At 43.6% G+C, this 57,671-nt stretch carries 45 protein-coding genes and 2 pseudogenes; 26 read left to right on the forward strand and 21 right to left on the reverse strand.

Features of this window, described 5'->3' with window-relative positions; all coding sequences use genetic code 11:
• Nucleotides 1-260 precede the first annotated feature (260 nt).
• The 3 genes from ACQKCG_RS06710 to ACQKCG_RS06720 are packed head-to-tail and all read left to right on the forward strand — an operon-like array spanning nucleotide 261 to nucleotide 2,945.
• Nucleotides 261-1,082, forward strand: coding sequence for a hypothetical protein (locus tag ACQKCG_RS06710; protein ID WP_201570033.1), 822 nt, complete (start codon nucleotides 261-263; stop codon nucleotides 1,080-1,082).
• 33 nt (nucleotides 1,083-1,115) lie between these two features.
• Nucleotides 1,116-1,928 (forward strand): Hint domain-containing protein, encoded by an 813-nt coding sequence (locus ACQKCG_RS06715; protein WP_201547794.1) that lies wholly within the window; start codon nucleotides 1,116-1,118, stop codon nucleotides 1,926-1,928.
• Nucleotides 1,929-1,946: 18 nt separating this feature from the next.
• The gene (locus tag ACQKCG_RS06720; RefSeq protein WP_201570257.1) at nucleotides 1,947-2,945 is read left to right on the forward strand and encodes a hypothetical protein; all 999 of its coding nucleotides are present in this window, start codon (nucleotides 1,947-1,949) and stop codon (nucleotides 2,943-2,945) included.
• 73 nt (nucleotides 2,946-3,018) lie between these two features.
• Here ACQKCG_RS06720 and ACQKCG_RS06725 read toward each other — a convergent pair whose 3' ends face one another.
• The gene (locus tag ACQKCG_RS06725; protein ID WP_227673192.1) at nucleotides 3,019-3,846 is read right to left on the reverse strand and encodes an IclR family transcriptional regulator; all 828 of its coding nucleotides are present in this window, start codon (nucleotides 3,844-3,846) and stop codon (nucleotides 3,019-3,021) included.
• A gap of 175 nt (nucleotides 3,847-4,021) precedes the next feature.
• Between ACQKCG_RS06725 and ACQKCG_RS06730 the strand changes: the two genes are divergently transcribed.
• From ACQKCG_RS06730 to ACQKCG_RS06740, 3 genes are all read left to right on the forward strand, one after another.
• Nucleotides 4,022-5,206 (forward strand): acyl-CoA dehydrogenase, encoded by a 1,185-nt coding sequence (locus tag ACQKCG_RS06730; RefSeq protein WP_179799224.1) that lies wholly within the window; start codon nucleotides 4,022-4,024, stop codon nucleotides 5,204-5,206.
• Nucleotides 5,207-5,411: 205 nt separating this feature from the next.
• Nucleotides 5,412-6,620, forward strand: coding sequence for a CaiB/BaiF CoA transferase family protein (locus ACQKCG_RS06735; protein ID WP_427585353.1), 1,209 nt, complete (start codon nucleotides 5,412-5,414; stop codon nucleotides 6,618-6,620).
• Between the two features lie 117 nt (nucleotides 6,621-6,737).
• Complete coding sequence (locus tag ACQKCG_RS06740; RefSeq protein WP_427585302.1) at nucleotides 6,738-7,808, forward strand: histone deacetylase family protein; 1,071 nt, start codon at nucleotides 6,738-6,740, stop codon at nucleotides 7,806-7,808.
• Nucleotides 7,809-7,890: 82 nt separating this feature from the next.
• On the opposite strand, the gene ACQKCG_RS06745 is transcribed toward ACQKCG_RS06740, so the two are convergent.
• Nucleotides 7,891-8,652, reverse strand: coding sequence for an IclR family transcriptional regulator (locus tag ACQKCG_RS06745; RefSeq protein WP_427585303.1), 762 nt, complete (start codon nucleotides 8,650-8,652; stop codon nucleotides 7,891-7,893).
• A gap of 220 nt (nucleotides 8,653-8,872) precedes the next feature.
• Between ACQKCG_RS06745 and ACQKCG_RS06750 the strand changes: the two genes are divergently transcribed.
• From ACQKCG_RS06750 to ACQKCG_RS06765, 4 genes are all read left to right on the forward strand, one after another.
• The gene (locus ACQKCG_RS06750; protein ID WP_427585304.1) at nucleotides 8,873-10,336 is read left to right on the forward strand and encodes an NAD-dependent succinate-semialdehyde dehydrogenase; all 1,464 of its coding nucleotides are present in this window, start codon (nucleotides 8,873-8,875) and stop codon (nucleotides 10,334-10,336) included.
• Between the two features lie 201 nt (nucleotides 10,337-10,537).
• Nucleotides 10,538-11,797: a 4-aminobutyrate--2-oxoglutarate transaminase gene (gene gabT, locus ACQKCG_RS06755; protein ID WP_427585305.1), complete on the forward strand. Its 1,260-nt coding sequence runs from the start codon at nucleotides 10,538-10,540 to the stop codon at nucleotides 11,795-11,797.
• A gap of 254 nt (nucleotides 11,798-12,051) precedes the next feature.
• The gene (locus ACQKCG_RS06760) at nucleotides 12,052-12,201 is read left to right on the forward strand and encodes a hypothetical protein (RefSeq protein WP_427585306.1); all 150 of its coding nucleotides are present in this window, start codon (nucleotides 12,052-12,054) and stop codon (nucleotides 12,199-12,201) included.
• A gap of 60 nt (nucleotides 12,202-12,261) precedes the next feature.
• Nucleotides 12,262-13,704, forward strand: coding sequence for an APC family permease (locus ACQKCG_RS06765; protein WP_102083155.1), 1,443 nt, complete (start codon nucleotides 12,262-12,264; stop codon nucleotides 13,702-13,704).
• A 95-nt stretch (nucleotides 13,705-13,799) separates the two neighbouring features.
• On the opposite strand, the gene ACQKCG_RS06770 is transcribed toward ACQKCG_RS06765, so the two are convergent.
• The 5 genes and pseudogenes from ACQKCG_RS06770 to ACQKCG_RS06790 all read right to left on the reverse strand — a co-directional run bounded on the left by ACQKCG_RS06770 (nucleotide 13,800) and on the right by ACQKCG_RS06790 (nucleotide 19,253).
• The gene (locus ACQKCG_RS06770; RefSeq protein WP_427585307.1) at nucleotides 13,800-15,173 is read right to left on the reverse strand and encodes an NAD-dependent succinate-semialdehyde dehydrogenase; all 1,374 of its coding nucleotides are present in this window, start codon (nucleotides 15,171-15,173) and stop codon (nucleotides 13,800-13,802) included.
• Between the two features lie 120 nt (nucleotides 15,174-15,293).
• A pseudogene (locus ACQKCG_RS06775) lies at nucleotides 15,294-15,506 on the reverse strand (agmatine deiminase family protein); the annotation flags it as partial.
• A gap of 47 nt (nucleotides 15,507-15,553) precedes the next feature.
• Nucleotides 15,554-16,885, reverse strand: coding sequence for a glycosyltransferase (locus tag ACQKCG_RS06780; protein WP_427585308.1), 1,332 nt, complete (start codon nucleotides 16,883-16,885; stop codon nucleotides 15,554-15,556).
• A gap of 150 nt (nucleotides 16,886-17,035) precedes the next feature.
• The gene (locus tag ACQKCG_RS06785) at nucleotides 17,036-17,908 is read right to left on the reverse strand and encodes a TIGR03915 family putative DNA repair protein (RefSeq protein WP_427585309.1); all 873 of its coding nucleotides are present in this window, start codon (nucleotides 17,906-17,908) and stop codon (nucleotides 17,036-17,038) included.
• A gap of 76 nt (nucleotides 17,909-17,984) precedes the next feature.
• A complete protein-coding gene (locus tag ACQKCG_RS06790) occupies nucleotides 17,985-19,253 on the reverse strand; it encodes a putative DNA modification/repair radical SAM protein (protein ID WP_427585310.1) in 1,269 nt (422 codons plus the stop codon).
• A 245-nt stretch (nucleotides 19,254-19,498) separates the two neighbouring features.
• On the opposite strand from ACQKCG_RS06790, the gene ACQKCG_RS06795 reads away from it, so the two are divergent.
• Complete coding sequence (locus tag ACQKCG_RS06795; protein WP_102078366.1) at nucleotides 19,499-20,050, forward strand: hypothetical protein; 552 nt, start codon at nucleotides 19,499-19,501, stop codon at nucleotides 20,048-20,050.
• Nucleotides 20,051-20,239: 189 nt separating this feature from the next.
• On the opposite strand, the gene ACQKCG_RS06800 is transcribed toward ACQKCG_RS06795, so the two are convergent.
• The 5 genes from ACQKCG_RS06800 to carA all read right to left on the reverse strand — a co-directional run bounded on the left by ACQKCG_RS06800 (nucleotide 20,240) and on the right by carA (nucleotide 27,939).
• Nucleotides 20,240-21,133 (reverse strand): hypothetical protein, encoded by an 894-nt coding sequence (locus ACQKCG_RS06800; protein ID WP_427585311.1) that lies wholly within the window; start codon nucleotides 21,131-21,133, stop codon nucleotides 20,240-20,242.
• Nucleotides 21,134-21,617: 484 nt separating this feature from the next.
• Nucleotides 21,618-22,094: a transcription elongation factor GreA gene (gene greA, locus ACQKCG_RS06805; RefSeq protein ID WP_057760725.1), complete on the reverse strand. Its 477-nt coding sequence runs from the start codon at nucleotides 22,092-22,094 to the stop codon at nucleotides 21,618-21,620.
• Nucleotides 22,095-22,424: 330 nt separating this feature from the next.
• Nucleotides 22,425-25,688, reverse strand: coding sequence for a carbamoyl-phosphate synthase large subunit (gene carB, locus ACQKCG_RS06810; RefSeq protein ID WP_102091162.1), 3,264 nt, complete (start codon nucleotides 25,686-25,688; stop codon nucleotides 22,425-22,427).
• A gap of 50 nt (nucleotides 25,689-25,738) precedes the next feature.
• Nucleotides 25,739-26,698, reverse strand: coding sequence for a restriction endonuclease (locus ACQKCG_RS06815; RefSeq protein ID WP_427585313.1), 960 nt, complete (start codon nucleotides 26,696-26,698; stop codon nucleotides 25,739-25,741).
• A gap of 2 nt (nucleotides 26,699-26,700) precedes the next feature.
• Complete coding sequence (gene carA, locus ACQKCG_RS06820; RefSeq protein WP_427585314.1) at nucleotides 26,701-27,939, reverse strand: glutamine-hydrolyzing carbamoyl-phosphate synthase small subunit; 1,239 nt, start codon at nucleotides 27,937-27,939, stop codon at nucleotides 26,701-26,703.
• Nucleotides 27,940-28,441: 502 nt separating this feature from the next.
• Here carA and ACQKCG_RS06825 point away from each other — a divergent pair.
• The 4 genes from ACQKCG_RS06825 to ACQKCG_RS06840 all read left to right on the forward strand — a co-directional run bounded on the left by ACQKCG_RS06825 (nucleotide 28,442) and on the right by ACQKCG_RS06840 (nucleotide 31,420).
• Complete coding sequence (locus tag ACQKCG_RS06825) at nucleotides 28,442-28,978, forward strand: gamma carbonic anhydrase family protein (protein ID WP_427585315.1); 537 nt, start codon at nucleotides 28,442-28,444, stop codon at nucleotides 28,976-28,978.
• 158 nt (nucleotides 28,979-29,136) lie between these two features.
• Nucleotides 29,137-29,838: an HAD family hydrolase gene (locus ACQKCG_RS06830; RefSeq protein WP_427585317.1), complete on the forward strand. Its 702-nt coding sequence runs from the start codon at nucleotides 29,137-29,139 to the stop codon at nucleotides 29,836-29,838.
• 124 nt (nucleotides 29,839-29,962) lie between these two features.
• Nucleotides 29,963-31,058, forward strand: a protein-coding gene (gene prfB / locus ACQKCG_RS06835) for a peptide chain release factor 2 (protein ID WP_102078362.1) whose coding sequence is annotated in 2 segments (ribosomal slippage) — nucleotides 29,963-30,034 and nucleotides 30,036-31,058 — 1,095 coding nt in all. Because the reading frame shifts where the segments join, the coding sequence is not laid out codon by codon here.
• A gap of 77 nt (nucleotides 31,059-31,135) precedes the next feature.
• On the forward strand, nucleotides 31,136-31,420 hold the full coding sequence (locus ACQKCG_RS06840) for a pyrimidine/purine nucleoside phosphorylase (protein WP_238052351.1): 285 nt from the start codon (nucleotides 31,136-31,138) through the stop codon (nucleotides 31,418-31,420).
• A gap of 83 nt (nucleotides 31,421-31,503) precedes the next feature.
• On the opposite strand, the gene ACQKCG_RS06845 is transcribed toward ACQKCG_RS06840, so the two are convergent.
• On the reverse strand, nucleotides 31,504-31,956 hold the full coding sequence (locus tag ACQKCG_RS06845; protein WP_427585318.1) for a GNAT family N-acetyltransferase: 453 nt from the start codon (nucleotides 31,954-31,956) through the stop codon (nucleotides 31,504-31,506).
• A 182-nt stretch (nucleotides 31,957-32,138) separates the two neighbouring features.
• On the opposite strand from ACQKCG_RS06845, the gene ACQKCG_RS06850 reads away from it, so the two are divergent.
• From ACQKCG_RS06850 to ACQKCG_RS06890, 9 genes and pseudogenes are all read left to right on the forward strand, one after another.
• Nucleotides 32,139-33,269, forward strand: a complete 1,131-nt coding sequence (locus ACQKCG_RS06850; RefSeq protein ID WP_427585320.1) for a DNA topoisomerase IB — start codon at nucleotides 32,139-32,141, stop codon at nucleotides 33,267-33,269.
• Between the two features lie 304 nt (nucleotides 33,270-33,573).
• Entirely contained in the window at nucleotides 33,574-35,289 is a 1,716-nt protein-coding gene (locus ACQKCG_RS06855; protein ID WP_427585321.1) for an AMP-binding protein, read from the forward strand.
• A gap of 72 nt (nucleotides 35,290-35,361) precedes the next feature.
• Nucleotides 35,362-36,153 carry an SDR family NAD(P)-dependent oxidoreductase gene (locus ACQKCG_RS06860; protein WP_414559774.1) on the forward strand — a complete coding sequence of 264 codons (792 nt, stop codon included), beginning with the start codon at nucleotides 35,362-35,364 and terminating at the stop codon, nucleotides 36,151-36,153.
• A 111-nt stretch (nucleotides 36,154-36,264) separates the two neighbouring features.
• Nucleotides 36,265-36,846, forward strand: a complete 582-nt coding sequence (locus ACQKCG_RS06865; RefSeq protein WP_427585323.1) for a L,D-transpeptidase family protein — start codon at nucleotides 36,265-36,267, stop codon at nucleotides 36,844-36,846.
• Between the two features lie 293 nt (nucleotides 36,847-37,139).
• On the forward strand, nucleotides 37,140-39,737 hold the full coding sequence (gene clpB, locus ACQKCG_RS06870; RefSeq protein WP_101205647.1) for an ATP-dependent chaperone ClpB: 2,598 nt from the start codon (nucleotides 37,140-37,142) through the stop codon (nucleotides 39,735-39,737).
• 228 nt (nucleotides 39,738-39,965) lie between these two features.
• A pseudogene (locus ACQKCG_RS06875) lies at nucleotides 39,966-41,221 on the forward strand (PQQ-dependent sugar dehydrogenase).
• Nucleotides 41,222-41,400: 179 nt separating this feature from the next.
• A complete protein-coding gene (locus ACQKCG_RS06880; RefSeq protein WP_191113839.1) occupies nucleotides 41,401-43,044 on the forward strand; it encodes a BCCT family transporter in 1,644 nt (547 codons plus the stop codon).
• Between the two features lie 244 nt (nucleotides 43,045-43,288).
• Nucleotides 43,289-44,941, forward strand: a complete 1,653-nt coding sequence (locus ACQKCG_RS06885) for a BCCT family transporter (protein WP_427585324.1) — start codon at nucleotides 43,289-43,291, stop codon at nucleotides 44,939-44,941.
• A 242-nt stretch (nucleotides 44,942-45,183) separates the two neighbouring features.
• Nucleotides 45,184-46,836 (forward strand): BCCT family transporter, encoded by a 1,653-nt coding sequence (locus ACQKCG_RS06890; RefSeq protein ID WP_057760694.1) that lies wholly within the window; start codon nucleotides 45,184-45,186, stop codon nucleotides 46,834-46,836.
• A gap of 143 nt (nucleotides 46,837-46,979) precedes the next feature.
• Here ACQKCG_RS06890 and ACQKCG_RS06895 read toward each other — a convergent pair whose 3' ends face one another.
• From ACQKCG_RS06895 to dnaQ, 8 genes are all read right to left on the reverse strand, one after another.
• Nucleotides 46,980-47,336, reverse strand: a complete 357-nt coding sequence (locus tag ACQKCG_RS06895; RefSeq protein WP_201570130.1) for a hypothetical protein — start codon at nucleotides 47,334-47,336, stop codon at nucleotides 46,980-46,982.
• A gap of 232 nt (nucleotides 47,337-47,568) precedes the next feature.
• Entirely contained in the window at nucleotides 47,569-47,925 is a 357-nt protein-coding gene (locus ACQKCG_RS06900) for a DUF3144 domain-containing protein (RefSeq protein ID WP_102078350.1), read from the reverse strand.
• Between the two features lie 76 nt (nucleotides 47,926-48,001).
• Complete coding sequence (gene metK, locus ACQKCG_RS06905; protein WP_057760687.1) at nucleotides 48,002-49,168, reverse strand: methionine adenosyltransferase; 1,167 nt, start codon at nucleotides 49,166-49,168, stop codon at nucleotides 48,002-48,004.
• Nucleotides 49,169-49,657: 489 nt separating this feature from the next.
• Nucleotides 49,658-50,353 (reverse strand): endonuclease III, encoded by a 696-nt coding sequence (gene nth / locus ACQKCG_RS06910; RefSeq protein ID WP_057760685.1) that lies wholly within the window; start codon nucleotides 50,351-50,353, stop codon nucleotides 49,658-49,660.
• A 120-nt stretch (nucleotides 50,354-50,473) separates the two neighbouring features.
• Nucleotides 50,474-51,319, reverse strand: a complete 846-nt coding sequence (locus ACQKCG_RS06915) for an RnfABCDGE type electron transport complex subunit B (protein ID WP_427585325.1) — start codon at nucleotides 51,317-51,319, stop codon at nucleotides 50,474-50,476.
• A gap of 237 nt (nucleotides 51,320-51,556) precedes the next feature.
• Nucleotides 51,557-52,495: an NAD(+) diphosphatase gene (nudC, locus tag ACQKCG_RS06920; RefSeq protein WP_427585326.1), complete on the reverse strand. Its 939-nt coding sequence runs from the start codon at nucleotides 52,493-52,495 to the stop codon at nucleotides 51,557-51,559.
• 267 nt (nucleotides 52,496-52,762) lie between these two features.
• Nucleotides 52,763-54,445, reverse strand: a complete 1,683-nt coding sequence (locus ACQKCG_RS06925) for a hypothetical protein (RefSeq protein WP_201570143.1) — start codon at nucleotides 54,443-54,445, stop codon at nucleotides 52,763-52,765.
• A 144-nt stretch (nucleotides 54,446-54,589) separates the two neighbouring features.
• Nucleotides 54,590-56,236 carry a DNA polymerase III subunit epsilon gene (gene dnaQ, locus ACQKCG_RS06930; RefSeq protein WP_427585328.1) on the reverse strand — a complete coding sequence of 549 codons (1,647 nt, stop codon included), beginning with the start codon at nucleotides 56,234-56,236 and terminating at the stop codon, nucleotides 54,590-54,592.
• 351 nt (nucleotides 56,237-56,587) lie between these two features.
• On the opposite strand from dnaQ, the gene ACQKCG_RS06935 reads away from it, so the two are divergent.
• Nucleotides 56,588-57,133, forward strand: a complete 546-nt coding sequence (locus ACQKCG_RS06935) for a hypothetical protein (RefSeq protein ID WP_427585329.1) — start codon at nucleotides 56,588-56,590, stop codon at nucleotides 57,131-57,133.
• Nucleotides 57,134-57,249: 116 nt separating this feature from the next.
• Nucleotides 57,250-57,555 carry a hypothetical protein gene (locus ACQKCG_RS06940; RefSeq protein WP_114700242.1) on the forward strand — a complete coding sequence of 102 codons (306 nt, stop codon included), beginning with the start codon at nucleotides 57,250-57,252 and terminating at the stop codon, nucleotides 57,553-57,555.
• The last annotated feature ends 116 nt before the right edge of the window (nucleotides 57,556-57,671 follow it).

A 57,671-nucleotide genomic window follows, 5' to 3' on the forward strand; every position in this document is an offset into this window, starting at 1 on the left:
AACGGCGCGTTCTTTAATCTCAGGAGTATAGGTTTGTCTTTTCATTGTCGTATTCTCTCAGAATGTTGAGTCTCCGACAATCCCGGGGCTGTTCAATTTGTATTAATCATAGAAACCAAGCGCCAGCAGGGCGCTATCTGTATGCCAACTCTAGAAATCAGCTAAAAAGCAATAACGACAGCGACCGACTGCGTAAGTATCTGCTAAAGTTTGGACTGAGGTTTGATGGGTTAAAACGACAAGATCAAAAAGGATAAGACATGAATAACACAGGATTCGTGGCAGGAACGCTCGTTCATACGGATAAAGGACTAGTGCCGATTCAGGATATTAAAGTGGGCGACTTAGTTTTATCAAAGCCTGTACTCTCCAAGCCTGAAGATGGTAGTGGTGACATAGAGTATAAGCCTGTGGTCAAGACCTTTGTGCATGAAGACAAAGAGATGTGGATCGTGCGTTTAGAGAAAAATATTGAGAAGTTTAATAAAAATCGCGAGATGGTTGATTATCAAACATACAAGTCAGCTAGCCGCTTTAGTAGTTTTCTAGCGACGCCCAATCACCTTGTTTGGGTAGTCGGTGCCATGGAGAACCCACAGGAAGATATTGAGTTCTATGACCGGCCTCACTTTAAACGTGTGGACGAACTACAGCAGTATGAAATTGCTGTGAATACTGATGGCGTAATGTATACCGTTGAGCGTGTGCAACCTACCTATCAAGTCGCTAATGATAACTTAGAAGCCAATCCAAATTATTACTGGTATAAAAAGCATTATCATGAAGACTACTACGATGATTATGTACAAGATGCCGAAGCGCATATGCTCGACTACAGCGAAGTAGAATATAAGGGTATGGGATATGTTGATGACATTAGCTTTTATCAGGAGAAAGGCTATTTGGGCCAACATATTGAAGATAATGGAGGCACCATGCGGATGTTCAATCAATTGACCAACGCGCAAGGTGAGCACATTTTATATCAGGCAACCGTCTATAACTTTGAGGTGGCAGACAATCATACCTATTTTATTGGTCGAGCTGGACTATGGGTACATGATGCGAGTTTAAATAACTAACCACATCAATAATAAAAAATGAAAGGAAGATTAATGAACAACACAGGATTTGTCGCAGGTACATTGGTACATACGGATAAAGGTTTAGTACCGATTCAGGAGTTAAAAATCGGTGATAAAGTACTGTCTAAGGATGAAAGTGGTGAAGGAGAACTGGTCTATAAGCCTGTGATAAGAACCATCAAGTCTGCTACTAAACAAAAGATTATAACGCCTGTTGAGGGTATTTACTGTACTGATAATCATCCATTCTGGACGCATGTCAGTGATGAGGAAAAACCAAGATGGGTAGCTGCAAAGTTCATTACATCTAACGATATTGTTAATTATATTTTTCCAGAAAGAGGCCATCAAGGTGAAATACTTGACATATCTGGTAGATATCACGAAGAGGTGTATGATCCTTATCAAATTGGAGGAAAGTATGTCATAGCAACTAGCGATCCAAAGGTTGGGTTGTATATGCACAGCTGTCAAGATAAGCATGCAGATCCAGGTGAAATTGATATAGGGGTGATTGACTTTAGGAATGGTGAAGCTGTAGAGGTGTTTACTAATGATGACAATAGTCTTTTAGGTAGGGACTTACATTCGGAGGATGGTTCTGAACCTTATGCGAAGTTTCATAAGTTTTTAGACAAAGACAATCCTGAGAATCGTGTCGAGATAGAGTACTATAGTAAGTTAGTTGCAGCCTACAGAGTGCCAGATTGGGAGAATGACTCCAGAGCTACATCCAATGCCTTCACTGATTATGTCTATAACATTGAAGTCGCCGATACTCATACTTATTTTGTAGGAAAAAAAGGCATTTGGGTGTATGACGGTGAATTTTATAATAAATAATCTCAGTGAGTTGATAATATGAATAAAAACGTTCCAGGATTTGTCGCAGGTACATTGGTACATACGGATAAGGGTCTAGTGCCAATCCAAGATATCAAAGTGGGCGACTTAATTTTATCAAAGCCTGTACTCTTCAAGCCTGAAGATGGTAGCGGTGATATAGAGTATAAGCCTGTCATAAGTACGTTTACATCCCCGAAAAAGGAAAGAATCTTTAAAGTTGAATACTTTAACGAAACGGTAGCCAAGCAAGGTGAGAAGGGTAGAAACTATATCTTATGTACCAGCAACCACCCATTTTGGGTAACTCGCCAGCCTGAAGATACGGAAGGTGAATGGTTGTCGGCGGAGCGTTTACCAGCTGGATATCTAACGTCTGCTCATGGTGATACGATTGCACTTGATGATTACTCGTTTATCCCTGTACGCACCTTACCGAACTTCCCTGAAGGTACAGCGTATACTCAGAGTATTGAGGAACATGACTTATGGGAGACAGACGGTCTGGTTCAGTTTGTAAAATTTACGGATGATGGCTATCAGTTTGTCAGTTTAGCCAATACAGAAGAAGCGTTCAAAGAAGAAATCAAAACCGTCAATCTGCAAACTTCTGATGCCAAGTTACTTATTAATGAAAAGGCACCCTTTATTATAGACCCTGATCTTTATAAAACATTGAATGTAAGATTACGTCAAGACATAGCGCCTAAGACACATAGTGCAGAAAGGTTTGTAAGAGAGATGCACTCACCTCTAATCTTTGAGGGAAAAATAATCAAAGAAAATAGAATTGGTGATGAAGGTTTATTCAAAAAAGCTTTAGCCAGTATCAAAAAGTATGGCGATTCAATGGGATTAACAGACGAAAGTATTCATAAGCAGATGCGACGCTATAACGATGTCTGCCCCAATCCTTATGAAGACCATGTTTATAACATAGAAGTGGCGGACCATCATACGTATTTTGTCGGGCATGATGCGGTGTGGGTACTGGACGCTAAAGAGCCAGCCAATTAACCAGCTCTTTAGTTTATATTAATAGAAAAATTATGACTGGCTGGAAGGCTTATATCTTCACCATATTACTGTTTTAAACCCCACCACCAATCCGCTCCGCTAATGCCTGCAACTTAGGCACTATCATTGCCGCATAGTCGTCCGCTTTCCAGTTTGCACTTGGCACACTGGCATTCAGCGAATACGCGTATTGTCCTTTTGCGACATCATATACCCCAACCGCGACTGCTAATATGTCAGTAGAAAACTCCCCATCAGACACGGTATAGCCGTATTTTTCATAATGCTCTGCTGCGCTGGCTAGGGCAGTTTGCGCATGGTTATAATCTTCAACAGACAAATTCTCTTGTAGATTACTAATGATGACCGCCTTTCTCGCTTGCGTACTTACCGCATAAAAAGCACGTCCAATGGCAGTGCGTGCGACAGGTACGGCGGAGCCAACCTGCAAGTTGACTGATAGGCGAGCAGGACTACGGCAACAGGCGTGATAGCGCATTTCTCCTTCGACTTCGGTTGCCAAATTCACCGATACTTCGTTTTCACTAGCGAACTGTCGCAGTAATGGCTCAGCGTATGCCACCATGTCATGACGACTCCACGCGGTCGCACTGAGCCGTACAGCACTACTGCCCAATTGATACTGTCCGTGCTCAGTGACACGTAAAAAGCCAAGCGTGGTTAAAGTATGGATAAGGCGGGTAATAGTTGCTTTCGGTAGTTCGGTCATCTGACATAGCTGTTGATGGGTGAGCCGCTCATGGTGCTCAAAAGCCGCCAGTATGATTAGTCCCCGTCCCAATGCCGTCACAAACTGTCGGTCATTCTCTTCCTTGTTTTGACTCATTGTTGCATGCATGCGTTCGAGTAGCGGAGTAGCTTTTGATAAGGGTTTCGTCATTTTATGCTCAATTTTTTTGATAAAGGTTTACAGCGCGGTAAAACTTTGTTTAAATAGATTTAAATTATGAAACTAAGTTTCGCACAGCGGAATAATGAAGTCAATGACTTGTTAGACCAAATGATGTATCAATCACTATTCGTCAGTCAGGATGACTGATACCAAGGAGATCCACATGGCAACATCTACTAGCCCACGCTTTGATTGGGAAGATCCTTTTTTACTACGTGACCAGCTCACTGAAGAAGAGCGCATGGTCACCGACAGCGCGCGTCAGTTTTTTCAAAAAGAGCTGATGCCTGGCATTATTGAGGCCAATCGCAATGAGAATTTTGACCGTAATATCATGCGTCAAATGGGTGAAATGGGTCTGCTTGGTGTCACGATTGAAGGTTATGGCTGTGCTGGCTTATCGAGTGTTGCTTATGGTCTGATTGCCAAGGAAGTAGAAGCCGTTGATTCGGGCTACCGTTCAGCGATGAGCGTACAGTCAAGCTTGGTTATGCATCCTATTTGGGCGTATGGCACAGAAGAGCAAAGAGAGCGTTATTTGCCTAAGCTTGCCACAGGTGAGTATGTAGGCTGCTTCGGTCTGACTGAACCAGACTCAGGATCTGATCCTTCATCGATGTCTACTCGTGCGCGCGCTGTAGATGGCGGTTATGAGTTGACTGGTAATAAAATGTGGATCACCAACAGTCCTATCGCTGACGTATTTGTCGTGTGGGCAAAAGACGATGCTGGCGAGATTCGCGGTTTTGTTTTAGACAAAGGCATGAAAGGCTTATCTGCGCCGAAAATCGAGGGCAAGTTCTCATTACGTGCATCAGTCACTGGTGAGATTGTCATGGACAAAGTGTTCGTTCCTGAAGCCAATGCTTTCCCAGATATCCGTGGTCTAAAAGGGCCCTTTGGCTGCTTGAACAAAGCCCGTTATGGTATCGCTTGGGGTTCGATGGGAGCGGCTGAATTCTGCTGGAAAGCGGCTCGTCAGTACACGCTCGATCGTAAGCAGTTTGGTCGTCCGCTAGCGGCAACGCAGTTGGTACAGCTAAAGCTTGCCAATATGCAGACAGAAATCACCTTAGGTCTACAAGCGGCGCTACGCGTGGGTCGTTTGATGGATGAAGACAATGCAGCACCTGAAATGATCTCACTTATTAAGCGTAATAACTGCGGCAAAGCGCTTGATATCGCTCGCATCGCTCGTGATATGCATGGCGGTAACGGTATCTCTGATGAGTTCCATATCATCCGTCACGTGATGAACTTGGAAGCGGTCAATACCTATGAAGGCACACATGATATTCATGCGCTTATCCTAGGCCGTGCACAGACAGGCATTCAAGCGTTCTTTTAAGCGTTTTTAGCTAATAGTTTTTGGTACAACTGTATTTTATGACGTACGTTACTGCTTGGCTTTTTATCAAAAGAGCATTAATAGTAGCGTACGTTTTTCAGTTGTTCTTCATGATTCAACGGTTAAACAGCTAAATCATGAAGAATAATTTTATAATTAAAAAGTCAAAAAATACGCGACAGAGTAAGGGAGTCTCATGACAGATATGATTGATATGGCTAATATGCCAGAGGGCGCATTGCATGGCATCAAGGTGCTTGATTTGTCGAGAGTGTTGGCAGGGCCTTCTTGTACACAAGTACTTGCTGACCTTGGTGCCGAAGTTATCAAAGTTGAGCGTCCTCATATCGGTGATGAGACGCGTCATTGGGCACCGCCAACATTCAGCGATAACACCTCCGCTTATTACGCTACGATTAACCGCAATAAAAAATCACTAACGGTAGATATCAACACGGCTAAGGGACAAGACATCATTAAGCAGCTAATTGCTGAGAGTGATATTTTGGTTGAGAACTTCAAAGTCGGTGGTCTAAAAAAATACGGCTTGGATTATGACAGCTTAAAACAAGACAATCCGCGGCTGATTTATGCGTCATTGACAGGCTTTGGTCAGACAGGTCCCGATGCCGAACGCCCCGGCTATGATTATATTATCCAAGGATTGTCAGGGCTGATGAGTATCACGGGTCCAAGCGATGGCGAGCCGCACAAAGTTGGCGTGGCAGTCGTCGATTTGTTTGCAGGTTTACAGTTGACGATTGGTATTCAGGCGGCACTATTGGCGCGTCAAAATACGGGTGTTGGTCAACACGTCGATGTGGCATTGCTCGATAGCGCGCTCGCCATGCTGGCCAATGTCGGTATGAATCATTTGGCTTCAGACAAGATTCCACCAAGACTGGGCAATCAGCATCCTAATATTGTGCCGTATCAAGTGTTTGCTGGCGAGGGTGAACAGCACTTTATTTTAGCTTGCGGCAATGACCGTCAGTTTGCCAAACTGTGTGAGGTACTAGCAATTGATTGGCATACCGATGAGCGCTTTGCGACCAATCCACAACGCGTTGCCAATCGCGAACTGCTGTGCGGTGAGCTGACTAAGCAATTTGCCAAGCAGCCACGTACCTATTGGCTAGAGGTTTTAGATCAGGTAGGTATTCCATGCGGTGCGATTCATAACGTGGCTGAAGCCTTGGCTATGCCACAAGCGCAAGCAAGGGAGATGATCGTTAATTTCACCGAGCAAGGCAGTCCAGTACGCGCTCTTGGCAACCCTATCAAATTATCCGCATCACCAGTCAGCTATCGTACGCCGCCACCGCAGTTGAGCGAACATACTGATAGTACGCTTGCTGATTTGGGTTATGACAGTGAGATGATCGCAAAGCTAAAAGCCGATGGGATTGTTTAAAGTAGCGTCAACAGCCTTATATTTACAGTGATAGAAACTAAACACAAAAGCTAGGAAATGGAATTTCTTTAATAAAATAATGTAAAACCAAGTAGTGTCAAACAAGGAATGTGATGCATGAAAATATACAGCCATGAAAACCTAAGTCTGCATAGACCATTACCTTATTTTTCTTATGGAAAGATGCATGAGCCGTTAGAAATACCAGAACGTATAGTCGAGTTTTCGAAAGCGCCAGCGGCTTTAGGCTTAGAAGTGACTACTGCCACCGATATCGGCATCGCACCAATATTAGCGGTCCATGACTTCGGTTATGTTGAATTTCTTAAGCATGGCTATGATGACTGGATGGCGGTTGAGGAAGATTTGGGTGCGCAGGTGCAGACAGGGATTTTTGTGCCTTATGACAATCCTGGTATTGGCATCATGGCAAAAGCGGCGAAGTATCAAGCAGATGACAGTGCACCTATCAGCGAGCACTCTTGGACCTCTATCTATTGGTCGGCACAGACTGCGCTCAATGCAGCCGAAGCACTGCTAAATGATAAGGCAACAGACACCGAGCGTGCTGACAGTCATATACAGCTTTGCTTTTCACGGCCGCCTGGTCATCATGCTCGCAAAAGCGCCGCGGGTGGATTTTGTTATCTGAACAACGCCGCCATCATTGCTGAACATCTACGCCAGAAATATGCAAAAATCGCCATTATCGATACGGATATGCACCATGGACAAGGTATCCAAGAAATATTCTACGACCGCAAAGACGTGCTTTATACTTCAGTACATGGCGACCCCGTTAATTTTTACCCAGCAGTGACAGGGCATACATTTGAAAAAGGCGTAGGCAAAGGTGAGGGCTACAACATCAATTTCCCGATGCCACATGGCACTGATGAAGCAGGATTTTTTGAGTATGTTGATAAGTCCATCGAGGCAGTGACACTATTTGACCCTGATGTTATCGTTCATGTATTGGGCTTTGATGTTTATGAAAATGACCCAGAAGCGCGGTGTGCTGTCAGTACCGAAGGGTTTAAAATATTGGCACAAAAGATGGTAGCCTTAAATAAGCCGTTAATTGTCTTGGTTGAAGGTGGTTATTACCTTCAGAAACTCAATGACAATCTGCAAGCATTCCTATTAGGACTGATGGACGAGAACAGCAATAACGGCAGTAGTATTTAAATAAAACTAAAAACATCCAAAATAGGTCACAGAGTTTACCGTCACACTCTGCGACCTATTTTCTACAAACTTCTATCATTTATCAATTCGCAGTAAAGCCTAAATGCTGCTCAATTTGCTCGGCCAATTCAATCAATACCGCACTGACCTCAGCCCGTTTAGACTCATACTCTCCTTGCAAAAAACTCACCGCCATACCAGCGACCGCATTGCCTGATGCATTACGGATATAAGTGCCCAAGCAGTACATCCCATCGCGCAGTTGTCCATCATCGAGCGATACTCGGCTTTCTTGTATCGCTGCAAGCTCAGTTTTCAAATCGGTAAAATTATTGACCCCATGCTGGGTCATCGGCGTCGGAAACGCGTCTTTGTACAATGATTTGATACTGTCTATCGACAACGTGGATAGCATGGCTTTGCCTGTCGCAGAAAATACAGCGGGTACGCGAACGCCTGCACGAAAAGTAAAGCCAAGCGGTGCAGGTGACTCATGACAAGCCAAAAATACCACTTCGCCCAAATCAAGTTTTGACAAGGTCACCGTGTGCTGAAGAAGTACCGGATACTGCACAATCAAATCTTTAAACAACTGCACCACGCCTTGCTGCTGCTCGTACTTACCTGCCCAGTACATCAAATATGAACCCAAATAAAAACGGCTTTCAGGGTCTTTGTAAATGACATGTTTGGACAATAGACTCTGCAAGATATTGTGAGTGGAGCTACGTGGTAGCCCAAGCTCTTTTGCGATATGAGCCGCTGTCAGAGGCTGTGAGCTATCAGTAATCAAGTCCAAAATCTGAAACGTTTTGTCTAGCGCAGGCACGGCAGTCGAGCTCATAAATAACCTATAAAGTGAAATAAAAGAAAGAAGTACAAGATAATTTTTAAAATAATGAGATTAAGGGTTGCAAATCGCGTCATATCGTTCTTATAATGACGTCTCGTATATAGAATACGTGTTCAGTATATTGAACAAATAATGAATTATCAATAATTATTTACGACTTACCATTGTATCCATTCTTATAAATACACCCTATATGACAAGGAGCGTCAACATGTCACACGCGCTGCAGTTATCAAATCCAGATTTACTCAAACAATCTTGCTTCATTAAAGACGGCTGGTATGCTGCTAGTGATGAAGATGTGCTCGATGTCAACAACCCTTTTAATGGTGAGCTCATTGGTACTGTACCAAGCCTTACCACAGAAGATGTCAACGAAGCCGTTGCTTACGCTCATGATGTCCAAGCAGACTGGGCAGCAAAAACAGCCAAAGAGCGTGCAGAGTTATTGCAAAAGTGGGCTGATCTAATCGATGCCAATAAAGAAGATTTGGCTATTATCATGACCGCTGAGCAAGGTAAGCCACTGACTGAATCACGTGGTGAAGTAGGTTATGCCAACAGCTTTATCCGTTGGTTTGCTGAAGAAGGCAAACGCGTCTATGGTGATGTGATTCCTGCTAATAGCACACAGCTACGTCATGTCATTCTCAAGCAGCCAGTCGGTGTTTGTGCCGCTATCACGCCTTGGAATTTTCCAGCTGCGATGATCACGCGCAAAGTTGCTCCTGCACTAGCGGCAGGCTGTACGATTATCGTCAAACCTGCTACTGAAACACCGTATTCGGCATTGGCACTTGGCGTGTTGGCAGAGCAAGCGGGTATTCCAGCTGGCGTCATTCAGGTCGTAACTGGTAAGTCTTCTGTCATCGGCGACATCCTAACGGGTGATGCACGCATTCATAAACTGTCATTCACAGGCTCTACAGAAGTAGGCCGTACGTTGATGGCACAATGCGCGCCAACTATTAAGAAGCTATCGTTAGAGCTGGGTGGCAATGCGCCATTTATCGTCTTTGATGATGCCGATCTAGAGAAAGCCGCTGCTGGTTTAATCGCTTCTAAATATCGTAATGCTGGTCAGACTTGTGTCTGCGCCAACCGAGTATACGTTCAAGACAGCATTAAAGATAAATTCTTAGATGTCTTTGTCAAAAAAGTCGCTGAGCTAAAAGTCGGTAACGGCTTAGAAGAAGGCGTGGATATTGGCCCTCTCATCAACAAAAAAGCATTAGATAAAGTTCAAGCACTCCTTAAAGATGCAATGGATAAAGGTGCCAAACTGGTCACGGGTGGTAGCGTCAATGATGCCTCAGAGCTGACTTATAACCCGACTGTTATCACTGATATTAGCAGTGACATGGACATCGCCTCTGAAGAAATTTTTGGCCCGATTGCGACCATATTTACTTTCAAAGACGAAGCAGAAGTGATTCGTGCTGCCAACGATACCATTTATGGCTTGGCCGCTTACTTCTATAGTAGCGACTATGCACGCTCATGGCGCGTAACTGAAGGCCTAGAGTACGGCATCATCGGTCACAACACGGGTTTGATTTCTACAGAAGTTGCCCCATTTGGCGGCGTGAAGCAGTCTGGATTTGGCCGTGAAGGCTCAAAATATGGTATCGAAGACTATATCACGACCAAATACTGGTGCTCTGATATCACCTAATAGCCATAACCTAATGAGTTGGCTTAATAGTTAGCAAAGTAACAATGAGCAAAGCATCAACTAGCGCAAATTTTTAGATATCTATGGTGTTTTGGGTCAAACAAGCACCATTTGATATCTAATGAGTACAAAGACAGACATCAAATAAACCGCCAATCTCTAGATGGCACTTATGTTACGAACAAAGAAAAGGACATTCCCATGACTACCAATCAATCATTACTTGAGCGCCGCAAAGCTGTTTTACCAACAGGACTTGGGGTTGCCTTTCCTATCTTTGCAGAAAAAGCAAAGAACTCAGAAATCTGGGACATCGAAGGCAAGCGCTATATCGACTTTGTCGGTGGTATCTCAGTATTGAACACGGGTCACAGCCATCCAAAAATCACTCAACGTGTCCATGAGCAGCTAGATAAATTTACGCATACTGCGGCGCAAATGATTAACTACGAATGCTATGTGGATCTGGCTGAAAAGCTATGCGAAAAAGCACCTATCAGCGGCGATACCAAAGCGTTCTTTTTGACCACTGGCGCAGAAGCGGTTGAAAACTGCATCAAGATTGCTCGTGCTAAAACCCGTCGTCCAGGCGTGATTTCTTTTGTTGGTGGCTGGCATGGTCGTACCATGATGTGTATGAGCTTAACAGGCAAAGTATTACCATACAAAAAGAACTTTGGCCCGATGCCAGGACCAGTATTCCATGCGTTGTTCCCTGCAGAAGAGTTGAACGTAACAGAAGCGCAAGCATTACATAGCCTTGACATGATCTTCCAAGCAGACATCGACCCTAGTGAAGTCGCTGCAATGATTATTGAGCCAGTCCAAGGCGAGGGTGGTTTCCATCAGGTAACGCCTTCATTTGCTAAAGCATTGCGCGAGATTTGTGATGAGCATGGCATCGTGCTTATTTTTGACGAAGTACAGTGTGGTTTCGCCAGAACCGGTACGTTGTTCGCCACTGAACAGCTAGGCGTTGAGCCTGATTTAATGACTGCTGCCAAGAGTTTGGCTGGTGGCTATCCTATCTCTGCGGTCATCGGTCGTGCTGACATCATGGATGCGCCGCAAGTAGGCGGCTTAGGCGGTACTTATTCTGGTAACCCACTGGCTTGTGTGGCCGCGCTTGCTGTCATGGAAGTTATCGAAGAAGAGAACTTACTTGAGCGTAGTGTGGTGATTGGTGACACCATCGCCGCGTTCTTAAAAGGCTTAAACCTAAGCAGTATCGGTCATATCCGTTATAAAGGCGCTATGCTAGCGTTTGAACTAATCGATAGCGAAGGCAAGCCTGATGCAGCCGCTGCCGCAAATCTAAAAGCAAAATCTTTTGAGCAAGGCTTGTTATTAGCGTCTTGTGGTATGTATGGCAATGCCATTCGTGTGATGGTGCCATTGACGGTTGAAGATGAAGTGCTACAAGAAGGCCTTGATATCATCAAAGGTATTCTAACGGCATAAGCAATACTGAGTGTTATTTACTTTAGCGATGGAGCGCTTTTAACCAAGTACAGCTAGTTCAAGTACCTATATTGGTTAAAAGATTGGGTGGTGTTCTAAAAAGTATGCTGGCGATAAAAGTCAATACGAAATCTATGCTAAGTTCTCTGATTCTATAGGGCTTTCAAGGCTTCAAAAATTGTTCAAATTTTAATCAGCATACTTTTTGACACACCATCAAAGATTGTATGAAAGATAACGGCAAGGTTGCCCTTATGACACTCGCTTTGAGTGAGTTTTTTAACGGCGCCTTGCAAGTCAAGACGCCGTTTTTGTATTTGCTGTTTGCATACTATACCGACGGCAAATACAAGTTTTTCGGCGACGCGACAGACACAACAAACATGATGGGTATGATTCCATGAAACAAAAATAGTGTAACTGTAACAGGTTGACACGGATGACACACAGACAAGGAGTAAGTTATGTCTGAACTAAAGAAATCGTTAGGAACGCTGGATATTATTGCATTAGCATTTGGTGCAATGGTTGGTTGGGGCTGGGTAGTGTTGGCAGGTGGTTGGATTTTATCTGCGGGTACGTGGGGCGCGATGTTGGCGTTCTTGATAGGCGGGCTAGCAGTGATACTGATCGGCGTGACTTATGCTGAGCTTGCTGCCTCTATGCCGATTACTGGTGGCGAGCATACCTATACGCATCGAGCGCTAGGGGTCAATGTCTCCTTTATTTGCTCATGGAGTATTTTATTCGGTTACTTCTCAGTCGTCGCGTTCGAGGCGGTTGCCTTACCGACAGTCGTAGAATATTTCATTCCTAATTATAACCAAGGGTATCTTTGGACCATTGCTGGGTGGGATGTGTATGCCACTTGGGTGGGCGTCGGAATGCTGGGATCTGTCATCGTCACTTGGCTGAATATACGCGGCATGGAAGTCAGTGCTTGGTTCCAAAAAACGGCCGTATTGGGCATTTTATTCGTTGGTACGTTATTGTTCATCGGTGCGGTCTTGTTCAATCCCGAAACCTCAAACTCGATACAAGCGCCAGCATTCATTGGTGGGGTTGGCGGTATCATGGCAGTGATTGTCATGGTGCCTTTTATGTTTGTCGGTTTTGATGTCATTCCACAAGCGGCAGAAGAGATTGATTTAACTCGGCCCAATATTGGCAAGTTTTTGATTGTCTCTATTGTGGTTGCCGTGCTGTGGTATGTGGGTATCGCTTGGAGCGTCGGCACGACTTTGCCACTTGTCCAAGCAGAGAACTCAACCCTCGCTACTGCTGATGCGATGACCAATGCGTGGCAAGGTAAGTGGGCAGGTATCTTACTGGTTATCGGTGGTGTGCTGGGTATTTTATCAAGCTGGAATGCATTTCTTATCGGTGGTAGTCGCCTGTTGTACGCGATGTCAAAAGCACATATGTTGCCAGCGTTTTTGGGCAAATTGCATCCAAAATACAATACGCCATCAAATGCTATCTTATTGATTGGTGGTTTGGCGACGTTAGCACCATTATTTGGTCGTAAAATGCTGGTTTGGATCGTAGATGCAGGTGGTTTTGGCATCGTCATTGCTTATACCTGTGTGGCGATATCATTCTTAGTATTACGCTATCGTGAGCCTGATATGGTACGTCCATTCAAAATACCCGCAGGTAAACTGGTCGGTATGGTCACGATTGCGCTCAGCATTGGTATGTTGATGCTGTATATGCCAGGTATGCCATCGGCACTGACACCAATCGAGTGGTGGATTTTCTTTGGCTGGACTGTCTTGGGCATCGTGTTATATGGCTATGCGAGAGTGAAATATCCGGGTATTAGTGAGGCAATCATGGCAGAAGAGCTGCGTGAATTAAAAATCGTCAATCAGTTGTGGTTAAAAGACAATCCTCCTAAACGTTAAGCTTGTCGAGCAGAACTTTTAGCCAAATCATCCTTCAAAAAAAGGCCTAACATTCAATGTTAGGCCTTTTGCTATTCTAGAAACCACGCTATTGATTAAGACTTATCACGAATCAGCTTATAGTTTAAGAACTCAGTGATACCAAGCGTACCAAGCTCGCGACCAAATCCTGAACGTTTAACGCCGCCAAATGGGGTATTGGCTTCGGTACCAGACGGCGCGTTGATAGTGACCATGCCTACTTCTAGCTTGCTAGCGATGTCTGCTGCTAGGGCGGGATCTTGTGTCTGAATAGACGCACCTAGACCGAATGGTACATCGTTGGCAATCTTGATCGCGTGTTCGATGTCATCTGCTTTGTAAATCACAGCCACCGGACCAAACAATTCTTCACGGTACACATCCATTGATTCAGTCACATCTGTCAGAACAGCAGGCGCAAACCAAGCACCCGGCTTGTCTTTTACCATACCGCCCTCTACGAGCACGGTTGCTCCTGCTTCAACGGCACTATCTAACTGCGCTTGCAGATTGACCGCGGCAGCCTTTGAAGACATTGGGCCGATAAAGGTTTTTTCATCAAGAGGATCGGCCAATGTCATACCACGTACAGCATCGGTAAAGCCCTCAACGAACTTGTCATAGACAGACTCAAGCACGATTAGGCGTTTGGCGGCGTTACAGGCTTGGCCGGCATTACCAAAACGACCAGAGATCGCGCCTTTTATCGCTTGTTTGATGTCGGCATCTGCTGCAACGATAAAGGCATCGGAGCCGCCAAGCTCCAACACGACTTTTTTGAGTGCGCCGCCTGCTTCTTTGGCAACGGCTTGTCCAGCGCGTTCAGAACCTGTTAGCGAGACACCTTGTACGCGTGTGTCATTGATAATGGTCGCTGATTGCTCATTGGTTGCAAAGATATTGTTATAAACACCTTCAGGTACGCCTGCATCTTTAAAGATATCGACGATAACTTCTGCTGTATTTGGACACTGCGGTGCGTGTTTTAGAATAATTGTATTACCTGCCATAAAGTTTGGCGCGACAAAACGTGCCACTTGATAATGCGGATAATTCCACGGCATGATACCGAGTAGAACGCCAACAGGACGTTTTTCTACCGAAGCTGATCCTGAGTCAACGTCAATGGTATTCGGCGCGAGTAGCTGCTCAGCATTGTCTGCATAGTAACGATAGATCTCAGCGACCAGACCGATTTCACCCTTGGCTTGTGCAACGGGTTTACCCATCTCACCCGCCACGATACGAGCCAGCTCGTCTTGACGTTCCAGATAGCTATCGGCAATTTTATGCAGTAGTGCACTGCGCTCACTCAATGAGACTTGACGCCAGTCTTGATAGGCGTTGTCAGCCTGCTCGATGACTTGCTGGATGTCTTGTTCAGTGGCGGTAGGGTAAGTGGCTTCTAGTTCGCCAGTGGCTGGATTGTTGATTTGATAATCGCTCATATTTTTTCCTTATTTTTAGCGTGTTTTTGGGTTTAAAATCCATTTTTGGGTTTATGCTTATACTTTCAGTTGCTAATAAGTGCGATTTATTATGGTTCATTCTATGCCAAGCGGCGTGTTTTAGAGTGACGCTTTGGTTACAGGTTGTTGCTGGGTAATACAATGAATATTACCGCCGCCATAGACAATCTCTTTTGTGCGTACTCCCACTACTTGATGCTGCGGAAAGATTTTTTCAAGCTGCTCGATGGCGAGTGCATCATTTATATCATCATATTGCGGTACGATGACCGCGTCATTACAAATCAAAAAATTGGCATAGGAGGCGATACAAACATCACCCGTTAGGCGAGGTTTGGCATCATGAGATTGATGAGTGTTTACAGTGGTTGATTATCTTCAGTTGTTTCTACCGTATCGACATTATCCGTTGTCTTCGATTTTTCTTTAGTCAGCTTTATTTTTGGATTTTTAGCAACAGGTTCGATGTTTTTTACAGCGACATTTAGGGCGGGTTTAGATGCTTTTTTTAGACTGCGTTTGATGCGTCGAACTGCGATAGCATCTGCTTCTACTTGTTCTTCGGCAAGCGCCGTATCATGTAAGCCTTGATATACCTCAAGCGTCTTTTCAATCATTTCACGCATGGTAAATTTGTTGGTCATTTCAGGACGCGTCACACTCTCCAGCTGATTTCTAACCGCTTTACAAAGCGCGTTGGCATTATATTTTTTTACCAGTCCTTGCGGGTAGAGTGGTTGTAAAATCTCGCTAAAGGCTGCTTGATCCCAACCAATAACTGGCGTACCTAGATGTATGGCTTGTAGGGCATTGATACCGATTGACTCGGGCTCATTGGCAAGTGCCATGACAATATTGGCCGCTGATAGCCATTCTCGCATATCATTACGTTTGCTGCCCACATAGGTAATGCGCTCCGCCAATCCTAAGCTGTTGGTGCGTTGGCGAAAATCTTCATGAGCGACATCGCCGTCTTTATAGTCTTCATCCATAATAATGACATGAATATTGGGGAACTGCTCTTGCAGGTTACCCAAGATATCGATGAGCCATTCTTGCCCATACTCGTTACCGATTACGGTTGGGAATACGAGCCATTTTTTGTGCTCAAGCTCAGGGTATTCAGCAAAGGTATGACGTAACCAATAGACCGACGGATTATGACGATAAGGGTAGCGCCGAGTATCGATACCACGATAGATACGCGTGATGACCTTAGGATCTACGTCTTCGATGCGCAGTCCTTTTTTTAAGTATTGAGTGACACTATCAGATACGGTGATTATCGTATCAACATTGAGTAGAGCCTGAGAGTATTTATTGATTGGATAAAAACCATACATGGTCGAGACCAGTTTGGGAAAACGTCTGACGCGTGCGCGGCGCAGTGCCAAATGCAATATCCATGCAGGGGTACGCGAATGTACATGAATGACATCGGGTTCGTACTTTTCTATCAAATGCCGCAGTGCAGAGACTTGCAATAATGATAGCCAAGACTTTTTATTCACATGTAGCTGATGGTAAATATTGCCATCGCGTTTGAGACGTCTAACCAAGTCGTTGTCTTCATCGGCACTCGAGACAATGATAGAGATATGCTCATTTTTGACCAATGCTCGCCCAAGATGAAAAATGCCGCGCTCGGATTCATCATGCTTTAGAGACGACAGTAAGCGCATAACTTTCATAATAGCGTTGGTCACCGGTTAGTAATATCAATTTGCTATTGTCAGTTAAAAGCGATTAAAACTCAACCATCAAGATAAAAAGATGAGGTCAGATAGGTGGTTTTTAGACTATATAAGCGTAAGACGTGGATTAATAAACACCAACAGCCGTTAGCGTCGTTTTTGTAAATGCTCAGCATTGGGTAGCACTTGTTTTTCACTCAAGTATTTCCAGTAGCGCTGCGGGAGATATTGTTTATGCAGCTTAGGGTTTTTGCGCTCTTTGATATTGACGTTGGTAAAATACCCTTGCCAAAATTTTTGATAACGCTGCTCATCAGGACTATGGATGCTGGCAGGATTGCGTAGTACCGCATCATCGAGGTCGGTGATGGTTTGCAGCTTTGCTGGACGTGATGGCGTGCTATTACTTTTATCATAATAGATGCCATAGCCTCGCGTTAGATCATAGATTGCCCAATGCTGATCTTGATAGCGCTGACGAAAATGCTCTCCGATCAGTGGCAGTACATTAAAATCAGGCTCTACACGTGCAAAATAAATATCATCAGTCGTATGCTCAAAACGTACAAATGCCTCCATACGATGTTTTTCACGACCAACCGATTTGACTGTCTGTACCAATTCAAGGACATCTAAATTACCCAAATCTTGCATAATTTGACGATTGGGGTAGTCGATGGCATATTTAACTACGTGAAATAGAGTAGTACCGATATTATCTTTTTCAGATAAAAATCCCCACAAGATATTTCGCATACCTGAACGCCCCAATAGCTTATTCAGTTTTGTGAGGACACGCTCGGCTTTATCCTCATCAGTTGCCACGCTGGTTGCTTGAGCAATTAATGAAGGTACGTAACAATCTTGCGCTATGAGCTGTAATGCGGAATCGTGTTGTAATTTATGCTCATAGGCATGATAGACCGCACTCAGCCACCCTTCAAAGCTAGGCTCATACAGTACAATGCTAGGCGTCAATTGACTGACAGCGTAAGAGTCATTTTGCATAAGTGTTGACATGTTTTATCCTACATTTCTATCATAAATACAGTAGCGAGATAGCGACTTTCTCTAGCGCACACTATCTAGAGCCATTCTAGAATAAAGCCAACTGCCCAGTACGCTGATCATTAAACTTGGTCTGCGTTTGAGCCAATACATACTGACGGAAATTATCGCGCGTTAAATGAGCAAGGTGTTCGTTTTTGCCAGTGGTCGCGATGAAGTATTTAGCACGGTTGACCGCAGCGCCCATCTTTTTTAGATGGTATAGCGTCAATTGATTGAACTTACGTGCTTTGACGATTTTTTTAGCAGTTTTTGTACCGATACCTGGGATACGCACTATCATTTCATAAGTCGCTGTCTGGATATTGACTGGGAAATGCTCGCGATGGCGTATTGCCCAAGCCAGTTTTGGATCGCAGTCCAAATCTAAAAATGGCGATTCTGGCTCCACAATCTCATGCGCGTCAAAACCATAAAAGCGCATTAACCAATCCGCCTGATAAAGACGGTTCTCACGTACCATCGGCACGGGCGTTCCAATCGCAGGCAAACGATTATCAGAGAGCATAGGTACATAACCTGAGTAATAGACCCGCTTGAGATCGTACGTTTTGTAGAAGTGACTCGATAGTTGAATCACCTGCAAGTCAGTCTCGTTACTCGCACCGACAATCATTTGACTGGTCTGACCTGCTGGCGTGAACTTAGGCGCTTTTTTATGAGTCTTACGGCTTTCACGAATAGTAATGATTTCTTCTTTTACCGTTTCCATCGGTGCTTTTAATTGGTCATGTGATTTCTCTGGCGCAAGCAAAGCCAACCCTGATTTGGTTGGAATCTCGATATTGACGCTCAAACGATCCGCATACAATCCTGCTTCTAGCAGCAGCTCTTTTGACGCACCTGGGATGGTTTTTAGATGGATGTAACCATTGAAGCGTTCGCGCGTACGTAAGAGTTTGGCAACTTCGACTAGTCGCTCCATCGTATAGTCGCCACTCTTGAAGATACCAGAGCTGAGGAATAGCCCTTCAATGTAGTTACGGCGGTAAAACTGCATGGTTAAATCGACGACTTCTTCCACACTGAACGCGGCGCGTGGCGTGTCATTACTCTTGCGCGAGGTGCAATAAGCGCAGTCGTAAATGCAGTGATTGGTCAAAAGAATCTTTAACAAGCTGACGCAGCGACCATCTTCGGTATAACTGTGACAGATACCCGTTGCTGAGGCATCGCCTAGTCCGCCGCCTTGGTTTCTACGAGTACCAGCGGAGGATGAGCAAGAGACATCATACTTGGCAGCATCGGCCAAAATATTGAGTTTGCCCTGTAATCTTTCATAATTGATGTTTGCCATAAGTCGGTTATTACCAATTAATTGATGAAAGACTATTTTACCAAAATTATCGCTAAGTCATTGTATTAATAGGATAATTATAAAAACAACACGACAAATAGTGTCGTATGACTCGTGTCTGATATAGTAAACAGTAGTTTGAGGTTTATTTAAAGGCTAAACTCTGTGGCTTAATATATTCACTTTTTAAGGGTAAATATAGATTTTTTCAAACATTCCAAGAAAGGCTCTTTTAGAGGGATTTTATGCTCAAAAAATTTAAAGAAAAATCAGCGTCTCAAAAGTTCGATACGTTTCTAAATGTCTCGTTTATATCTTTTTTCATTGCACTCAATTTTTTGGAATGGCAGGGTAGAGGTTTTCCGCAGGAGTCGGAGCTACAATACAGTGAAGGCATTATCACTGATACGGGATTTAGTATAGCCTTGCAATCTATCGAAAATCCTAAACAAATAACGCTTTACGGCTGTAGCTATAATGTATTTGGCTTTATTAATACTGGGTCATGTATGGGTCCTACATACCTTGAACCTAGGCTTGGCAAGTACGCAAGAGTTGGTTGGTACTATCAGCCCAATTTTTTAGGCGTATCGAATAATTTACCGCAATTAGTCAGCTTAGACATTAGAGAATCAGAGGAAGATCTGCAAATAACTTACGAAGATACCAAAAACCTAATGTTCGATCAAAACATGATAAGAGTGCTCACTACGTCAATCTTTGGTTTTGGTTTTATCTTTTTTATGACAAAACTTAATAATCTAATTAATCGGCCTATTCTGTATAAAGAAAAATGATCTTCTCTAAAAGCTCATCTATTTCTGCCACTGCATCAAGCATTTATATCCTAAGCTTAAAGCAGTGCTTTACCACACTCAAAACCAAGCCGCCGACACAAAAAAGGTCTTGTCGACTAGCTGACTAGTCCACAAGACCTTTTACATATACCGATAACCGTTAAATAATAATACGCGACAGTTTAATGTTTATTGAACCTTGGCACGTATGACCACGGTTTTGGCCGCATTGGCGTCAAAGTTCACCAAGTTCCATTTTAGACCAGAGTAGTTTTCTTGGGCAACCACCGTATTGCCAACCTGCTGAATGGTTTGATAGCTGTCTCCGCCAGTGGTGGCAAGCGTCGGCAGAGGACTATTCAACGAGACTAACTGGACACCACTTGGTAATGAGATCATGGCATTGATGTCATTGACTGGCTGTGCCGTGGTATTGGTGTACGTGGTGTGATACTCGATCACATCGCCTGGAGCAATATGATTGGCAGGAACGGCAACTTCACGTCCATCAGCATTTTTTAAAATTTTCATCACTTTAGTATTGGCATTGACCACGCCAGGCGTACTAAAGGTAGGGGTCAGTTGCAACGTATCCAAAGTTGTCGTCGTGGTCGTTACTTGATTGGTCACTGGCTGCTGCATAATCACTGGCGGGGTGACGTTGGTTGTGACAGGTAGCACTTGCGTCACGCTGCTGGCAGGCGTGGTAATCACATCTACTTTAGTGACTTTATTGGTAATAGAGTTAATCACCGGTACGCTAGTAACGGTCGTCATACCTTGGACAACAGGAGACTGACGCACGACGTAGCGTGGTACAGTGGTCACCTGAGTTACCGCGTACGGCATGCCGTCTTGCATGGTGATACCGTTTGGCGTCGCCGTAATCGTAGCAGTTTTGCCATCAGAATATTGCTCGACCACCGTGGTGCTACCGCTCGCAGAGGAGCTAATGGCAATCTCAGGGGCAGCATTGGCCGATGATGTAGCCAACACTATACCTACTAGCAATGCAGACATAGCTACATTTTTTGCCATGGTTGTTTTAGCAGTTGATGCTTGAAAACCATCGTTCATAATCATAAAAGACTCCTCAAAAATAATAGTAAGTAATACAACAGTAGATAATGCCTAGATAAACAAAACCCCCGCTAAATGACACCGAAAAATATGCCAAATAACGAGGGTAGTAGTGCTGATATTAGCCTATGTATGCGATCAGACCATCATTATTTTTAGTAAAAGCGCCGCAATGCTAACTTGTATAAAAGTTATTCAATCTTAAATATTTCTTACTGAATAGACTTAATACTAAAGCTGTTGTGCACTCAAACTCAAATAATTATGCGCCAAAACAAATCATGGATAAAAGCAGCATTGTGTAACCGAAATGGTATAAATGCTATTTATGTGTAGTAAGGCTTTCATCTATGGAATGGCATAACTAAGTCGCTAGTCACAATCATTGTCATCGAAGCTGCTATCTAAAAGTCATTTCTCAAACTGTCTACAATTGAAAGTATCAAGTTTCTAGATTAGAACGCAGTGTAGCTATTAAGTGTCGCTATTAGTCGTATATAACTTTCATGACTTCATATTCAACGACGCCCTTTGGCGTTTCGATGCGCACTTCGTCGCCTTCGAATTTACCAATCAAACCACGAGCGATTGGTGAGTTGACTGAGATTTTACCAGCTTTAAAGTCAGCTTCATCGTCGCCAACGATTTTGTACTGTTTTTCTTCTTCAGTGTCCATGTTTTCGATCACGACGCTAACACCAAACACGATACGGCCTTCTTTTGGCAGTGTCGAAGGATCGATGACTTGAGCGCCACCGAGTTTGGCTTCGATGTCACGAATACGTGCTTCACAAAAACCTTGTTGCTCACGGGCAGCATGGTATTCAGCATTTTCTTTCAAATCGCCGTGTTCGCGTGCTTCAGCAATCGATGCTGTGATGCGTGGACGGTCGACACTTTTTAGCTGTTTTAATTCGGCTTCTAGAGCCGCGTGTCCTTGCGGAGTCATTGGGTAACGTTGCATGTTTTTTCCTTAAACCAATAACACCACACCACCTCATAATGAGATGGTGTCAGTGTTGTTGCAATGGATATAAAATATAAAAGAGTGATAATTAAGACGATGTAATGAATAAGTTGGCCATCATTTATGAGTGTATTTCACCTCAATTCAAGCATAGGTGCACTTAAGCTTACGTAATAAAAAGCATAGTCGCAATTTAGCCACTATGCTTTTTAGGTCTATCACGGTAAAGGTATCGTTCCTCAAGCATGGTTGGCTATATTTAAAGCAAACAACGATACTTGAGTGAGCTTTTAGGCAAGCCTAACGGTTATGCTTAATCTACTGAAATTATTCAGCCACGTCAATAGACTTTGCTTGCTCATGCAAATCTTGTAACTTATAGACATCAAACGGTAAGTCAATCGCGTAAGATTTGCAGACGGCATCAGCGGCACCTAACGTGGTGACGTAGAATACTTTGCCTTGTAGTGCACTACGGCGAATAGAGAACGAATCCTCTTGAGCTTGCTTACCTTCAGTAGTATTGATGATAAGGTCGATTTTGCCGTTTTTCAAGGCATCAACGATATGCGGGCGACCTTCAGTGACCTTGTTGATTTGCTGACTTTCGATACCAGCGTCGCTCAGTACTTTTTGCGTGCCAGTGGTCGAGACAATCTTAAAGCCAAAGTCTGCAAGCTGACGAGCAATCGGAGCGATTTGGGCTTTGTCGCTGTCACGAACTGAGATAAAGACGGTTTTTGTCTCGCCTTCAGTCGGTAGACCTGGCAGACGCTCATTACTACCGATAATGGCCTTGTAGAATGCTTCGCCAAAGGTTTTGCCCACGCCCATAACTTCGCCAGTTGATTTCATCTCAGGACTCAAGATTGGGTCAACACCTGGGAACTTAGCGAATGGGAATACCGCTTCTTTGACCGCATAGAATGCTGGGACAATCTCAGTGGTAAAGCCTTGATCTTTAAGCGAAGTACCAGCCATACAGCGAGCAGCAACCTGTGCTAATGAAGTACCGATACACTTAGAAACAAACGGTACTGTACGTGCAGCACGTGGGTTCACTTCTAAGATATATACGGTTTCGCCTTTTACTGCGAACTGTACGTTCATTAGACCGATAACGCCTAGCTCTTTTGCCATAGCGACCGTTTGCGCGCGCATCACATCACATAACTCTTTAGACAGTGAGTATGGTGGCAGTGAGCATGCTGAGTCACCTGAGTGAACGCCAGCCTGTTCAATATGTTGCATGATACCGCCGATGACGACATCAGTACCATCACATACACAGTCTACGTCGACTTCGATAGCATCATCTAAGAAACGATCTAGTAGGACAGGTGCTTCGTTCGATGCTTGTACCGCAGTACGTAGGTAATGTCTTAACTCGTCTTCGTTGTAGACGATTTCCATCGCGCGGCCACCTAATACATAAGATGGACGTACAACCAATGGATAGCCTACGTCTTTGGCTTTAACCAAGCCGTCTTCTAAGCTGGTCGCTAAAGCGTTTGATGGCTGTACTAAGTTTAGCTGCTGAATCATATGCTGGAAGCGCTCACGGTCTTCGGCACGGTCGATTGCATCTGGGCTAGTACCGATGATTTTGACGCCTGCTGACTCTAGTGCACGAGCAAGTTTCAATGGCGTTTGACCACCGAACTGTACAATCACGCCATCAGGGTTTTCAATACGGACGATTTCTAGCACGTCCTCTAACGTGATTGGCTCAAAGTATAAACGGTCAGAAGTGTCATAATCGGTGGAAACCGTTTCAGGGTTACAGTTGACCATGATGGTCTCGTAACCATCTTCACGCATGGCAAGCGCTGCATGTACACAGCAGTAATCAAACTCGATACCTTGGCCGATACGGTTAGGACCACCACCGATAACCATGATTTTCTTTTTGTCTGTTGGGTTTGCTTCACATTCGCTATCGTACGTCGAGTACATATAGGCCGTGCTAGTAGCAAACTCTGCGGCACAGGTATCGACACGCTTATAGACTGGATAGACGTTTAGATCCCAGCGCTTTTTGCGTAGCTGCTTTTGTGAGATGCCAAGCAATTTAGCCAAGCGCAAATCTGATAAACCTTTACGTTTAAAGCTACGTAGATTTTTCTCGTTCAAGCCGCCAAAACCAAGTGATTTTACGGTAGCTTCTGTTTTGACGATGTCTTCGATCTGTACCAAGAACCATGGGTCAATCTTGGTAAAGTTAAACACTTCATCGACACTCATACCGACGCGGAATGCATCAGCAACGTAGTAGATACGCTCAGGTGTTGGAATGGTTAGGCGGTTGATGATTTCGCTACGAGCCTTCTCAGCACTGACTTTTGATAAGTCAATTTGCTCGTCAAAGCCATCCGCACCTGTTTCCATGCCGCGCAATGCTTTTTGCATAGACTCTTGGAAGTTACGACCGATTGCCATCACTTCACCGACCGATTTCATCTGAGTCGATAAGATATTGTCCGCTTGTGGGAATTTTTCGAAGTTGAAACGAGGTATCTTGGTCACGACATAATCAAGCGCAGGCTCAAAGCTGGCTGGTGTTTTGCCACCAGTGATGTCATTTTGCAATTCGTCTAGCGTATAACCAATTGCCAGTTTTGCTGCGATTTTGGCAATCGGGAAGCCAGTGGCTTTTGAGGCTAGGGCAGACGAGCGTGATACGCGTGGGTTCATCTCGATGACCACCATGCGACCAGTATCAGGGTTGATACCGAACTGGACGTTTGAGCCGCCTGTTTCTACACCGATCTCACGTAGTACTGCTAATGACGCATTACGCATGATTTGGTATTCTTTGTCCGTCAAAGTCTGTGCTGGCGCGACGGTGATTGAGTCGCCTGTATGCACGCCCATTGGGTCAAAGTTTTCGATGGCACAGATGATGATGCAGTTGTCGTTTTTGTCACGAACCACTTCCATCTCGTATTCTTTCCAACCGATTAACGACTCATCGATAAGCAGTTGATGGTTTGGAGACAAGTCAAAACCGCGCTCACAGATTTCAATGAACTCATCGCGGTTATAAGCAATACCACCGCCTGAACCGCCCATCGTGAATGATGGACGAATGATACATGGATAGCCCATTTTTTCTTGAGTAGCAAAGGCTTCTTCCATGGTTTCAGCCGTTTCAGCGCGAGGGCACTCAAGGCCGATACGCTTCATGGCTTTATCAAACAAGTTGCGGTCTTCTGCCATCTCGATTGAGTCTTTGGTCGCGCCAATCAACTCGCAGTTATACTTGGTTAATACGCCGTGCTTGTCCAGCTCTAGCGCACAGTTTAGAGCCGTCTGTCCGCCCATCGTTGGCAAGATTGCATCTGGGCGTTCTTTGGCAATAATTTGCTCAACCGTCTGCCAAGTAATCGGCTCGATATAGGTTGCGTCAGCCATGACAGGGTCGGTCATGATGGTTGCAGGGTTTGAGTTGACCAAGATGACGCGGTAGCCTTCTTCTTTTAGTGCTTTACACGCCTGTGCGCCTGAATAGTCAAACTCACATGCTTGGCCGATGACGATAGGGCCTGCGCCAATGATAAGAATGCTTTTTATGTCGGTACGTTTTGGCATAAGTAAGACCTTTTAGTTTTAAATTTATATGTTATGGATTTACAATGAAACTATATAGAAAGGTTAGTCATATTTGAACTGACGTCATCAGGAATATTATCCCAATAATCTGTATCAAGTTTTTTAATGCTAAGGGTTTGTTCAACCTGCACACCTAATCCATACTTGTAAATATATTCAGCCAGTTTTTGACCATCTATTAAGACAATTCTTGCGTTTGATAGGTTTTGAGCATAAATGACTGCATCAGTAGAAAACTTTGAGGTAGTAATAAAGACGCCTTTATTTGCGTTATCACCTAATAAAGCACCAGCAAAACTTTGAATATCAGGGCGACCAATAGTATTACTTTTTTGATAGCGTTTTGCCTGAATGTGTATTCGTCCTAAACCCAATACGTCTTCATAGATTTCACCATCAATACCGCCGTCTTTAGAATACTGTGTTACTCGCCCTGCTTTTTCAACCGCACCGCCGTAACCCATTTTCTGTAACAACTCGACAACCAGACGCTCAAAAGCCATAGGAGTTTTCGTTAAGATAGTATCCAGTATTTCTTCATAAGTTTCTTGACGAATAGTTTCATAAGACGCATAAAGCTGTTCTTGCGGTGTATTGGCATTTTGATTAATGTTGTTTTTTTCAACATCTTGCCCTAACTCAGTATTATTTAGCTTTTCTGCTTGTCTTTCCGACATTTTTTGCTTGACAAAAATATTGATTTCTTCATTAGTTTTATCTAAAAAAGTTTTTCCTAAAGCGCTAATAACATAGGAGCCTCTTTTAGGTCTATTCAGTATTCCTGTAAGAGCAAAATAGCTTAATGCCCAAGAAATTCTATCAACAAAAATAAGACCATTACCTGACTCATATTCCTTTGTTGCTTCTTCATCAGTAAGATTGAAATGCTTTATCAAAGGGTCAGTAAATTTTGATTTTTTCCATATTTCTCCATCGCTTGAGAGCATTAGTATGGGTTTTCTTAGGTCATCAAAATGTGGAATGGTCATCTTTATTGTTTAGCCTTTGCCGCTGCCATCATCTCCGCAAACTTATCAAACAGCGGCGCAGCATCATGTGGACCAGGGCTGGCTTCTGGGTGACCTTGGAAGCTAAAGACCGGCTTATTGGTCAGCTCAATGCCTTGGTTAGTACCATCAAACAATGAGCGATGAGTAGATTTAACGTTGTCAGGTAACGTGTCTTCATCAACCGCAAAACCATGGTTCTGACTGGTAATCATAACCGTGCCAGTTGCTAAGTCTTGTACTGGATGGTTGGCACCATGATGGCCAGTTTTCATCTTGATAGTATTTGCACCGCTAGCCAAACCAATCAGCTGATGACCTAAGCAGATGCCAAACGTTGGCACGTCAGTTTGCTCAATGATGTGACGTACCGCATCGATAGCGTAATCACAAGCTGCAGGATCACCAGGGCCGTTTGATAAGAAGATGCCATCTGGATTCATCGCTAGCACGTCTGCGATAGGGGTCTGTGCTGGTACAACCGTCACGTGACAACCGCGGTCGACGAGCATGCGCAGGATGTTTGTTTTGCTACCGAAGTCATAAGCAACGACGTTGTATTTAGAATCGATGTGAGTGCCAAGTTGCTTAAAGAAGCCGCCAGTACCGCTATCATGACTACCATGAATATCACGGTTGAGTAGGGTGTCTGATAAATCCCAGGTACCTGCTGTCCACTCGAAGTTCTCTTTAGTACAGCATTCTTTTGCCAAGTCCATGCCTTTTAGACCTGCAAAGCCTTTCGCTAACTCAATCGCTTTTTGCTCATCGTCGCTACTGATAGTCTCGCCGTTTGAGGCAGTCATGATACAGCCGTTCTGTGCACCTTTATCACGTAATAGACGTGTTAGCTGACGCGTATCAATTTCAGCGATAGCCACTGTCTCATTACGCTGTAAATAGTCGCTAAGTGACTCTGAGTTACGGAAGTTAGAGGTTGCCATGGTGGCATCACGGATGATAAGACCGTCTGCCCATACTTTGTGACCATTGCCAGATTCTGTGTCCTCGCTATTGGTGCCTGTATTACCGATATGAGGGTAAGTCAAAGTCACCAGCTGGCGGGCATAACTCGGGTCGGTTAGGATTTCTTGATACCCTGTCATGGCTGTGTTAAATACCACTTCACCAATACGATGACCTAGGCTGCCGATACTGACACCGCGAAAGATTGTACCGTCTGCTAGTGCCAAAATTGCTTGTATTTCTGCCGATGAATTCAAGGATTGCCTCCGCTGTTATTGGTGAGTGCCATCGTGTTTTGTTGGTCTAAAATTGCTCCGTATCCTTTTATTTACGGCATTTGACTGTTGTCATATAAAAGTAAAAAAAGGGCGATACACAAAAATTTTCCACAAAAAAGCGAGAAGACATTATTGATGAAAACTACAAAACCCACTAGATAGTGAATAGGTAACTTGCATCATGTCCGCTCGCTTAGGCACAGATTTTGCGTATTATATACAAAATAGACGGTTATAGCTAGCCGATTTACTGGATTAATAGTCATTTCATGGCTAATAATGAAGATTTTATAAAGATATTGACTTTATAAAATAGCCTAAGCAGACATTGACTCCTTTCTCTTTTATCAAAATCAACATCCAGCGTATATTAATAGCGCTGGATTTTCGCAGTTGGCTTTGCCACAATGGATAGCGCAGCGCTAAACCCAATTTTTATGATCGTTTGTTATAACAATAATGAAGATGACAAGGAGTCGTTATGATTTATCAGTATTTAGACAAAACCCCTGAATTTGCCGCACCATTCAACGGTTGGGTGGCAGACTCGGCGCAAGTGATGGGCGATGTGTATTTAGGTCATCAAGCCAATATTTGGTTCGGTGCAGTGATACGCGGTGACAACGATCGTATCCATATCGGTGACTACAGTAATGTGCAAGAAAACAGTGTGATTCACACCGATGCAGGTATTGAGGTGAAAATCGGTAATTACGTGACTATCGGCCATTTGGCTATGCTACATGGCTGTGAAGTCGGTGATAACAGTCTGATTGGTATTGGCGCTGTGGTACTTAATAATGTCAAAATCGGTAAAAACTGTCTGATAGGGGCGAAAGCCTTAATTACTGAAGGTCAGGTTATTCCAGATAACTCGCTAGTGATGGGCGCGCCTGCAAAAGTGGTCAAAACGCTAACAGATGAGCAAGTAGCGATGCTAAAAATGTCAGCGCTACATTATGCTGAGCGTTGCCAGAAATTTAAAACAGGCTTAACAGAAATAGCGATGCCTGACTAAGGGTAAGTAAACGAGCTAAGTTTAAATAGATAGACGATAGGGCGCATACTTATTTCATTGATAGACTGTTCAATTAATACGGTCAGCCTTAGTAGATAACTGTACCTAATTTTATTAAATAATTCATATTTTTTCGCAACCAACGATAAGGTCTCACCATGCAGGCAAATCAAGCACACACACAACAAAAACAACTGGCATTATTTGATTTAGATCATACCTTACTTGATGTCGATAGCGATTATCTCTGGGGCGAGTATATCGTAAAGCATGACCTTGTCGATGAGGCGCAGTACCGCACTGCCAATCAGAAATTTTATAATGACTATATCGAAGGTACGCTAGACGCGACGGAGTACAATGAATTCGTCGCGCAGTTTTTAAGCAGTTTACCGCTTGATAGACTGGATGAGCTAAGAGAAGACTATATCAAAAGCGAAATTGAGCCGCATATTCGCCCAAAAGCGATGGAAGCGTTGTGTCAGCATATTGAGCAAGGACACGATGTGGTGATTATTTCTGCGACCAATGATTTTGTAGTATCGGCTATTGCCAAGCGTTTTGGCGTGGAAGCAGCTAACGTATTGGCAACGCCATTAGAGATCAAAGACAATCGCTATACAGGTAAGCTAACTGACAGACCAAACTTCCAAGCGGGCAAGATATACCATTTGGATAAATGGGTGAATAAGCAGCAGTTAGCTGGTGTTACCTTTGAAAAAACGTATGCGTATTCAGATTCTAAGAACGACATCCCATTGCTCGAATGGGCAGATGTGGCCGTTTGCGTGTCACCTGATGATGCGTTACATGCGCATGCTTTGGCCCATCGCTGGGCAGTAGAAGATTGGTCGATCTAGATTATTTAAGCTAGTAATAGTAGCAACATTGGCAATAGCGACAATTAGCGAACCATTTAGTCTCAATCTCATTTAAAATAGCGCCACATGCGTTATTTATTTTATTAGAAAAACAGGAACATTTATGGAAATCAATCCGTATCAAGAGCAGATTAAAGATTTATCAGAGCGTGGTCAGGACTTGCGGAGGTATCTTTGACTTCGATGGTAAGCAAGAACGCTTAGAAGAAGTTAATTTAGAGTTAGAAAACCCCGAGCTATGGAACGATCCAGAGCGTGCGACCAAAATTAATAAAGAAAAAAGTCACCTTGATGGTGTTATCGATGTGGTGGTCTCTCTTGAGACGACACTAGAAGATGCGTCTGCCATGCTAGAGTTGGCAGTCGAAGCAGAAGATGAGTCATTGCTAGCCGATGTGCAGAGCGAGCTAGATAGCGCTGAGAAACGTGTTGCTGATTTAGAATTCCGCCGAATGTTTAGCGGTGAGATGGATCCAAATAACTGCTACTTGGATATTCAGTCAGGCAGTGGCGGTACTGAAGCGCAAGATTGGGCTGAAATGCTGCTGCGCATGTATACACGCTGGGCAGAAGCACATGGCTTCAAAGTAGATGTGATTGAAGTGTCATCAGGTAGCGTGGCTGGTATTAAGTCGGCAACCATTGAGATCAAAGGCGATTATGCGTTTGGTTGGTTGCGTACTGAGATTGGTGTTCACCGTTTGGTGCGTAAATCACCATTTGATAGTAATAATGGTCGTCATACGTCGTTTGCTGCGGTGTTTGTCTCGCCTGAGATTGACGACAATGTCGAGATTGATATCAATCCTGCTGATTTGCGTATCGATACCTATCGCTCATCAGGAGCGGGTGGTCAGCACGTAAACACGACAGATTCTGCGGTACGTATTACCCATGAGCCGTCGGGCGTGGTAGTGACCTGTCAGAATGAGCGTAGTCAACATGGTAACAAAGCCACCGCGATGAAAATGCTACGTGCTAAGCTCTATGAGCTTGAAATGCAAAAACGTATGGAATCACAGCAAGCAGTCGAAGATGGCAAGTCTGACGTCGGTTGGGGCAGTCAAATTCGCTCGTACGTGCTCGATGACTCACGTATCAAAGACTTGCGTACGGGTGTTGAAACCTTTAACACCGGTGCCGTACTAGATGGTGACCTCGATCAGTTTATCGAAGCAAGTTTAAAAGCAGGACTGTAAAAGGCTGTTTTAAATAAGCAGCCGTTTTAAAATAGTAACTAATTAAAATAGCAACTAACATTTAATTAAGGAAAATTATGCCAAGCGTTAATAATTATTTTGATGATAAAGTGACTTCTATTGCTTTTCAAACGGCTACCAAGCCTGCGACTGTCGGTGTAATGGAAATTGGTGAGTATGAGTTTGGCACCAGTGAATTTGAAACCATGAGTGTGGTGAGCGGTGCATTGACCGTAAAATTACCAGAGAGTGATGATTGGCAAACGTTTAACGCTGGCGAGCAGTTTACCGTCGAAGCCAATCAGAAGTTCCAAGTAAAAGTAGACGTCGAAACCGCTTATCTATGTGTATACGGTAAATAATGACTTCTAAGTTATAGCAGTATCAAAACGAAAAACGCCAAGTATTTGATGCTTGGCTTTTTTTATTTCCGAACTATAAAAAACTATAAGTTTTTACGGTACTGCACCATGTCCGTTAAGCTTGCGACTTTGTCATACAGTTGGCGTGCATTAGCATTACTTTCTTGAGTTTTCCAATAAACGTGATTACAGCCTTTTTCATCAGCAAAACCATATACGGCTTCAATTAATATTCGTCCGATGCTCTGTCCACGTACAGACTCATCGACATAGAGGTCTTGTAGATAACAACATGCCGTACTACTCCAAGTCGTTGGATGTATTACGACATGGGTAAAACCTACCAATGTACCATTCTTCCACGCCCCAATTCCATAAGTAGCGACGTCGTTATTGAGCAAGTTGCGCCATGTTGTATCAGTCGTGCTCATGGGCAAACTGGTCTCATAAAAGGTTAGGTAGCTTTGCCATAATGTTAACCAAAAGTCGTAATCGGCGCGAGCTAGGGGTTTTATTTCTACAGATGAAGGGTACATTTTATTTTAATAAACTTAAGTCGTGAGTAGTGCTAAATTATGCCTCACAAACGCATCGTTTAGCATCCATAATTTCAATTTTATTTTACACATCGATTACACTTTGTCTGTGCCAAATAAACAGCAAAAACTACCGCCATTAATTATGCTAAAACCATGAATTCTTAAAGGTATATAGGTTTATGACAAAGGCAAAATTACAGACTAGCCAGCAGACAATGACCAAAGACGTGCGTCATGATTACGAGCATCTCGCACGCCGTGCCAATTTGCGTTATGTGAGTGACGACGAACCAGGCTACGAGCGCAGACGCTGGGGTCGCGGCTTTACTTATCGTGATGCAACGGGTAACAGGGTAAAAGACAGAGCATTGCGTCAGCGTTTTGATGCGTTGGTGATACCGCCCATGTGGTCAGAGGTGTGGATATGCAAAGACGAAAGAGGCCATCTACAATCAACAGGGCGAGACGAAAAATCTCGCAAGCAGTATCTGTATCATCCGTCATGGAACAATATTCGTGACCAAGCAAAGTTTGATGCGATGATAGGGTTTGCAGAGGCGCTGCCCAATTTACGCGCGCAGGTCGAGACAGATTTGGAAGCAGAATCGTTGTCACGCACCAATGTGCTTGCTGCCGTTGTTAAATTGCTAGAGACCACTTTGATTCGTATTGGCAATAGCCGCTACGCCAAACAAAACAAAAGTTATGGTCTGAGTACGCTACGCAGCAAGCATGTCAGTGAAACCGACAATGGACTGGCGTTTGATTTCGTCGGAAAAAGCGCGAAAGAACACCACATTGAGCTACAAGACGAGCGATTGATTGACATCGTGCAGGCCTGTTCTGAGCTGCCCGGTTATCAAATATTCAAATATCTAGATGACAACGGACATAAGCAAGTCGTTGACAGTAATGATATCAATGACTACTTACGGGTGCATACGTGCGGCATGGACTGCGAAAGCAAACTGTACAGCGCAAAAGATTTTCGTACATGGATGGCCAGTGTACTCGCAGCAAGCTATCTATATGATGAGCTACAAACGACTGCAGGCGCTAACATATTAACCAGTGCGCCAGAAAGCACTGAGCGACAGCAATTAGTTACTGATATGGTAAAAAGCGTGGCAGCAGAGCTAGGCAACACACCAACCGTATGCCGTGCCTCTTATATTCATCCCATTGTCATTGAGCGTTTTTTGACAGGGCAGTTCTTTGAGACTTACAAACAAGCACGCCGTGGACGAACCAAGAAGTACCAAAGCTGTGAAGAGAAAGCGTTATTAGGGTTTTTAAGAGCTGATGTTTAAATGTGAGGTTTCAGATAATAATATTGAGGTGTTAATTCTTTAATAGGAAATTGAAAATATGTGGCAGTACTTTAGCTATTTTAGGTGTCTTCGCGGACTTATAACGAATTAATGATAATTAGTTATAGATTGTCTTTATTTCTATAAAATAAAAATGATACGTTATGTATTGAAATAAACGTAAAAATGCGTTACTAATAGAGCATGATAAATACGAACCTATGAAACGGTCTATAGGATGTGACCGTTTTTCAATCATAAATACCATTTTACCAGTTACCTGCTATTGCTAAAGGATTAGCTTATGAACACCGCCTCTCAAACCCCGATAAATATTGATACAGATACTACCGTCACACCAAAAAACTATACCGATTACTATAATAATTTTGATATGAATACACTTCTGTCAGAAATCTTTGGCGAGAACGTAGATGATCGTCTGAATGCCTATATGGCTTGCTGTGGTCGTCACGTACGTGATGGCCGCGCTGATAATGCTGCGTTAGTACACGAAGATACCGCAGGCAACATAACACGCATGAGCTTTGGTGAGCTTGACAAAGCGAGTGTTCAAATCGCTAACTTGCTACAGTCGTATGGGGTAAAAGCGGGCGATAAGGTAGCGACCATGCTACCGCGCACGCCCGATCTGCTAACCGTTGTATTGGCAACATGGCGTATCGGAGCCGTATATCAGCCGCTATTTACTGCTTTTGGCTATGATTCAATCAAATATAGGATGGACAAAGCCGATACCAAAGTCGTTTTTACTAACCTAGAGAATCGCAGTAAGTTTGAAGATTTGGCTGAGCAAACTAAAATGGTATTGGTCGGCAGTGTGGAAGATGCTCAGACATGGGGTGACGATCACTATAGCCAGTCTATGGCAGCACAGCCGCAAACGTTTGAACCAGTGATGCTCGATACGGATGCGCCATTTTTGCAAATGTTTACCTCTGGTACGGTTGGTAAATCAAAAGGGGTCAGCGTCCCATTGGCTGCGTTACCCGCTTTTTACCTATATATGCGTTATGCCATCGACCTACGTGAAGACGATCAATATTGGAACATGGCAGATCCAGGCTGGGCGTATGGCTTGTACTATGCCATCACAGGGCCTCTGCTACTGGGCATCACGACTTATTTTAATGAAGCAGGATTTGATGCGAATAATACGCGTGAGTTTATGGTGCGTCATAAGATTACCAATTTGGCCTCTTCACCAACTGCGTTTCGAATGATGAAATCTAGCGGCATTTTTGACAATGTTAATGAAGGCGCTCATAACGATACTAACGCCAAGCTGTCTTTGCGCTGTGCCAATTCAGCAGGGGAAACACTGAATACCGAAGTGGTCAACTGGGTTGAAACCTATCTAGCGTGCCAAGTCAAAGACCAATATGGGCAAACAGAGACTGGCATGACCTGCTGTGCACATCATGCACTGGCGCATGATTGTCCTGTTGGTTCGATGGGTATGGCACTACCAGGTCATACGTTAGTCGTACTAGATGATGATGTGAATGTACTGCCGGATGGTGAGCAAGGGCAACTGGCAGTCGTAGTCAGTCAGTCACCTGCGTTTTATTTCCGTGGTTATAGCTGGAATGAAAAACAAGCCTTTGTAGATGACTACTATCTGACAGGCGACGTGGTCGAGCGTCATAGTGATGGTAGTTACTGGTTCTCAGGCCGTGATGATGACATTATCATTACCGCAGGTTACCGCGTAGGGCCTACTGATGTCGAAAATACCGTCTTAGAGCATGACGCAGTGGCAGAGTCTGCGGCTGTGGGCGTGCCAGACGAAGTGCGTGGACATACGATCAAATCTTACGTGGTGCTAAAAGAGGGTGTCGAAGGTAGCGAACAAATCGCCAAAGAAATCCAAGAGCTGGTACGCAAACGCCTATCCACTCATGCCTATCCGCGTGAGGTTGAGTTTGTGACCGAGTTACCAAAAACGCCAAGTGGTAAGATTCAACGCTTTTTGCTGCGTAGTCTGTCTGCTGCATAAATGAGTTAGTAAAGCGTCTATACATTCAATAGAAAAACATCTAATAAAAAGTAAAAATTTAAAGGAATAATCATGCAAGTTAAAGAAAACAGCTTTTTGGTCACAGGCGGTGCATCAGGTTTGGGAGAGTCAGTGGCTCGGGCGATTGTAGAGCAAGGTGGTAACGTCGTTATTGCTGATTTAAATGAATCTGCTGGACAAGCATTGGTCGCTGAGCTAGGTAATAGTGCGCGCTTTGTGCGCTGTGATATCACTAATGGTGATGAAGTGCAATCAGCGGTCGAAATGGCAGAGTCAGCTTTCGGCGGCCTACAAGGTTCAATCAACTGTGCTGGTATCGTAGTGGTTCAAAAGCTGCTAGATCGTGATAATAATCCGGCAGACCTTGAGGCATTTAGCCGCGGGGTCAATATCAATCTGGTCGGTTCATTTAACGTCGCCCGTTTGGTCGCTGCTAGCATTGCTAAACGTATAGCGAGTGATGGTACTGCAGGTGACCATGTAAAAAATAGCATAGATCAAGGTGTTATTATTAATACAGCATCTATCGCAGCCTTTGATGGTCAAATAGGTCAAGCCAGCTATTCTTCGTCTAAGGCAGGTGTGGTTGGTCTGACCTTGCCACTTGCTCGTGAGTTGGCACGGCATGGGATTCGTGTTATGACTATCGCACCGGGTGTCTTTGCTACGCCGATGATGGACAGTATTCCTGAAAAGGCACGCGAGCAGCTAGAAGCAGGTGTGCCATATCCTAAACGTTTAGGAGCTCCCAATGAATTTGCTAAATTGGTCACTCACATCATCGATAATGCTTATCTAAATGGTGAAGTTATTCGCTTAGATGGTGCAATTCGTATGGTGTAGCAGTCTATTGAGTGATTCATCACTTTTGCACAAAACGTATCTACAGAAACTGGCATAGTGCTTTGATACATATGATTAATGACAAAAAATTAATTATGGGAATCAAAGCCTATGCTATTTTTTTATAAAAAATCTTACTCATCAAATGAGCAGCGTATGCCTTGGCTGCCTATTACTATTGTTCTTAGTCTTGCTGCCATTGTCAGCACCAGCGCTATTGCTTATGTCAAAAGCACCTCAAAACCCAAGAATCCCATTCCTCCTTCTATAGTGATTGACCGAGTCTTCGTCGACAAATCAGATCGTGTCTTAAAACTGATGAGCGATGGTAAAGCCATTAAGTCGTATCGTATTGCGCTAGGGGGTAGTCCAGTGGGTCATAAGCAACAAGAAGGTGATCAGCGTACGCCAGTTGGGGTTTATACATTAGATTATAAGAATGAAAATTCCATTGCCCGTCGTTCTATTCATATCAGCTATCCCAATACTGCTGACAAAGCATATGCTAAAAAACTAGGAGTCAATGCAGGCGGAGACATTATGATTCATGGGCAAATGAACGGCTTTGGATACTTGGCATTATTTAATCAACGACGTGATTGGACAGATGGTTGTATCGCTGTCACTAACGATGCGATGGATGAAATTATGGCAGCGGTGAAACTTGGTACTCCTATCGAAATTGTGGAGTAGAATAGTCGGATTATTATCTAATTTATACTAAGTAAGTGCATTATTCATCACCGTATTTAATAGAGTTTCATCTTTTATTTTCACTAATAAAATGGCGTAACTGATTTACTAACTAACTTTAACTAATATTAACAGCCACTTTAAATATCATTGTTTTAAGTAAGGTTTTATTTAGTAATCGTCTTGAAATAGATGTATATATACCTTATATAAGTGACAGATAACAGTGGGCACTAGACTAAGATAATCCTTAGAGGTGCGACTGAAAATACCAATTATAAAAGGATATAGACATGAGATTTGAGAAGTTTACTCAAAAACTGCAATCCGCCATTCAAGAAGCACAAAGCCTAGCATTAGGTCGCGATCATACGGGTATCGATCCTGTGCATTTGCTTGCTGTGTTGCTACAAGATGAGTCTAATTTATCTATCTGCCAACAAGCAGGTGCTTCTATTCCAGCGTTAAAAAATGGCGTTGCTAAAGCATTGGATAACCAAGCGACCATTTCGGAGCCGACAGGTGACGTCAATCTAAACCCAAACTCGGTAAAAATATTGAACTTGGCAGATCGTCAGGCGCAAAAAGAAGGCGATGATTTTATTGCGACTGAATGGGTCATGTTGGCACTCGCTGAGCAAGGCGAAACCAAAAAAATATTTGAAAGTGCAGGCGTGACGGCAAGCAAACTAAAAGCGGTCATTGAGCAGCTGCGCGGTGATGATACCGTCAATAACCAAAACGCCGAAGATCAGCGTGATGCACTCAACAAATACACGATTAATCTGACTGAGCAAGCAGAGCTTGGCAAACTAGATCCAGTCATTGGCCGTGACGAAGAAATTCGCCGTACCATTCAGGTACTGTCGCGCCGTACCAAAAACAACCCTGTGCTCATCGGTGAGCCGGGCGTTGGTAAAACGGCGATTGTCGAAGGCTTGGCACAAAAAATCATCAATGGCGACGTACCAGAAGGTCTGCGCCGCAAAGAAGTGTTGTCATTAGACTTAGGCGCGCTGATTGCAGGGGCAAAATTCCGTGGTGAGTTTGAAGAACGCCTCAAAAGCGTATTGAGCGACTTGGCCAAACAAGAAGGCAATGTCATTCTGTTCATCGATGAGCTGCATACGATGGTTGGTGCAGGCAAGTCTGAAGGTGCGATGGATGCGGGTAATATGCTAAAACCTGCTTTGGCACGCGGTGAGCTGCACTGCGTTGGTGCGACCACCCTTGATGAGTATCGCCAGTACATCGAAAAAGACGCTGCGCTTGAACGTCGTTTTCAAAAGGTTTTGGTCGATGAGCCAACAGTCGAAGATACCATTGCGATATTACGGGGTTTAAAAGAGCGTTACGAGCTGCATCACGGTGTCGATATTCAAGACAGTGCCATTATCGCTGCTGCGCGCATGAGTCACCGCTATATCACTGACCGTAAGCTACCGGATAAGGCGATTGATTTAATTGACGAAGCGGCCAGTCGCCTGCGGATGGAGATGGACAGTAAACCTGAATCATTAGGTAAGCTTGATAGCCGTTTGATTCAATTAAAAATGCAGCGTGAAGTACTCAAAAATGAAGAGGATGCCGGCGCGCAAGCCGAGCGTAAAGTGCTCGATGCACAAATAGCAGAATTAGAAAAAGAATATGCTGATCTCAATGAGGTTTGGCAGGCAGAGAAAGCACTGGTCAAAGGCAGTCAACAGCTAAAAGACGAGCTAGATAAAGCCCGTATTGCGTATGACAAAGCCAGCCGCGAAGGCGATTATGAGACCATGAGTAAGCTGCAATACGAAACCATTCCGCAGTTAGAACGACGTATTCATGAGTCTGACTTGGCTGAGCAAAAAGAGCAGACAGGTGAAGGTAGCGGTGTTAAATTGCTGCGTAATAAGGTGACAGACAACGAAATCGCAGAAGTGGTTGCTGCCGCGACTGGTATTCCTGTCAGCAAAATGATGCAAGGCGAGCGTGACAAGATGATCGCAATGGAAGAAAAGCTCCATGAGCGTGTTATCGGTCAAAACGAAGCGGTCGAATCGGTGGCCAATGCGGTACGTCGTAGCCGTGCAGGCTTGTCTGATCCAAACCGTCCTTCAGGCTCGTTTTTATTCTTGGGGCCTACAGGCGTTGGTAAAACTGAGCTGACCAAATCACTAGCAAACTTTTTGTTTGACTCTGAAGATGCGATTGTACGTATCGACATGAGTGAATATATGGAAAAACACAGTGTCAGCCGTCTCGTCGGGGCACCTCCAGGTTATGTCGGTTATGAAGAAGGCGGTACATTGACTGAAGCAGTACGCCGTAAGCCATATAGCGTCATATTGTTCGATGAAGTAGAAAAGGCGCACCCTGATGTGTTCAACATCTTGCTGCAAGTATTGGACGATGGTCGCTTAACCGATTCGCAAGGTCGGGTGGTAGATTTCAAAAACACTGTGATTATCATGACCAGTAATTTGGGTTCGCATAAAATTCAAGAGATGGTTGGCGAGAGCTACGAGGATATCAAAGCGGAAGTAATGGATTCTGTTGGGCAGCATTTCCGTCCAGAGTTCGTCAACCGTATTGACGAAATCGTAGTCTTCCATCCGCTTGGTATGTCGCAGATGGCAGGTATTGCGGATATTCAATTGGATCGATTACGTCAGCGTATCCAAGAGCGTGAGATGGATATTGAGCTGTCAGCAGATGCGATGAATAAATTGGTTGCCGTGGGTTATGACCCTGTTTATGGTGCTCGTCCTTTAAAGCGTGCCATTCAACAAGAGATCGAAAACCCATTGTCATTGAAGCTATTGGCAGGTGATTTTGTCGCTGGCGATATTATCAAAGTCGATGTAGGTGCCGATGACAAGCTAACTTTTGATAAGCTTAGAATGAGCTAATCACATTGGCATCGATGTCTTTATGACCCAACTGTATGTTTAAAATAAACCCCTTATCTACAATCGTAGGTAAGGGGTTTTTATTTATAAGGAGCGTTTTACGTTACTGTTTTTTTACCATTTCAATATCTCTTAAGTCTTAGGACTATGCTATAACTAAATCAATGAATAATAGTATAAGTATCAACTGAATGGAGAAACAGAACGATGACAGCCTATATTGAACGTATAAATATACCTTTAACTTCGCCACTAATCATTACAGCATTGCTGTTTAGCACCGCCGCGTGCTCCAATCCTTCAGCAGTAAGTACTAGCAATAATAAAAGTACCGCAACAGAGTCTAAAGAAGTTTCAGCTTCAGATAGCGATACTCAAACCGCCACACAAACGACCACACAAACAAAGACTAGCAAGCCTGACTTTACCACCAAAGCAATCGCTACCTTTGATGAGCCTTGGGCAATGACAGCGTTACCTATTGCAGATAGCACAGCGCCAAAATTACTACTAACACAAAAAACAGGTGAGCTATTTATCGTAGATACAGCGACGGGTAATAAGACCAAAATCGAAGGCGTTCCTACATCGCTTACGGTGGTCAAGGCGGCTTAGGAGACATCATCGTGGCTCCAGATTTTGCGACGTCCAATACCGTCTATCTTAGCTACGCAGAAGCAGGGGCAGGAAGTGATAGTAATAAATTTGGCGCTAAAGTGATCAAAGCGACACTCTCAGGATTAGAGACAGCCACACCTACGTTGCAAGATATCACGCCTATCTGGCAACAGTCTCCGAAAGTCACAGGGCAGGGACATTATAGTCATCGCCTGCTGTTTTCACCCGATGGACGCTATTTATATATCAGCTCAGGCGAACGTCAAGACAAAGACCCAGCACAAGACATGAATGGCAATCTGGGTAAGATAATACGGTTGAGTCCTGATGGTAACACTCCGACAGACAATCCGTTTACTGATAATGAGTTGGCCAAACAGTTTTGGACTATCGGACATCGCAATGTACTGGGTATGGCATTTGACGATAGCGGACAGCTTTGGGCGCACGAGATGGGACCAAAAGGCGGGGATGAATTTAATATTATTGAGAAGGGTAACAACTATGGCTGGCCAGTGGTATCCAATGGACGAAACTATTCAGGTCTAGATATTCCTGACCATGATACAAAGCCAGAGTTTACGGCACCCAAAATTACTTGGACACCTGTCATATCACCATCTGCTATGAGCATCTATGCGGCTGGTACTCATAATGATTTTCCTAGCTGGCAAGGCAATGCTCTTATCAGTGGTTTATCGTCTAAAGCGCTTATCGTAGTGGGCATAAACGACGACAATACCGCAGCTGGGCGTTATCGCTATGACATGGGAGAGCGTGTACGCAGTGTGCTAGCAGTAGACGGGCAAGTGTGGGCACTTGAAGATGGTAATGATGCACAATTACTCAGATTATTACCCAAATAACATCGAAACAATATTGAAAAAACATCGAATTAACGTCGTATTTACCTACCTGTATATTTAATTATTTTAATAAAACTATTGAATTCTTTTAGAGTAAATTAATAGTTTTATTTTGTAATAGATTGATAGTTAAGACCTATTTTGTTAAGGTAACGTTCCTTGAAATTTGAGACTTGCACATGGAAGAAGTAAAAGTAGGCAGATTAGGACCTTTTCCGCGGGTAAGTAAACCTGTGTTTATTACATCGTCACTGCTGATTGTTGGCTTTATTATTTTCGGTGCGTTTTTCACCGAAACAGCAGGGGCTGTTTTTAGTTTTTTACAAAATTTTATTACCGATAAGTTTGGTTGGCTATTCATTATTCTGGTCAATACCGCGCTTGCACTTTGTATATACTTGGCAATGAGTCGCTATGGTGACATTCGACTAGGTAACCAAACAGAGCGACCGCAGTACAATCTGTTCTCTTGGATTGGCATGCTCTTCTCTGCAGGTATTGGTATTGGTCTGGTTTATTGGGGTACAGCCGAGCCGCTGTATCACTTTATGGCACCACCAATGGGCGATGCCGAGACAGTAGAAGCCGCCAAGCAAGCGATGAATATCTCATTTATGCATTGGGGTCTACATGCTTGGGCGATTTATACGATTGTAGCGCTATCTTTAGCGTATTTTCATTTCCGTCGCGGCCTACCATTATCGATTCGATCTACTTTGTATCCTTTACTTGGTAAAAAGATCTATGGTCGTTGGGGACACACGGTCGATATCTTGGCTGTGTTTGGTACGATGTTTGGTGTGGTTACCTCGCTTGGGCTTGGGGTTATGCAGATCAACTCTGGACTCGAAAAGCTGTTTGGTACGCCTAACAGTCTTACCGTACAGTTTGGCTTGATCGCTTTCATCACAGCGCTAGCGGCAGCTTCAGTCTTGATGGGTTTGGATAAAGGTATTAAGCGTTTAAGTGATATCAATATTGGTTTCACTATCGTCTTATTAGCGTTTATGGTTATCTTAGGACCAACGCTATTTATCTTTGATAGTTTTATCGAAAACATCGGCAACTATTTGACTGTGATTGTACCTCTAGGTACGTGGGGCGAGTCTTATAGCGGTACAGATTGGCAAAGTAGTTGGACGATATTTTATTGGGCATGGTGGGTAAGCTGGGCACCATTCGTTGGTATCTTTATCGCCCGTATCTCTCGTGGTCGTACTATCCGTGAATTTACGCTTGGTGTACTACTGATTCCAATGCTGATTTTGTTCTTCTGGTTTACCACCTTTGGCGGCGTTGCTGTTCATATGGAGCTTGCTTCTGCTGTGTCAGGTGTTAGCCCAGGATTGGTTGAAGCAGTACAAGCGGATTCTGGTAGTGCCATCTTTAAGTTGGTTGAATACTACCCATTGGCAAAACCGATTACGCTACTGATTGTCGTCATGATTATGCTATGGTTTGTGACCTCGTCAGATTCTGCTAGCTTTGTCATCGATATGTTGACTGCTGGTGGCGATACCAACCCACCGAAAATCCAGCGCTTATTTTGGGCGACGACAGAAGGCGTTATCGCCGCTATCTTGCTAGCGGCTGGTGGATTGTCTGCGCTACAGGCGGCGGCTATCGTAGCGGGACTACCGTTTGCCTTAGTGGTCTTTGTCATGATGTATGCGCTACTGCGTGGTTTGAGTCGCGATCGTCTGATTCTATACAGAGCGCAACAAGGCTTTATTACGGATGAATCAGCAGACCATAACTCAGCGAATGAATTCGTTGATGAGCATCTGCTAAAAGGGCCACCTAAGATTGTTAAAGGTGACTAAGAAGTAGATAGGATTAAGACAGCTACTTAAGCTTTTAATAGAAGAAGCCCCAATTTAAAAGTAAATTGGGGCTTCTTTATTGGGTAAAGATATTTAAATTTGTTCAGAACAAATTCAGTTTGTCGAAATATTATTGCTGCAATGTTACTATGATTTCTATACATTCGGCAGTATTTACATGGTGTTATATTTAGTGATTCGTTCATACCTTGCTATGGTTACGCTCTTTTTTGGGGATATACCTATGGATCATGTAAAAGTTGGCAGGTTAGGCCCTTTCCCGCGGGTAAGTAAACCTGTTTTTTTAACTTCAGCATTACTTATTATTATATTTATTGTTCTTGGCGTTTTTTTTACTGAATCTGCCGGTACGTTGTTCAGTTTTTTACAAGGCTTTATTACCGATAAATTTGGTTGGTTTTTCATTATTCTCGTTAATGTGGCCTTAGGACTTTGTGTTTATTTGTCTATGAGCCGTTATGGCGATATTCGTCTTGGTGCTCAAACTGAGACACCACAGTACAGTCTATTTTCGTGGATCGGTATGCTGTTCTCTGCTGGCATCGGTATTGGACTTGTCTACTGGGGTACAGCAGAGCCCTTATATCACTTTATGGCACCGCCACTCGGTGAAAAGGAAACGATAGAAGCCGCCAAACAGGCGATGAATATTACCTTTTTACATTGGGGCTTACATGCTTGGGCATTGTACGCGATTGTAGCGCTATCTTTAGCCTATTTCCATTTTCGCCGTGGCTTACCACTATCGATTCGCTCAACCCTTTATCCTATATTGGGTAAAAAGATATATGGCTCGTGGGGTCATGCCGTTGATATCTTAGCCGTATTCGGTACGATGTTTGGTGTGGTGACGTCACTCGGTCTTGGCGTTATGCAAATTAACTCAGGGCTTGAGAAGTTATTTGGTATTCCTAATACTCTCACAATACAAATCGCTCTGATTGCTTTTATTACTGCTTTAGCCGCCTGTTCTGTCATGATGGGCTTGGATAAGGGTATCAAGCGTCTAAGTGATGTGAACATCGGTTTAACGGCTATTCTACTTGGTTTTATGGTCGTCTTAGGACCGACGCTTTTCATTTTTGATAGCTTCCTAGAAAATATCGGCAACTATCTTTCAGTGGTTGTGCCATTAGGTCTGTGGGGTGAGTCCTATGAAGGTGAGGCAAACTGGCAGTCAGCATGGACGATATTTTATTGGGCATGGTGGGTGAGTTGGGCACCGTTTGTCGGCGTGTTTATTGCTCGTATCAGCCGTGGTCGTACGATTAGAGAGTTTGTACTTGGGGTATTACTTATCCCTATGACCATATTGTTCTTTTGGTTTTCAACTTTCGGCGGCGTTGCTATTCATATGGAGCTGCTCGCTGCTATTGATCCGGTGTTGGTTAGTCCTGGACTGGTCGAGGCAGTACAAACAGATTTTGGTAGTGCCATTTTTAAATTGGTTGAGTACTATCCATTGGCGCAACCCATCACATTTATGATTGTGATTATGATTGTATTGTGGTTCGTGACCTCATCAGATTCAGCAAGTTTTGTCATCGATATGCTGACGGCTGGTGGTGATACCAATCCGCCAAAGATTCAACGTTTATTTTGGGCAAGCACTGAAGGCGTCATTGCTGCTGTTTTGTTGGCTGCTGGTGGATTGAGCGCGTTACAAGCAGCCGCTATCGTAGCAGGATTGCCATTTGCTTTGGTTATATTTGCCATGATGTATGCGCTACTGCGTGGTTTGAGTCGCGATCGATTGATATTATATAGAGCGCAGCAGCATTATATTACTGAAGAATCAGCAGATCACAACTCGGCAGATGAATTTGCTGATGAGCACCTACTAAAAGGGCCACCTAAGATTGTTAAAGGTGACTAAAAGTAGGTAAAAGTAAGACAGCTACTCAAGCTTTTAACAGAAGAAGCCCCAATTTATTTTTAAATTGGGGCTTCTTTATTGGGTAAAGATACTTAAATTTATTCAGGACAAATTCGGATTGTTGAAAATTATTACCGAAATGTTACTACCATTTCTATACATTCGGCAGTATTTACAAGGTGTTATATTTGATAATTCGTTCATACCTTGGTATGGTTACGCACTTTTTTGGGGATATACCTATGGATCATGTAAAAGTTGGCCGATTAGGCCCTTTTCCGCGGGTAAGTAAACCTGTATTTTTGACTTCAGCAATCTTGATACTGGCGTTCATTATTTTTGGCGCTTTATTCAACGAACAAGCAGAAGTCGTATTTAACCAAGCAAAAGCATTTGTCTCTTTACGCTTTGGCTGGTTCTTTATTGTCGTGGTCAATTTAACATTGGTCATGAGTATTTATATGATATTTAGCCGCTACGGCGATATCAGACTCGGTCATCAGAATGAGAGACCAGAGTACAATATGGTTTCGTGGATTGGTATGCTGTTTTCAGCTGGTATCGGTATTGGGCTGCTTTATTGGGGCACCGCTGAGCCGCTGTATCACTTCATGGCACCACCATTAGGCGAGGCGGAGACAGTTGCCGCTGCCAAGCAAGCGATGAATATCTCGTTCCTACATTATGGTCTACATGTATGGGCGCTATATGGCATGGTTGCGCTATCGCTTGCTTATTTTCATTACCGAGTAGGTTTGCCACTGGCTATCCGTTCGACACTTTATCCGATATTGGGTAAAAAAATCTACGGCGGTTGGGGACATACGGTAGATACGCTCGCCGTATTTGGTACGATGTTTGGGGTAGTGACCACGTTAGGTCTTGGCGTCTTGCAGATTAACTCAGGCCTTGAGACGTTATTTGGTATACCCAATAATATTACGGTGCAGATTATTTTGATTGGCCTTATCACCATGCTAGCAGGGTTATCTCTGTTTATGGGATTGGATAAAGGCATCAAGCGTCTAAGTGATACCAATATATTGTTCACTGTGATATTGCTAAGTTTTGTGATTATCTTTGGGCCTACGCAGTTTATTTTTAATAGCTTTGTAGAAAATATCGGCAACTATTTGCATCAAATCGTGCCGTTAGGTCTATGGACAGAGTCTTATAGAGGCGAAGAAAATTGGCAAGCTTCTTGGACGATTTTCTATTGGGCATGGTGGATTAGTTGGTCACCATTCGTTGGGGTGTTTGTTGCGCGTATCTCTCGTGGCCGTACTATCCGTGAGTTTATATTAGGTGTGCTGTTAATTCCTATCACGATACTTTTCTTGTGGTTTACTGCTTTTGGTGGTTCTGCGGTAAATATGGAGTTGGTGGCAGCAGCAGACCCTAACATAGTTAGTCCAGGTCTGATCGAAGCGGTCAAAGCCGATACGGGTAGCGCTATCTTTAAATTGATGGAATCTTATCCATTAACGGGTGCGGTCAACTTGCTCATCGTGGTGATGATTGTCCTATGGTTTGTTACCTCATCGGATTCAGCCAGTTTTGTCATCGATATGCTGACATCAGGTGGTGATACCAATCCACCAAAGATTCAGCGCTTATTTTGGGCTGGTTCTGAAGGTGTTATTGCTGCTGTATTGCTAGCAGCAGGTGGCTTAAGTGCATTACAAGCGGCATCGATTGTCTCAGGATTTCCTTTTGCTATTGTGATCGTCGTGATGATGTATTCTCTATTGCGCGGTCTCAGTCGAGATCGCTTGATACTGTATCGTAATCAGCAATGGTTCACCACAGAAGAGTCAGCAGAGCACAACTCGGCTAATGAGTTCCGTGATGAAGAGTTGCTAAAAGGCCCACCAGCACTTGAGAAAGATGCTTAAGCTTTAGAGTTTATTTCTTAGCTACAAAAATACCCAGCTTGTCATAAGCTGGGTATTTTTATGGATGCTCAATATTTTTAATAAAAAACCTTTCAATACATCAGCTTTCAGTACAGCAGATCTCGATACAACCACTTTGTAGATTAGCTACATTCGCCTTTTGAATAACCAACGGCTTCAGGAATATTACAGGCTGAGCAGGCATTACTAGCCGTTCGGTAGCTAACAACTGCTCCAACTTTCGTTTTTACACAGACCGGCTCATACTGGGCTGTACAGATATTGTTGGCAGGGTTAGCGGGCGGGCATTGAGTCAGAGCACCTTCAAATTGTTGACTGATATCAGGACTGGATGGGGTAGGTGTTTGACCCGACGTACCGATATCAGACATAGAGCTACAGCCCGTTAAAGCTAGAACTAATATCAATATAAGTGATGATGGTTTGAACGGAGATTGATTAATTGTGGAAAATCGACGAGTAGATAGAGCTTGTTTCATAAAAAATGTCCTTATTAATAATATTCGATAGCGTCCTGTTATCGATAATGGATTTGCCTACTAATGATAAATATTTAGTCTTTTATGGTAGCTCATTTGTCAGTAGCTATCCACTTAAACACCATACAAAAACCCCAAGCTCAATTGAGTTTGGGGTTTTGTTTTCTGCTATCAAATACTAATTTTACAACAGTATGTCTAAATCAAAGACATCTAGAATGACGAGATTCGCTTATTCAGCTGGTTTGTCATCTTGATTTAGCTGCACGTATTTGTCAAAGTTTTGAGCATAATCAGTTAAATTATCGCTTAGCATTTGGCGATACTGTTTGACATAAAACTCGACGATATCATCTTTTTCTTTGGCGAAATCATCACCTTTGACGAAGCCGATAGAGGCAACTGACGCGCTATAGCGTGCTGCAGCATACAATAAAGAAGCACCTACTTGACCTGAATGTGCTTCAGGGCCTAGCTGGCTGTTGGCGATACCGATGATAGCGTCAGCACGTTGATAAAATGCCTGCATTTCAGGGGTGATTTCGATGTTAGCATCAGCGTTTTGGTCTTGAATATTGTCTTGAGACATAAGCAACTCCTAATAATAAGTGTCAGTAGTTTTTAGTATATAAAAATGGTTGGTAAACGTTTTAAAGTAGTGACTCTTATAAACCAGCGTCTGCTTTTAAGATATCAGCTTTGTCTGTTTTTTCCCACGTAAAGGCAGTCTCTGAACCTGGACGACCAAAGTGTCCAAAGGTAGCAGTCTGCTGATACATTGGTTGTAGTAAGTTCAACATACGGGTAATGCCGTAAGGACGTAGGTCAAAGTGCGTACGAATCAAGCGGATGATTTCATCGTTGCTGATTTTGCTAGTACCAAAGGTATTAACAGAGATAGAGGTAGGCTCAGCGACACCAATCGCATAGCTGACCTGTACTTCACAGCGCTCAGCAAGACCTGCTGCTACGATGTTTTTGGCCACATAACGTACCGCGTAAGCAGCACTGCGATCCACTTTTGAAGGATCTTTACCACTGAACGCACCGCCACCATGACGTGCCATACCGCCGTAAGTATCAACAATAATTTTACGACCAGTCAGACCAGCATCACCAACAGGACCACCAATCACAAACTTACCAGTTGGGTTGATATGATAGCGTGTGCCAGCGTGCAATAAGTCAGCTGGTAGCACTTGCTTGATGATAGATTCCATCACCGCTTCTTGTAGATCTGACTGCGAGATGCTTGGATCATGCTGTGTTGATAATACAACAGCATCGATGGCGACAGGACGATTGCCGTCATACTTCAAGGTTACCTGCGCTTTGGCATCTGGACGCAACCATGGCAACTCACCTGCGCGGCGCAGCTCCGACTGACGCTCCATCAAACGATGAGCATACTCGATAGGCGCTGGCATCAGTACTTCGGTTTCATTACTTGCATAACCAAACATCAAACCTTGGTCGCCTGCACCTTGCTCTTCAGGGTCGCTACGATCGACGCCTTGCGCGATTTCAGGAGATTGCTTGCCTAGCATGTTGATGACTGCACAAGTTTCGCCATCAAAGCCTAGGTCTGAATGGTGATAGCCAATGCCATTTACGGTGTCACGAACCAGACGCTCTAAATCAATATTTGCCGTTGTAGTGATTTCACCTGCAAGTATGACTGCGCCTGTTTTTACTAAGGTTTCGCATGCCACACGTGCGTGCAGATCTTCACGTAAGATAGCGTCAAGGATAGCGTCTGATATTTGGTCAGCCATTTTGTCAGGATGGCCTTCGCTCACAGATTCTGAGGTAAATAAGTTGTATTCACGCATAATGGGATCGCTTAATTGAATCAATAAGGGTAGGAAAAGCAGCACATCTGGGTGCTGCTCTAATTAATTTTGACCACGCATTCACGCGGCAGATAATTGGTATTTCTTAATTTAAAATCGGTTTTGACTAAAATCTTTGCTAATAAATATGACCAAAGGGTGAGCGGACTATCATTCAATCAATATATAAAATGATACTGCCTCGCTCTAATATGGTCTTGGCGGTAACGAGTTGGGTCAGTACTTGCCCTAATAGACAACGCTAATGTGCAGATTGCCTTATCAGAAGCAGGGTAATGGCCAAAATCTCTTAACGCAAAATAGGGTTATTCTACCTTGAAACGTTATAAAACTCTAGTGAGCAACACTTGCTCTACTATAAGAAATGCTCAACAAGCAGTTCATTGCAATCAAAGCTGGTTACTGGATAGCGGTTTATTTAGCTGAGTGATTAGCTAGCAGTAGCGTCTGCTTGGAATGAACAATACGTTACAACTCTAAAAATGCAGCTTTATCTTTAAACATACATTCTTCATAGACAGGGCAAGCGCCGCATTTGGGTGTACGAGCCTGGCAAGTATAGCGGCCGTGTAAGATAAGATAATGATGGGCGTCTACGATGAAGTCTTCTGGAATGCGCTCGACCAGCTTTTTTTCGACGATGAGTACGGTTTTGCCAGTAGCAAGCCCAGTACGATTACCCACACGAAAGATATGCGTGTCAACGGCCATGGTCGGCTGGCCAAAGGCCGTATTTAGCACGACATTGGCAGTTTTACGGCCGACACCTGCCAGTGACTCTAAGTCTTTGCGGTTATCAGGAACGGTGCTATCAAATTTCTCAATCAAATCACGGCAGGTTTTGATGACGTTTTTTGCTTTGGCATTATATAAACCAATGTTTTTGATATAGGATTTTAGACCGTCTTCGCCTAGTGCCAGTATGGCTTCAGGTGTATTGGCCACAGGGTACAATTGCTTGGTAGCAATATTGACACTGACATCAGTCGCTTGTGCGGACAGAATTACCGCGATAAGTAATTCAAAATTACTGTCATAATTGAGTTCGGTGACAGGTTCATCAATAGTCGCTGCCAGCTTTTCAAAGAATGGACGCACGTCACGATTGGGCATTCGTCTAGAGGGCGGTGTGTCAGCTGTTTTATGTTTGACCGTTTTACTCATGGCATTTTGACTATTATTTTGATGAATGGTGGTGCCAAATTATATGCTAGCGCTAACATTCATGTTAATGATTAAAGTATCAATTTATTAACGAATTAACTGCTTAATCAGCCATTACCGTTATAGCGCTACTTGCAATGACTCAAGCTCTGCTTGTAAGGATTCGAGCTCTACTTGTTTCTTATCATTTGCACGCACACTCAATTGCTTTTCTAGTTTTTTGATTTTGGTACGGAGCTTGGCAGCCGCAATGGTGTTTTTTGCTTGTGACTCACTGATGTTTAGAGACTGGCTTGCTGCATTATTGAGCTTAGCCTCTACCATACTAACGACAGGTCTACTATTGCTCGTATCGGCAAGCTGTTCTGTGACGCGTTTTAAATGAGTGTGGTAGCGTTGTCTCAAATCCTCTTGCTCTGCTATTCGCTCAGGCTCAGATATTTCTCGCTCAATCGTAACTAAGTCAATGCAATCAACAGGGCAGGGCGCAATACATAGCTCACAGCCCGTGCACAAATCTGTAAAAATCGTATGCATATGCTTACCAGTACCAACGATAGCATCTACTGGGCAAGCAGGAATACATTTGGTGCAGCCGATACAGTCATCTTCACGAATAACTGCACGAACCTCGGTCGGACGTTCGGAAGTGGCATCTATGGGCCACTGTGAAGGCACCGCCGTTAGCGTAGTGTTAGAAGTGTCTATATCGAGAGTCTGAGCAATCGCATTGGTGACTGGCTGACCACCGGGCACACATTTATTGTACGGCTCGCCATTTAATACAATTGCAGCGGCATATGGCAGGCAACCATCTGGATGCTCACATAGCCCGCATTGCGTCTGTGGCAAACAAGCATCCACACGTGCAATTTTTGCCTGTATGTCAGCAGGCAAGGTATCAATGTGTAATGTATCAAATAAGATAGGTAGATTGACTAAGCGTATATTGGTGCTACTTTGCATTTAATTAAGGACCTTAATACCAGTCGTAAGCATAGGTATTAGTATAAATAGAGATAAAAGGTTGAGAAAGCGGTCTTTGTAAAACAGTATCTATAAGAGCATCTGCTCATGTTAGCGTGTTACTTACTAAAAATGAAGTTCGAAGTAAAACGCTTGTCACAGGAGCAGCGATTTTAAAGAGATGAGATTGAAAATACAATACTATAGCGTAATGTGGTATTTGTAGGTAAGGACTGATTATAAGTCTATATTTTGTTCTTTAGCCACTTGGTCAATCAAATCGCGAGCGATACTACCTTTTGGTGGAATTCTGGGTAGGTTTGAGAGATCAAAGAAATCAGCATGTGCTAGCTCATCTTCTTGCAAGATAATATCGCCATTGGCATACGATGCACGAAAACCGAGCATCAAGTTAGAGGGGAATGGCCATGGCTGACTGCTCACATAGCGGATATCTGATACGCTGATATTGACCTCTTCTGCGACTTCACGTACCACCGCATGCTCCAGACTCTCTCCAACTTCTACAAACCCTGCGATCAAACCATACATTGGCGGCAGGTTTTGCTGTCCATGACGGTGATGGTGAGCCAGTAAGATTTGCATCTCACCCGTCACTGGATTTGACCGAGTAATAGCAGTGATGACGCAAGGTTGTACGCGAGGGTATTGGCGCAATCGACATATTGGACAAACCATGGCACGTTCGCCTTGGTCAGCATGTACAGTAGGACTAGCACAGCGACTACAAAACTGCGTATCTGCTTGCCAGCTCAATAGCTGTATCGCTTGGCTAATCTGATCTGACAAAGCGACTGGCAAATGAGTCATTAGTTTTCGATAAGGAACAAAAGTGTTACCACTGCTTTCAGCAATAATTGGTAGCGTCATGTTATGAGCAACTGCATAGTCATAAGTCATGGCGCTCGTGGCATGAGCGGTAAAGCTATGAGCCATATTGGCATCAACCGTATCATCTGCATCGTTACCAGTGCTGTCGTCTGATAACCAATGATTTGGTGCTAGGCTCTCGTGCAGCGTTACGTGACCAACCTGATAAGCTTGCTCGCTTAAGTCATTACTATCGGGCGATAGCTGAACTTGCAAAGGCCACCAACCATCTGGCATTTGACGGCATAAGATACTGTCATCACTTAATACAAAAGCATGGGCCATATAAAATTCCAAACATTATAAAGTAAGTCCGCATCGACGTAGACACAGACTGTTTTAGAGTAAAATATCATCAATTCTATGTAAACCAGATACCCAGATATCCATATATGTTGCCAGGCTGGTTCAGCCTCATGACCAGGCTAGTTCAACCTAATGACTGTAGCGCTTTCACGTGCCTGACTCGTACCTACATTATCTTGAATTATCTATACGTAAATGAGATGTCATGGCTAAGAGATAATAACCATGCCATGACAATAAGAAAAGTTAAGCAGCAAGTAGGTGGCTTAAGCTTTGCTGCCCCACATCAAGCGCTTGTTTGCTGACAGGGCGATTATTCTCAAAACCATCTAAGTGATGATCGACCGCCATGATAACATCAGCGATGCAGGCTAACGTACTGTCTTCGATACGTCGTCCGCCTTCGATACGCTTTTCAATGTAGTTGGCTAGCTGACTCAGCATGCTGGAAGGTGTGGGCAGTTGTAAGAAGCGTACTGCGCCTGCTACTTGACGCATCATCCCAGGAATATTTTGGATATTGAGCATATCGCGCTCAGGCTCCGCCAAATAATCATTGATGGCTTGCTCGGCACTAGCAATAGCAGTTCGGCTTTCTTGTATCAAGGTATCATTAGCCGTATTAAGCTGATGCAATGAGATATGCGGGTTATTCAGTGGCAGATAGATTGCCCCTGGTGTATGCATCTCTGCCATGGCAATGGCGGCGTTCTCTGCATGCATTAACGCTAGTAGCAAATGATCAAAATCGTCAGGGGAAGGTGCTTGCCAATGGCTCACAGCTTCTGCTGCTTCGCTAAGACTATTGGCTGCGTTGGACAGACCTAATAAACGTAATGCTGAACTAAGCTCAGTCAGCTCTTCGATAATTTGCGCGGTCTGCATATCAATAGGGTTGATTGAATCGCCACGTGCATAACTATCGACGTGTTCTTTAATATTATTGATCTGATTTTGAATAATTGTGTTTAACGTATCGGTAAGTTCGCGGTTAGGACCGAATAAAAAGCGTTTCATTTGTTCTAGCTGAGCACCTTCTAAATGGTTACTGGCATACTGTTCACGTAGTTGATGCGCTTGCTCGTTATCACGTTGACAGGCAAAGCTCACTAAATCTGCAAAGCGGGTATCCATGACTGGTAAATAGCTTTGAAATTGCTGCTCTAAATAGATAAGTGTGTGTTTTTGACTCAAGTTTAATGGTAATACTGCTGCGATATCAGTCACAGCAGCAGTCGCCGCTTGCCAAAATAAGCTATCAGTATTTGAGGCAATTAATGCACAAGCTGCACTCATAGCATCCAGCTTTTGCTGATCTGCTGAGTCAATTTTGCCATCTTGATTGAGTAGTGCAATGCTAAGGCCACTACGATACGCGTTGGTCAGCAGCTCTGTGTCTAGATTAAGCGTGCTTAGAGATTCAAAGTTTTGTTCAGGGTTGGCGATGATGACACTACTGCTACCAAATGCAGAGAAATAGTCTGCCGTAATAGGAGCTTCTTGACTATGCGCATTAAGCTTGTTGATTACAGGTATCAGTAGAGTAGGCTCTACCGATTCAGTCAAGAGGACAAACTCAACATAACGATCCAAGGTCATGATGGCTTCTGATAGATCCATGATCAAATCAGTATCGTTATTATCACCATTGTCATAAAGTCTCTGTAAACCACCAACAATGGCATCATTCAATGCTTCTGCACCGACCAAAGAAATGAGTTTGAAAATACAAGACAGCTGCTTTAATACTTCGATAGAATCTGACAACAAAGGCGCCTGACTACTATCATCATTGAACTCACCTAAATGAATCTCGGTATCTTTAAGCGTTGCTATAACCTCATCATGCAGTAAATGGAGTGATGGTAGGTTAAAATCAGTAACACTAAGCGTTGGGGCGGTTAGCTTCATTTGCGCAGACTGGTCCATAAGTATTTTTCCATAATGTACTGATGAGAATAGCAATATAAATTTGATTCAGAAAGTATTGGCTAGTGATGTTTTAACGCTTTCTATCATAATAATCAAGACTAAATTATACAAATGTCGGTTCAATAAAAATTCGAACGACAATTACATGCTAGCTTTTAGGGCAGGATAATCTTCTGCCAAAGCCGCATACCAGCTTTGGTCAGCAGTTTCATCCGCCGTTGATGCCAGCAATAAATTCGCTAAATTGGCGAAACTTGCATGAGCGGTTTGTCCGCCATCGGTATCTGTATCCTCTTCGATGGCAAGCGTGACCTGTCCACCAGTCATCGCCAGATAAACTTCGGCTAAAATCTCTGAGTCAAGTAATGCCCCGTGAAAAGTACGGTCTTGCTTACCAACATTTAGGCGACGCACGAGGGCATCTAGCGTGTTTTTTTGCCCAGGATACTGCTGCTTGGCCATCGCCAGTGAATCGGTTACTTGCACTCGATTAGCAAAATCATTCAGACCAACTTTTGCAAACTCCATATTTAAGAAGTTCATATCAAAAGTAGCGTTATGAGCGATAATCTCAGCGCCGTCCATAAAGTCATACAAAGACTGAGCAACTTGATCAAAGGTCGGCTTGTCAGTCAAAAATGCTTCAGAGATACCATGAATACGAATGACTTCATCATCCATACCGCGCTGCGGATTGATATAAACGTGCAGCTTTTCACCAGTAAACTTACGTCCGACCAGCTCCACAATACCGACCTCGATAATACGGTCGCCTTTTAGTGCATCAAGCCCTGTAGTTTCTGTATCCATGATAAGCTGGCGATCTGCTTCATGGCGGTGTATCGGCTTTGGTAGTAGCGGCTTAAAATATGGGTTGGCACGGCTAGTATCCCCATCGAACTTAGGGGCATCAGATTCTACACTTGGCAACATATCGTTGTCGACGGTATCATCTAGGTGCGTTTGAATATCTGGCATAGCTTTGGTACTCGTCGGGTTGTATGTATTGTCTTGATGGTTGCTAAATTCTACAGCAATGTTTTCATTCATATTACGATTGTCAGCAGCACTCTGACTATCTTCTTTTAGCGGCTCAGGTTCTAATAGCGCTTCATCAAACTCATCGTCCATCATATCTAAACCCAATGGATCGAAACTTAGCCAGTCAGCGCTAGACGATTTTTGCAAGGTATCCGTGTTAGCGTCAGTATTAGTATCAATATCAGTCGCTATGTGGTCTTTTTTTTTAGTCGTATCTGCTTCACTGACTATAGCTGAATGCCCGCTGTTTGAGGTGACACCTAAGTTTGCCAGCTCGTCTGCTTTTTCATTACCAGCATGTCCAGCGTGACCTTTGACCCAATGCCAGCTAACATCACGCTGTTGGCAGAGTTTATCCAATTGTTGCCATAGGTCTTGATTGGCGACTGGCTTTTTACTGGCAGTTTTCCAACCCTTTTTCTTCCAGCCTTCAATCCATTCAGTGATGCCTTTTTTGACATAACTGGAGTCGGTCCAAATCTCAAGAGTATGCTCATGCGGGCTATGGGTCAGGGCTTGTATCGCACCCATTAGCTCCATACGGTTGTTGGTGGTTTCTTTGTCACCGCCGTACAAATCTTGCGTGCTGCCATCACTAAATATAAGATGTGCGCCCCAGCCGCCAGCGCCAGGATTGCCTTTGCAAGCACCATCAGTATAGGCCACAGTGGTATCTGTTTTAGCCGCCAATGGATCAATCGCGTTGTCTTTATGAGTGTTTGGCATTGAATTACGGTTGTCTGACATAAAAGAGTATGGACCTGATAAGTGGTAAGCATAGGGTAGTACTAGAGCATCTCGTTTACGTTATTCGAACGATGATGATGACGTTGTGAGTATAGCAAATCTATCATAAATATGGGCAGTCGTGACGCACAAAGTCATAAAACCCTTACGGTAACTTATAACATAATAGTAACGTCCTAGTTTTCTGTTAAAATAGCGAAGCTCGCTGAAAGCCACTGGTTTTTTAATTGTAGAGATGTCTTTGCTACCAAGATGCCTAAGCGCATTTTTCTTATACAGCTATCTAGTGACATTTTGACAATAGTACACTTAATTAAAGTTTTTAATGCATGATTGCAGGATAACCCCATTATGTCCTTACGCTCGAATTTATTTAATAAGAGACTGACCTATTTGATGCTCAGTGTGACTACCAGCAGCGCGATTTTTCTGAGCGCTTGTAATGATACTAGCCCTCAAGCAGATACCGAAGTCGCGTCCGACCTGTCTGTCTTTGAGGGTTGTTATACGGTGAGTCAAGATGAGCCTGCTCAGATAAAAGTCAGCCAGCAAGACGACACTTGGGTAATGCAGATGAAAGAACCCGTCACTGCTAAGCGCGTCTGGGATACTCCAGAGCCGTTAGAAGTGATTGAAAATAGCGACATACCGCAGTTCTTCTCTATCGATCCAGACAATGTCGATGCGGTTATTGGTCGTCCTGATCGAGTGCTTGTACTGGCTCATGTCAAACCAGCTTACGCAAACATTGATCCGCTCTTAGACAGTGAGTACTTGTCGTATATTTACCGAGGTGCGAATACGATCTACCGCGTGGAATGTGATGAGGTGAATACTGATATTTTAGCCAACCCACATGCCAATCTTGTTATCGATAATGTTGATGACAGTATTTAAATAAGCATTGATGATAGTATTTAGATAAGTATCGACTATAAATATCATTGTTGGTCGATGATATTTGCATAGACAGTATTTTGTTATAAACAGTCATACCATTAGAGTTAAGCGATATGAATTTTTTCAGTTACGTAGTGTTAGGTGGGTTCTCTTATGCAGCTGGTTGGGCGGTAAGGACGTATGTACTAGACAAACAACCGACGCCTGAGCAGCCTTATAATTTAAAACACCCTGCGATTTTGGCATATTTGGGTGCATTTTTTATTATCATGTTGATCGTCTCGTGGCTGCTTGGTCGCTATGCACTTGGTCATGCTGCGATTGATTTACCTTTCATTATTATCAATAGTCTCGTTGCGACATTCGTCTACTCGTTTGGTCTTAATCCAGAAAAAGCTAATTATGAAGTACCTGATTAAAATACAGTATTGAATGAATTGTAAATAACAAAAGCCACGACCGAAATATTAATTCGCGGTCGTGGCTTTTTTAATACTGTGATTATGAACCACTTTTTTTAATCGCTGAAAGTATT

Source organism: Psychrobacter sp. NPDC078929 (assembly GCF_050267985.1).
GTDB lineage: Bacteria > Pseudomonadota > Gammaproteobacteria > Pseudomonadales > Moraxellaceae > Psychrobacter.

What these genes read in the sequence shown, in the direction of transcription:
- ACQKCG_RS06725 (WP_227673192.1), bottom strand. Translation starts at nt 3,846, where the DNA reads ATGACGAAACCCTTATCAAAAGCTACTCCGCTACTCGAACGCATGCAT.
- ACQKCG_RS06785 (WP_427585309.1), bottom strand. Translation starts at nt 17,908, where the DNA reads ATGTCAACACTTATGCAAAATGACTCTTACGCTGTCAGTCAATTGACG.
- ACQKCG_RS06795 (WP_102078366.1), top strand. Translation starts at nt 19,499, where the DNA reads ATGCTCAAAAAATTTAAAGAAAAATCAGCGTCTCAAAAGTTCGATACG.
- ACQKCG_RS06915 (WP_427585325.1), bottom strand. Translation starts at nt 51,319, where the DNA reads ATGCAAAGTAGCACCAATATACGCTTAGTCAATCTACCTATCTTATTT.
- gabT (WP_427585305.1), top strand. Translation starts at nt 10,538, where the DNA reads ATGACTACCAATCAATCATTACTTGAGCGCCGCAAAGCTGTTTTACCA.
- ACQKCG_RS06720 (WP_201570257.1), top strand. Translation starts at nt 1,947, where the DNA reads ATGAATAAAAACGTTCCAGGATTTGTCGCAGGTACATTGGTACATACG.
- ACQKCG_RS06740 (WP_427585302.1), top strand. Translation starts at nt 6,738, where the DNA reads ATGAAAATATACAGCCATGAAAACCTAAGTCTGCATAGACCATTACCT.
- ACQKCG_RS06780 (WP_427585308.1), bottom strand. Translation starts at nt 16,885, where the DNA reads ATGAAAGTTATGCGCTTACTGTCGTCTCTAAAGCATGATGAATCCGAG.
- ACQKCG_RS06815 (WP_427585313.1), bottom strand. Translation starts at nt 26,698, where the DNA reads ATGACCATTCCACATTTTGATGACCTAAGAAAACCCATACTAATGCTC.
- ACQKCG_RS06900 (WP_102078350.1), bottom strand. Translation starts at nt 47,925, where the DNA reads ATGTCTCAAGACAATATTCAAGACCAAAACGCTGATGCTAACATCGAA.
- ACQKCG_RS06750 (WP_427585304.1), top strand. Translation starts at nt 8,873, where the DNA reads ATGTCACACGCGCTGCAGTTATCAAATCCAGATTTACTCAAACAATCT.
- greA (WP_057760725.1), bottom strand. Translation starts at nt 22,094, where the DNA reads ATGCAACGTTACCCAATGACTCCGCAAGGACACGCGGCTCTAGAAGCC.
- ACQKCG_RS06925 (WP_201570143.1), bottom strand. Translation starts at nt 54,445, where the DNA reads ATGGACCAGTCTGCGCAAATGAAGCTAACCGCCCCAACGCTTAGTGTT.
- ACQKCG_RS06760 (WP_427585306.1), top strand. Translation starts at nt 12,052, where the DNA reads ATGACACTCGCTTTGAGTGAGTTTTTTAACGGCGCCTTGCAAGTCAAG.
- ACQKCG_RS06895 (WP_201570130.1), bottom strand. Translation starts at nt 47,336, where the DNA reads ATGAAACAAGCTCTATCTACTCGTCGATTTTCCACAATTAATCAATCT.
- metK (WP_057760687.1), bottom strand. Translation starts at nt 49,168, where the DNA reads ATGCGTGAATACAACTTATTTACCTCAGAATCTGTGAGCGAAGGCCAT.
- ACQKCG_RS06845 (WP_427585318.1), bottom strand. Translation starts at nt 31,956, where the DNA reads ATGTACCCTTCATCTGTAGAAATAAAACCCCTAGCTCGCGCCGATTAC.
- ACQKCG_RS06860 (WP_414559774.1), top strand. Translation starts at nt 35,362, where the DNA reads ATGCAAGTTAAAGAAAACAGCTTTTTGGTCACAGGCGGTGCATCAGGT.
- ACQKCG_RS06840 (WP_238052351.1), top strand. Translation starts at nt 31,136, where the DNA reads ATGCCAAGCGTTAATAATTATTTTGATGATAAAGTGACTTCTATTGCT.
- ACQKCG_RS06800 (WP_427585311.1), bottom strand. Translation starts at nt 21,133, where the DNA reads ATGATTATGAACGATGGTTTTCAAGCATCAACTGCTAAAACAACCATG.
- ACQKCG_RS06710 (WP_201570033.1), top strand. Translation starts at nt 261, where the DNA reads ATGAATAACACAGGATTCGTGGCAGGAACGCTCGTTCATACGGATAAA.
- ACQKCG_RS06935 (WP_427585329.1), top strand. Translation starts at nt 56,588, where the DNA reads ATGTCCTTACGCTCGAATTTATTTAATAAGAGACTGACCTATTTGATG.
- ACQKCG_RS06735 (WP_427585353.1), top strand. Translation starts at nt 5,412, where the DNA reads ATGATTGATATGGCTAATATGCCAGAGGGCGCATTGCATGGCATCAAG.
- clpB (WP_101205647.1), top strand. Translation starts at nt 37,140, where the DNA reads ATGAGATTTGAGAAGTTTACTCAAAAACTGCAATCCGCCATTCAAGAA.
- ACQKCG_RS06940 (WP_114700242.1), top strand. Translation starts at nt 57,250, where the DNA reads ATGAATTTTTTCAGTTACGTAGTGTTAGGTGGGTTCTCTTATGCAGCT.
- ACQKCG_RS06730 (WP_179799224.1), top strand. Translation starts at nt 4,022, where the DNA reads ATGGCAACATCTACTAGCCCACGCTTTGATTGGGAAGATCCTTTTTTA.
- ACQKCG_RS06865 (WP_427585323.1), top strand. Translation starts at nt 36,265, where the DNA reads ATGCTATTTTTTTATAAAAAATCTTACTCATCAAATGAGCAGCGTATG.
- ACQKCG_RS06770 (WP_427585307.1), bottom strand. Translation starts at nt 15,173, where the DNA reads ATGAGCGATTATCAAATCAACAATCCAGCCACTGGCGAACTAGAAGCC.
- carB (WP_102091162.1), bottom strand. Translation starts at nt 25,688, where the DNA reads ATGCCAAAACGTACCGACATAAAAAGCATTCTTATCATTGGCGCAGGC.
- nudC (WP_427585326.1), bottom strand. Translation starts at nt 52,495, where the DNA reads ATGGCCCATGCTTTTGTATTAAGTGATGACAGTATCTTATGCCGTCAA.
- dnaQ (WP_427585328.1), bottom strand. Translation starts at nt 56,236, where the DNA reads ATGTCAGACAACCGTAATTCAATGCCAAACACTCATAAAGACAACGCG.
- ACQKCG_RS06825 (WP_427585315.1), top strand. Translation starts at nt 28,442, where the DNA reads ATGATTTATCAGTATTTAGACAAAACCCCTGAATTTGCCGCACCATTC.
- ACQKCG_RS06715 (WP_201547794.1), top strand. Translation starts at nt 1,116, where the DNA reads ATGAACAACACAGGATTTGTCGCAGGTACATTGGTACATACGGATAAA.
- ACQKCG_RS06765 (WP_102083155.1), top strand. Translation starts at nt 12,262, where the DNA reads ATGTCTGAACTAAAGAAATCGTTAGGAACGCTGGATATTATTGCATTA.
- ACQKCG_RS06855 (WP_427585321.1), top strand. Translation starts at nt 33,574, where the DNA reads ATGAACACCGCCTCTCAAACCCCGATAAATATTGATACAGATACTACC.
- ACQKCG_RS06790 (WP_427585310.1), bottom strand. Translation starts at nt 19,253, where the DNA reads ATGGCAAACATCAATTATGAAAGATTACAGGGCAAACTCAATATTTTG.
- ACQKCG_RS06745 (WP_427585303.1), bottom strand. Translation starts at nt 8,652, where the DNA reads ATGAGCTCGACTGCCGTGCCTGCGCTAGACAAAACGTTTCAGATTTTG.
- nth (WP_057760685.1), bottom strand. Translation starts at nt 50,353, where the DNA reads ATGAGTAAAACGGTCAAACATAAAACAGCTGACACACCGCCCTCTAGA.
- ACQKCG_RS06885 (WP_427585324.1), top strand. Translation starts at nt 43,289, where the DNA reads ATGGATCATGTAAAAGTTGGCAGGTTAGGCCCTTTCCCGCGGGTAAGT.
- ACQKCG_RS06850 (WP_427585320.1), top strand. Translation starts at nt 32,139, where the DNA reads ATGACAAAGGCAAAATTACAGACTAGCCAGCAGACAATGACCAAAGAC.
- ACQKCG_RS06890 (WP_057760694.1), top strand. Translation starts at nt 45,184, where the DNA reads ATGGATCATGTAAAAGTTGGCCGATTAGGCCCTTTTCCGCGGGTAAGT.
- ACQKCG_RS06830 (WP_427585317.1), top strand. Translation starts at nt 29,137, where the DNA reads ATGCAGGCAAATCAAGCACACACACAACAAAAACAACTGGCATTATTT.
- ACQKCG_RS06880 (WP_191113839.1), top strand. Translation starts at nt 41,401, where the DNA reads ATGGAAGAAGTAAAAGTAGGCAGATTAGGACCTTTTCCGCGGGTAAGT.